The organism is Mycobacterium sp. 852002-53434_SCH5985345, from assembly GCF_001667155.1.
Taxonomy (GTDB): Bacteria; Actinomycetota; Actinomycetes; order Mycobacteriales; family Mycobacteriaceae; genus Mycobacterium.
On record NZ_LZIE01000063.1, the window covers coordinates 57,672 to 114,978 of the forward strand.

General features: G+C 67.4%; 54 protein-coding genes and 1 pseudogene (2 of these 55 only partly in view). 38 read left to right on the top strand and 17 right to left on the bottom strand.

Annotation, left to right across the window (positions count from 1 at the left end):
• Positions 1-834: the 3' portion of a transglutaminase family protein gene (locus tag A5756_RS15365; RefSeq protein WP_066953716.1), read on the top strand. It extends 9 nt beyond the left edge of the window; the window shows 834 of its 843 coding nt (coding positions 10-843); its start codon lies beyond the left edge, outside the window; its stop codon occupies positions 832-834.
• A gap of 13 nt (positions 835-847) precedes the next feature.
• On the opposite strand, the gene A5756_RS15370 is transcribed toward A5756_RS15365, so the two are convergent.
• Entirely contained in the window at positions 848-1,030 is a 183-nt protein-coding gene (locus A5756_RS15370) for a hypothetical protein (protein ID WP_066953717.1), read from the bottom strand.
• Between the two features lie 184 nt (positions 1,031-1,214).
• Here A5756_RS15370 and A5756_RS15375 point away from each other — a divergent pair, with 184 nt between their 5' ends.
• From A5756_RS15375 to A5756_RS15390, 4 genes are all read left to right on the top strand, one after another.
• Positions 1,215-1,640, top strand: coding sequence for a PPOX class F420-dependent oxidoreductase (locus A5756_RS15375; RefSeq protein WP_066953720.1), 426 nt, complete (start codon positions 1,215-1,217; stop codon positions 1,638-1,640).
• Positions 1,641-1,688: 48 nt separating this feature from the next.
• Positions 1,689-3,923, top strand: a complete 2,235-nt coding sequence (locus tag A5756_RS15380; protein ID WP_082960041.1) for a molybdopterin-dependent oxidoreductase — start codon at positions 1,689-1,691, stop codon at positions 3,921-3,923.
• Between the two features lie 125 nt (positions 3,924-4,048).
• On the top strand, positions 4,049-5,155 hold the full coding sequence (locus A5756_RS15385) for a type III polyketide synthase (RefSeq protein ID WP_082959061.1): 1,107 nt from the start codon (positions 4,049-4,051) through the stop codon (positions 5,153-5,155).
• Positions 5,149-5,670: an isoprenylcysteine carboxyl methyltransferase family protein gene (locus A5756_RS15390; RefSeq protein WP_231989153.1), complete on the top strand. Its 522-nt coding sequence runs from the start codon at positions 5,149-5,151 to the stop codon at positions 5,668-5,670. The genes A5756_RS15385 and A5756_RS15390 overlap by 7 nt, the downstream gene beginning before the upstream one ends.
• Positions 5,671-5,685: 15 nt before the next feature.
• Here the strand turns inward: A5756_RS15390 and A5756_RS15395 are convergent, their stop codons facing one another.
• The gene (locus tag A5756_RS15395; RefSeq protein ID WP_066953724.1) at positions 5,686-6,531 is read right to left on the bottom strand and encodes an SDR family NAD(P)-dependent oxidoreductase; all 846 of its coding nucleotides are present in this window, start codon (positions 6,529-6,531) and stop codon (positions 5,686-5,688) included.
• 195 nt (positions 6,532-6,726) lie between these two features.
• On the opposite strand from A5756_RS15395, the gene A5756_RS15400 reads away from it, so the two are divergent.
• The gene (locus A5756_RS15400; protein WP_066953727.1) at positions 6,727-7,764 is read left to right on the top strand and encodes an alpha/beta hydrolase; all 1,038 of its coding nucleotides are present in this window, start codon (positions 6,727-6,729) and stop codon (positions 7,762-7,764) included.
• 58 nt (positions 7,765-7,822) lie between these two features.
• On the opposite strand, the gene A5756_RS25930 is transcribed toward A5756_RS15400, so the two are convergent.
• Positions 7,823-7,975, bottom strand: a complete 153-nt coding sequence (locus A5756_RS25930; protein ID WP_156659552.1) for a hypothetical protein — start codon at positions 7,973-7,975, stop codon at positions 7,823-7,825.
• Between the two features lie 123 nt (positions 7,976-8,098).
• On the opposite strand from A5756_RS25930, the gene A5756_RS15405 reads away from it, so the two are divergent.
• Positions 8,099-10,756: an FHA domain-containing protein gene (locus A5756_RS15405; RefSeq protein WP_197505380.1), complete on the top strand. Its 2,658-nt coding sequence runs from the start codon at positions 8,099-8,101 to the stop codon at positions 10,754-10,756.
• A 12-nt stretch (positions 10,757-10,768) separates the two neighbouring features.
• Here the strand turns inward: A5756_RS15405 and A5756_RS26275 are convergent, their stop codons facing one another.
• Positions 10,769-10,933: a hypothetical protein gene (locus tag A5756_RS26275; RefSeq protein ID WP_197505379.1), complete on the bottom strand. Its 165-nt coding sequence runs from the start codon at positions 10,931-10,933 to the stop codon at positions 10,769-10,771.
• 273 nt (positions 10,934-11,206) lie between these two features.
• Between A5756_RS26275 and A5756_RS15415 the strand changes: the two genes are divergently transcribed.
• The 9 genes from A5756_RS15415 to fadD1 are packed head-to-tail and all read left to right on the top strand — an operon-like array spanning position 11,207 to position 20,241.
• The gene (locus A5756_RS15415; protein WP_066953732.1) at positions 11,207-12,385 is read left to right on the top strand and encodes an acyl-CoA dehydrogenase family protein; all 1,179 of its coding nucleotides are present in this window, start codon (positions 11,207-11,209) and stop codon (positions 12,383-12,385) included.
• Positions 12,386-12,388: 3 nt separating this feature from the next.
• A complete protein-coding gene (locus A5756_RS15420) occupies positions 12,389-13,507 on the top strand; it encodes an acyl-CoA dehydrogenase family protein (protein WP_066953735.1) in 1,119 nt (372 codons plus the stop codon).
• Positions 13,504-14,013, top strand: a complete 510-nt coding sequence (locus A5756_RS15425; RefSeq protein WP_066953738.1) for a MaoC family dehydratase N-terminal domain-containing protein — start codon at positions 13,504-13,506, stop codon at positions 14,011-14,013. The genes A5756_RS15420 and A5756_RS15425 overlap by 4 nt, the downstream gene beginning before the upstream one ends.
• Before the next feature lie 7 nt (positions 14,014-14,020).
• The gene (locus A5756_RS15430) at positions 14,021-14,476 is read left to right on the top strand and encodes a MaoC/PaaZ C-terminal domain-containing protein (protein ID WP_066953741.1); all 456 of its coding nucleotides are present in this window, start codon (positions 14,021-14,023) and stop codon (positions 14,474-14,476) included.
• Positions 14,473-15,675 (top strand): thiolase family protein, encoded by a 1,203-nt coding sequence (locus A5756_RS15435; RefSeq protein WP_066953744.1) that lies wholly within the window; start codon positions 14,473-14,475, stop codon positions 15,673-15,675. Before A5756_RS15430 ends, A5756_RS15435 begins: the two co-directional genes overlap by 4 nt.
• 2 nt (positions 15,676-15,677) lie before the next feature.
• Positions 15,678-16,079: a Zn-ribbon domain-containing OB-fold protein gene (locus A5756_RS15440; RefSeq protein WP_066953747.1), complete on the top strand. Its 402-nt coding sequence runs from the start codon at positions 15,678-15,680 to the stop codon at positions 16,077-16,079.
• 30 nt (positions 16,080-16,109) lie between these two features.
• Positions 16,110-17,066, top strand: coding sequence for an alpha/beta hydrolase (locus A5756_RS15445; RefSeq protein ID WP_066953963.1), 957 nt, complete (start codon positions 16,110-16,112; stop codon positions 17,064-17,066).
• A complete protein-coding gene (locus A5756_RS15450; protein ID WP_066953750.1) occupies positions 17,063-18,655 on the top strand; it encodes an NAD(P)/FAD-dependent oxidoreductase in 1,593 nt (530 codons plus the stop codon). Before A5756_RS15445 ends, A5756_RS15450 begins: the two co-directional genes overlap by 4 nt.
• Positions 18,652-20,241, top strand: a complete 1,590-nt coding sequence (gene fadD1, locus A5756_RS15455) for a fatty-acid--CoA ligase FadD1 (RefSeq protein WP_066953753.1) — start codon at positions 18,652-18,654, stop codon at positions 20,239-20,241. Before A5756_RS15450 ends, fadD1 begins: the two co-directional genes overlap by 4 nt.
• Here the strand turns inward: fadD1 and A5756_RS15460 are convergent.
• The gene (locus A5756_RS15460) at positions 20,217-21,092 is read right to left on the bottom strand and encodes a DMT family transporter (RefSeq protein ID WP_231989152.1); all 876 of its coding nucleotides are present in this window, start codon (positions 21,090-21,092) and stop codon (positions 20,217-20,219) included. The two genes, fadD1 and A5756_RS15460, sit on opposite strands and share 25 nt — an antisense overlap.
• 256 nt (positions 21,093-21,348) lie before the next feature.
• Here A5756_RS15460 and A5756_RS15465 point away from each other — a divergent pair, with 256 nt between their 5' ends.
• The 4 genes from A5756_RS15465 to A5756_RS15480 are packed head-to-tail and all read left to right on the top strand — an operon-like array spanning position 21,349 to position 25,805.
• Positions 21,349-22,446, top strand: coding sequence for a ferredoxin reductase (locus A5756_RS15465; RefSeq protein ID WP_066953756.1), 1,098 nt, complete (start codon positions 21,349-21,351; stop codon positions 22,444-22,446).
• 28 nt (positions 22,447-22,474) lie between these two features.
• Entirely contained in the window at positions 22,475-23,869 is a 1,395-nt protein-coding gene (locus A5756_RS15470) for a fatty acid desaturase (RefSeq protein WP_369828656.1), read from the top strand.
• Positions 23,870-23,929: 60 nt separating this feature from the next.
• Positions 23,930-25,297, top strand: a complete 1,368-nt coding sequence (locus A5756_RS15475) for a molybdopterin-dependent oxidoreductase (RefSeq protein WP_082959060.1) — start codon at positions 23,930-23,932, stop codon at positions 25,295-25,297.
• On the top strand, positions 25,290-25,805 hold the full coding sequence (locus A5756_RS15480) for a hypothetical protein (RefSeq protein WP_066953762.1): 516 nt from the start codon (positions 25,290-25,292) through the stop codon (positions 25,803-25,805). Before A5756_RS15475 ends, A5756_RS15480 begins: the two co-directional genes overlap by 8 nt.
• Here A5756_RS15480 and A5756_RS15485 read toward each other — a convergent pair.
• Positions 25,782-26,141 carry an SHOCT domain-containing protein gene (locus A5756_RS15485; protein WP_066953765.1) on the bottom strand — a complete coding sequence of 120 codons (360 nt, stop codon included), beginning with the start codon at positions 26,139-26,141 and terminating at the stop codon, positions 25,782-25,784. The genes A5756_RS15480 and A5756_RS15485 overlap by 24 nt on opposite strands.
• Positions 26,142-26,702: 561 nt before the next feature.
• Between A5756_RS15485 and A5756_RS15490 the strand changes: the two genes are divergently transcribed.
• From A5756_RS15490 to A5756_RS15510, 5 genes are all read left to right on the top strand, one after another.
• Positions 26,703-28,298, top strand: a complete 1,596-nt coding sequence (locus A5756_RS15490; protein ID WP_066953769.1) for a class I adenylate-forming enzyme family protein — start codon at positions 26,703-26,705, stop codon at positions 28,296-28,298.
• Positions 28,295-29,071, top strand: a complete 777-nt coding sequence (locus tag A5756_RS15495) for a class II aldolase/adducin family protein (RefSeq protein ID WP_197505378.1) — start codon at positions 28,295-28,297, stop codon at positions 29,069-29,071. Before A5756_RS15490 ends, A5756_RS15495 begins: the two co-directional genes overlap by 4 nt.
• 106 nt (positions 29,072-29,177) lie before the next feature.
• On the top strand, positions 29,178-30,446 hold the full coding sequence (locus A5756_RS15500; RefSeq protein ID WP_066953772.1) for an amidohydrolase family protein: 1,269 nt from the start codon (positions 29,178-29,180) through the stop codon (positions 30,444-30,446).
• Between the two features lie 117 nt (positions 30,447-30,563).
• Positions 30,564-31,034 carry a GbsR/MarR family transcriptional regulator gene (locus A5756_RS15505; protein WP_066953775.1) on the top strand — a complete coding sequence of 157 codons (471 nt, stop codon included), beginning with the start codon at positions 30,564-30,566 and terminating at the stop codon, positions 31,032-31,034.
• Entirely contained in the window at positions 31,031-31,849 is an 819-nt protein-coding gene (locus A5756_RS15510; protein ID WP_066953779.1) for a class I SAM-dependent methyltransferase, read from the top strand. The genes A5756_RS15505 and A5756_RS15510 overlap by 4 nt, the downstream gene beginning before the upstream one ends.
• 5 nt (positions 31,850-31,854) lie before the next feature.
• On the opposite strand, the gene A5756_RS15515 is transcribed toward A5756_RS15510, so the two are convergent.
• Positions 31,855-32,874 carry a nitronate monooxygenase family protein gene (locus A5756_RS15515; protein ID WP_066953987.1) on the bottom strand — a complete coding sequence of 340 codons (1,020 nt, stop codon included), beginning with the start codon at positions 32,872-32,874 and terminating at the stop codon, positions 31,855-31,857.
• A gap of 117 nt (positions 32,875-32,991) precedes the next feature.
• Here A5756_RS15515 and A5756_RS15520 point away from each other — a divergent pair, with 117 nt between their 5' ends.
• From A5756_RS15520 to A5756_RS25500, 3 genes are all read left to right on the top strand, one after another.
• Complete coding sequence (locus A5756_RS15520; protein ID WP_066953783.1) at positions 32,992-34,599, top strand: arylsulfatase; 1,608 nt, start codon at positions 32,992-32,994, stop codon at positions 34,597-34,599.
• Positions 34,599-35,834, top strand: a complete 1,236-nt coding sequence (locus A5756_RS15525) for an FAD-dependent oxidoreductase (RefSeq protein ID WP_066953786.1) — start codon at positions 34,599-34,601, stop codon at positions 35,832-35,834. Before A5756_RS15520 ends, A5756_RS15525 begins: the two co-directional genes overlap by 1 nt.
• Before the next feature lie 183 nt (positions 35,835-36,017).
• Positions 36,018-36,266, top strand: coding sequence for a hypothetical protein (locus A5756_RS25500; protein WP_082960042.1), 249 nt, complete (start codon positions 36,018-36,020; stop codon positions 36,264-36,266).
• 80 nt (positions 36,267-36,346) lie between these two features.
• On the opposite strand, the gene A5756_RS15530 is transcribed toward A5756_RS25500, so the two are convergent.
• Positions 36,347-36,772 (bottom strand): preprotein translocase subunit SecD, encoded by a 426-nt coding sequence (locus A5756_RS15530; RefSeq protein WP_066953990.1) that lies wholly within the window; start codon positions 36,770-36,772, stop codon positions 36,347-36,349.
• 404 nt (positions 36,773-37,176) lie between these two features.
• On the opposite strand from A5756_RS15530, the gene A5756_RS15535 reads away from it, so the two are divergent.
• From A5756_RS15535 to A5756_RS15565, 7 genes are all read left to right on the top strand, one after another.
• Complete coding sequence (locus tag A5756_RS15535; RefSeq protein WP_066953789.1) at positions 37,177-37,863, top strand: TetR/AcrR family transcriptional regulator; 687 nt, start codon at positions 37,177-37,179, stop codon at positions 37,861-37,863.
• Between the two features lie 237 nt (positions 37,864-38,100).
• On the top strand, positions 38,101-39,303 hold the full coding sequence (locus A5756_RS15540; protein ID WP_066953792.1) for a cytochrome P450: 1,203 nt from the start codon (positions 38,101-38,103) through the stop codon (positions 39,301-39,303).
• Positions 39,303-40,151 carry a mycofactocin-coupled SDR family oxidoreductase gene (locus A5756_RS15545; RefSeq protein WP_066953795.1) on the top strand — a complete coding sequence of 283 codons (849 nt, stop codon included), beginning with the start codon at positions 39,303-39,305 and terminating at the stop codon, positions 40,149-40,151. Before A5756_RS15540 ends, A5756_RS15545 begins: the two co-directional genes overlap by 1 nt.
• Positions 40,152-40,181: 30 nt before the next feature.
• Positions 40,182-41,150, top strand: a complete 969-nt coding sequence (locus A5756_RS15550) for an enoyl-CoA hydratase/isomerase family protein (protein ID WP_066953798.1) — start codon at positions 40,182-40,184, stop codon at positions 41,148-41,150.
• Between the two features lie 14 nt (positions 41,151-41,164).
• On the top strand, positions 41,165-43,510 hold the full coding sequence (locus tag A5756_RS15555) for a CaiB/BaiF CoA-transferase family protein (protein WP_066953993.1): 2,346 nt from the start codon (positions 41,165-41,167) through the stop codon (positions 43,508-43,510).
• Positions 43,507-44,271 (top strand): SDR family NAD(P)-dependent oxidoreductase, encoded by a 765-nt coding sequence (locus A5756_RS15560; protein ID WP_066953801.1) that lies wholly within the window; start codon positions 43,507-43,509, stop codon positions 44,269-44,271. Before A5756_RS15555 ends, A5756_RS15560 begins: the two co-directional genes overlap by 4 nt.
• 4 nt (positions 44,272-44,275) lie before the next feature.
• On the top strand, positions 44,276-45,556 hold the full coding sequence (locus A5756_RS15565; RefSeq protein ID WP_066953804.1) for a hypothetical protein: 1,281 nt from the start codon (positions 44,276-44,278) through the stop codon (positions 45,554-45,556).
• Between the two features lies 1 nt (position 45,557).
• On the opposite strand, the gene A5756_RS15570 is transcribed toward A5756_RS15565, so the two are convergent.
• The 6 genes from A5756_RS15570 to A5756_RS15595 form a co-directional block, all read right to left on the bottom strand.
• Complete coding sequence (locus tag A5756_RS15570) at positions 45,558-46,919, bottom strand: HNH endonuclease signature motif containing protein (RefSeq protein WP_066953807.1); 1,362 nt, start codon at positions 46,917-46,919, stop codon at positions 45,558-45,560.
• 75 nt (positions 46,920-46,994) lie between these two features.
• Complete coding sequence (locus A5756_RS15575; RefSeq protein ID WP_066953810.1) at positions 46,995-48,104, bottom strand: Xaa-Pro peptidase family protein; 1,110 nt, start codon at positions 48,102-48,104, stop codon at positions 46,995-46,997.
• Complete coding sequence (locus A5756_RS15580; RefSeq protein ID WP_066953813.1) at positions 48,094-49,326, bottom strand: Xaa-Pro peptidase family protein; 1,233 nt, start codon at positions 49,324-49,326, stop codon at positions 48,094-48,096. Before A5756_RS15580 ends, A5756_RS15575 begins: the two co-directional genes overlap by 11 nt.
• Position 49,327: 1 nt before the next feature.
• Positions 49,328-50,494, bottom strand: coding sequence for an amidohydrolase family protein (locus A5756_RS15585; protein WP_066953996.1), 1,167 nt, complete (start codon positions 50,492-50,494; stop codon positions 49,328-49,330).
• A gap of 10 nt (positions 50,495-50,504) precedes the next feature.
• Positions 50,505-51,728, bottom strand: a complete 1,224-nt coding sequence (locus A5756_RS15590; protein ID WP_066953815.1) for a cytochrome P450 — start codon at positions 51,726-51,728, stop codon at positions 50,505-50,507.
• A 36-nt stretch (positions 51,729-51,764) separates the two neighbouring features.
• Positions 51,765-52,442, bottom strand: coding sequence for a TetR family transcriptional regulator (locus A5756_RS15595; RefSeq protein ID WP_066953818.1), 678 nt, complete (start codon positions 52,440-52,442; stop codon positions 51,765-51,767).
• 145 nt (positions 52,443-52,587) lie between these two features.
• On the opposite strand from A5756_RS15595, the gene A5756_RS15600 reads away from it, so the two are divergent.
• Complete coding sequence (locus tag A5756_RS15600; protein WP_066953820.1) at positions 52,588-53,064, top strand: nitroreductase family deazaflavin-dependent oxidoreductase; 477 nt, start codon at positions 52,588-52,590, stop codon at positions 53,062-53,064.
• Between the two features lie 15 nt (positions 53,065-53,079).
• Here A5756_RS15600 and A5756_RS15605 read toward each other — a convergent pair whose 3' ends face one another.
• The 3 genes from A5756_RS15605 to A5756_RS15615 form a co-directional block, all read right to left on the bottom strand.
• The gene (locus A5756_RS15605) at positions 53,080-53,574 is read right to left on the bottom strand and encodes a DUF2231 domain-containing protein (protein ID WP_066953823.1); all 495 of its coding nucleotides are present in this window, start codon (positions 53,572-53,574) and stop codon (positions 53,080-53,082) included.
• 33 nt (positions 53,575-53,607) lie between these two features.
• Positions 53,608-54,231 (bottom strand): hypothetical protein, encoded by a 624-nt coding sequence (locus tag A5756_RS15610; RefSeq protein WP_066953826.1) that lies wholly within the window; start codon positions 54,229-54,231, stop codon positions 53,608-53,610.
• A 118-nt stretch (positions 54,232-54,349) separates the two neighbouring features.
• A complete protein-coding gene (locus A5756_RS15615; protein ID WP_082948205.1) occupies positions 54,350-55,174 on the bottom strand; it encodes a SigB/SigF/SigG family RNA polymerase sigma factor in 825 nt (274 codons plus the stop codon).
• 679 nt (positions 55,175-55,853) lie between these two features.
• Here A5756_RS15615 and A5756_RS15620 point away from each other — a divergent pair.
• Together A5756_RS15620 and A5756_RS15625 are read left to right on the top strand one after the other, a co-directional pair.
• Positions 55,854-56,747, top strand: coding sequence for an SDR family NAD(P)-dependent oxidoreductase (locus tag A5756_RS15620; protein ID WP_066953828.1), 894 nt, complete (start codon positions 55,854-55,856; stop codon positions 56,745-56,747).
• 189 nt (positions 56,748-56,936) lie between these two features.
• Positions 56,937-57,307: pseudogene (locus tag A5756_RS15625) on the top strand (heavy metal-binding domain-containing protein) (it continues 416 nt past the right edge of the window).

Genomic DNA, 57,307 nt, shown 5'->3' on the forward strand with positions numbered 1-57,307 from the left:
AAGCAGGGGGCAGTCATTACAACAGGCGATCTCAAACGTGTCGTCGGCACCGACATCGAAGTCGAGGTGACGGCGCCGACGACCCTGGAATTCCAGGTCACCGTTGCCCAGCAGCCGGGTGTCGACGTCAGCGAATCGCTGGCGATCACCTTGGACGGTAAGCCAATTGAGCCGCGTGAGATCGTCGGTGAGCACGGCACCCGGATCCATTCCATCGAGGCGGAAGCCGGGATCGTCACGCTTTCGTACTCGGCAACGGTGGCCGGACAAGCTGAGCCCCCGCCCGTGCGCGACATCGACTTGATCACTTATCTGCGCCCGAGCCGGTACGCGGAGGCCGACAAATTCTTCGGCTTCGCCGCCACGGAGTTCCAGCAGTATGCGACCTCGGAGAGGCTGCTCGAGAGGGTCTCGTCGTGGGTGGGCACGCGGCTGAATTACGTTCCCGGCTCCAGTGATCCGATCGACGGCGCCACCGACACGTTGCTGGCGGGCGCCGGTGTGTGCCGCGACTACGCCCACCTGGTGATCGCATTGCTGCGCGCTTTGAACGTCCCCGCCCGGCTGGTGGCGGTCTACGCGCCGGGATGCCAGCCGATGGATTTCCACGCGGTGGCCGAGGCATTCGTCGACGGCGTCTGGCGTGTGGTCGACGCGACGTGCCTGTCGCCGCGGCAGTCGATGGTGCGGATCGCCACCGGTCGTGATGCCGCCGACACGGCGTTCCTGGACAACCACAAAGGCTCCGTCACGCTGAACAACGCGACGGTCACCGCGGTGGTGGACGGGGAGCTACCCAAGGATTCGGTCGATCAACTGGTGAGCCTGTGGTAGCGGCTCTGCGAAGTCACCGCACGATGTGAGGCCGGAAGCCTCGTGGGGCGGCCGGCGTCACGCCGTTCAGATCGAAGACGGCGATCAGGGCGCGCAGCAGGGCGGGGGACCAGTCCTCGAACGGTTGCGCGTCCAGTCGGCTGAGGACTTCATCTCGCAGATAATCGATGCCCGACGGGTGCCGTGGTTCGCTCAACGCGCCAGCTCCCTTCCCGAAGATCTACTGCGTCGAAGCTAGGGCCGGGGCGTCGCGCTTGTACAGCCGACTGGTCGAACTCAAATGTGTTTCAAAAGCCGCCCTGCCCACCATCAACCCGCCATCCGTCCATGCTTATTCCGGACACGGGAATGAATCCCGGCCCCCGGCAGTCACATCAGGCATGAAGCTGAACGACGCCGCCCGCGACCTGATCGGCAAGGGCGCCGATGCCACCCTGGTCACCCTCAACCCCGACGGCAGCCCCCAGGTCAGCCTGGTCTGGGTCGCTCTGCAGTCGACGCCCGACGGAGACGAACTCGTCACCGCGCACCTCGCCGCCCACAAGAAGGTTCGCAATGTCCGTAACGACCCGCGGGTGGCCGTCACCGTCGTGTCGCTCGACGAGCCGAGCACGGGGATGCGGCCGTACCTCTCCATCACCGGCACGGCGCGAATCGTCGAGGGCGGCGCTCCCGAGCTTCTCGAGGAGCTCAACCCGATCCTCGGGGACCCGAACACGAAATTCCCGCCGGACGGCGCGCCGGCCGGATTCCTGACCCGGATTCGCATCGAAAAGGCCGGCGGCATCGGCCCCTGGGCGTCCTGACCCGGATTGCCACTTCCGCGACGGTGAGTAGCGGAATACAGTGAGTGGGTGACGACGGGCCAAGACGGCAGGCATCTGCGCACCTGCCCCCTGTGTGAAGCCATGTGCGGCTTGGAGATTCAGGTCGACGGCGGCAGGGTCACCAGCATCCGGGGAAACCGCGACGACGTGTGGAGCCGCGGACACATCTGCCCCAAGGGCGTCTCACTTGCGGCGCTCCACGACGACCCGGACCGCATCCGCCGGCCCATGATCAAGGTAGACGGCCAGTGGCAGGAGGTCAGCTGGGACGCGGCCTTCCGTCGCTGCACCGAATTGCTGACGCCGGTGATCGAGAAGTATGGAATCGGGGCGGTCACCGCCTACACCGGTAACCCGCTGGCGCACTCGTTTTCACTGGCCCGGTACGCGGGTGTGCTGATGGGCATGTCCGGCATGCCGATCACGTATTCACCGGGGACGGTCGACCAGTGGCCCAAAAACCTGTCGTCGCACCTGATGTACGGCCTTTGGTGGAACTTCCCGGTGCCCGACATCGAACGCACCGACCTGATGGTGATCATGGGCGCCAACCCCGCCGCGTCGCAGGGGTCCTTGCTGGCGGCGCCCGATGTGATGGGTCTGATCGACCGGATCCGCCAGCGCGGCAAGGTGATCGTGATCGACCCGGTGCGCACGCAGACCGCGGCGCGCGCCGACGAGTGGCTTCCCATCGTGCCCGGGACGGATGCCGCGCTGCTGCTGGCCGTGGCGCACACGCTGTTTGACGAGGGCCTGATCGATCCCGGACCACACGTCGACGGGGTTGACACGATGCGCCGGGTCGCCGCGGAGTGGCCGCCGGAACGGGTCAGCGCCGTCACCGGCATCGACGAGGACCGCATCCGGCTCTTGGCCCGCGAGCTCGCCGGCACCGAAAAGTCGGTGGTGTACGGCCGAATCGGTCTGTGCAATCAGGAGTTTGGCAGCCTCGCCAGCTGGCTGGTCGACGTCATCAACATCTTGACCGGCCATCTCGACGTTCCCGGGGGAGCGATGTTCCCCAAGCCGGCGGCCTGGTCGATCACCACGCAACCGCTGCCCGGCCTGGAAGGTGGCCTCCCGGAATTCGGCCGCTGGCGCACCCGCGTGCGCGGGGCGAAGGAAGTGCTCGGCCAGGCGCCGGTGTCCTGCATGGCCGAAGAGATCGCCACCCCGGGCGAGGGACAGCTCAAGGCCCTCATCACGGTCGCCGGCAACCCGGTGTTGTCCACTCCCGGCGGCGACAAGCTCGACGAAGTCCTGCCGATGCTGGAAGCGATGATCTCCGTTGATCTTTGGCTCAACGAGACGACGCGGCACGCCGATGTGATCCTGCCCGGCCTATCCCCGCTCGAACAACCCCACCACGATGACCTGATCCTGCTCTTTGCGATCCACAGCATCGCGAATTACTCGGCGCCGGTGTTCGATCCGGGGGACCGCCCGCACGAATGGGAGATCCTGATCCGGCTGACCGGCCTGTGCACCGGCACGCCGGCCGAAGATGTCGACGTCACGGCGATCGACGACGGCTTCTTCGATTACCTGGCCTTCACCCGCCGCGTCGACGGCGCTCAGATCCGCAAGCTCTACGATCAGGGCGGTCCCGAGCGCATGCTTGACCTCACGCTGCGAACCGGGCCCTTCGGGGATCAGTACGGGAAAAACCCGGGCGGGCTGACGCTGGACCTATTGAAGGCCAACCCGAACGGCATCGACTTCGGCCCGATGGCCCCGCAGCTGCCGGACATCCTCGGCACCCCCGACAAGAAGATCCGGCTCGCCCCGCAATACCTGCTCGACGACCTGCCCAGGCTGGCCGCCCGGATGGAACGACCGGCCGAGCCGCTCGTTCTGGTGAGCCGCCGACACCTGCGCTCGAACAACACCTGGCTGCACAACGTGCCGGCGCTGATGAAGGGAAAGGACCGGTGCACGTTGCTGATTCACCCCGACGACGCGGCCCGCTGCGGCATCGAGGACGGCGATGTCGTCACCGTGAAATCGGACGCCGGGGAAATCAAAGTGCCGGCCGAGGTCACCGACGCGATCAAAACCGGCGTGGTGTCGATGCCGCACGGCTGGGGGCATGGCAAGCCGGGCACCCGCATGGCGGTGGCCAACAGCTCGCCGGGCGCAAACACGAATGTGCTCTCCCTGCCGACGTTTATCGACGAGCCGTCCGGCAACGGCGCGCTCAACGGCATCCCGGTGACGATCATCGACGATCAAGCCCGATTCCGGTCCGCGCAAACAATCTGATCGCGTTGGCCCGCTGCCCCCGGCATACCCCCTCGCTTGGTTAACGCTTAGCGCAGGACTGTGGTTCATCTCACCAGGATGACCCTCCGATGAACCGTTGAGCGGAACCCGTCGTCGGCTTAGGCATGACTGCAACATCGCATCTCACATCCACATCGCGGGCCGTCCAGCGTGGCAGCGGCGCGCCGCACATCGTCGGCGCCGCGGTGGCCTTCACCTCGCACCGCTACAACCAGGACGAAGTCGCCCGCGAGCTAACCGAATTCACCGACCCGCGGTTTCTGCGCTTCGCGCAGACGACGGGGGTGGACCAGCGCAGCCTCGCGCTGCCGCTGTCGCGTTACCCGCGGTTGAGCGGCTTCACCGAAGCGAACGACGCCTATCTCGAGGTCGCCGTCGACCTCGGCGAGCGGGCGATACGGTCGGCGCTGGCCGACGCGGGCATAGAACCACACGAGGTGGACACCATCGTGATGGTATCCAGCACCGGGATCGCGGTGCCCACCATCGACGCACGGCTGATGGCCCGAATCGGATTGCGGCCCAATATCAAACGTGTCCCGTTGTTCGGTCTGGGCTGTGTCGCCGGCGCCGCCGGGATGGCGCGCGTGCACGACTACCTGCATGGCTACCCCGGGGATGTGGCCGTGCTCCTGTCGGTCGAGTTGTGTTCCCTCACGCTGCAGCGCGACGACACCTCGGTTCCCGCCCTCATCGGTGTGTCGCTGTTCGGTGACGGCGCCGCCGCGGTGGTAGCCACGGGCGCCGATCGAATCCCTCAGGGCCGCAGGGATCGTCGGGCGCCCCGAATCCTCGGGACCCGCAGCTGCGTCGTGCCCGAGACCGTCGACGTCATGGGCTGGAACGTCGGTTCCAGCGGTTTTCAACTCGTGATGTCGCGCGACGTGCCGAAGATGGCCGACGCCCATCTGCGCAAAGAGGTTGACGGATTCCTGGCCGACCACGGCCTGTCCCTGCCGGACGTCTCGACGTGGGTGTGTCACCCCGGCGGACCCAAAGTCCTCGACTCGATTGAGGACGCACTCGGACTACCGGCGGAGGCGTTGATCCACAGCCGGAACTCCATGCGCGACAACGGCAATATCTCTTCGGCATCCGTGCTCGACGTGCTGCGCCGAACGGTGGCGGAGCCGCCGGCCGAAGGGAGCTTCGGGGTCATGCTGGCGATGGGTCCGGGCTTCAGCTTCGAGCTGCTGCTGCTGCAGTGGTGAGGGGCGAGGCCGTGTACTACTACCTGTTGATTCTGGCGATCGGCGGCGAACGCCTGGTCGAGCTGGCGGTCGCGCAGCGAAACACCAAATGGTCATTCGCGCACGGGGGCAAGGAGTTCGGCCGCGACCATTACCCGGCGATGGTCAGCATGCATGCTCTGCTGCTGGTTTCGTGCGTCGTGGAAACCTGGGCGCTTCACCGGCCGTTCATTCCGTGGCTGGGCTGGCCCATGCTCGCGGTCGTGGTGCTCAGCACGATCGTGCGGTGGCGCTGCGTGAGCATCCTCGGCAGACGTTGGAACCCAAGGCTAATCGTGATCCCGGATGCTCCGCTGGTTAGCGACGGGCTGTATCGGTGGGTGCGCCACCCCAATTACACGGCGGTCGCGGCGGAGGTGGCGGCGTTGCCGCTGGTTCACTCGGCGTGGCTGACGGCGACCGTGTTCACCATCGCGAACGCGCTCGTGCTCAGGGTGCGCATCCGCGCGGAGAACGCCGCGTTGGGCCTGGCCTGAGGGCTGTCCGCGTGATCAGGGCGCGATGGGGCGATTCGTCCACTCGCGGTCGGGCCGGCGCGACGAGCGGAACCAACCGCCCGCCGCGCCGGTACCGCCGTCGGTCGGGATGGTGTGGCCGGTGACGAAGGCCGACAAGTCGGAAGCCAGAAACAGGATGACGTGGGCCTGATCCTCGGGCACGCCCATCCGGCCGAGCGGCACCCACTGCGGCCACTGGGTCTGCTCGTCGGCCGACAGCCACTGCGAGTAGGGCACCTGGAGGGATTCGGTGACGTCGGGGGCGATCGCGTTGACTCGCACCCCATGCACGCCCACCTGCACCGCAAGGCTGCGGGTGAACTGGATGACGGCGGCCTTGAATGCGGCATAGACCGGGTCCTCCGGGTAGCCGCGCAGGCCCTCGACGGAGGAGACGTTGACGATCGCGCCGGCCCGCCGGGCCACCATCTCCGGCAGGAACGCGTGGGTGACCAGGAAGACGTGGTGCAGGTTGATCCGGTACAGCTCGTCCCAGAACTGGGTGTCGGTGTCGACGAAATCTCCCGGATGGCGCAGCCAGTGGCCCACGTTGTTGACCAGAACGTCCACCCGGCCGTAGCGGTCCAACACCGATCGCGCCAGGTCGTCCACCGCATCCGCATCACGGACGTCGGTAACCACCGCCACGGCCGATCCACCCGAGGCCGCGATGTCATCGACGGTGCCCGCGGCAAGTCCGCCGTCGATATCGACGATGACCACGTGTGCGCCGTGCTGAGCGAAGACCCGGGCGGTGGCCGCGCCGATGCCGCCGCCACCGCCCGTCACCACCGCCACCCGGCCGCCGAGCAGCGGCTCAGCGCGCGTTTCGTCGCTCATCGCTCATATCTTGGCGTAGTGGGCGGATATCGGCCGGAAATCGGCCAAGGCCAAGGCGCGGCAAGCCGCGGAAAGTTCCCTTGTACCCATCCGCCCGCGCCGATAAACCGTGATGTAGCCAACATTCATGCGACCTTAACTCGCAGTTTTTCCCAGCCGTTGCGGGGTATTCCCTGCCCACTTAGGAGGGATTGCATGGTTAGCACCACCGATCCGCGTCGCGTATTGCCAAGTCTCGCAATGAAGCGGCGAATCCACCATCGCCACAGCCCGCAATCGGTCGCGGTCTCGTTGGCCAGCCGCCTGATTGTGAAGAACACCGTGCGCGCGTGGGCATTCAGCCCGAACCTGCACTGGCCATTCGAATACGTCGACGGGCTCGCGGGATTGGCGCCGCGCCTCGGCATTCCGGCGGATATCGAACCGGTGCAGCTGGAAAACTGTGCCGCCGAGTGGGTTTGCGCCCCCGGCGCGTCGACCGATCGGGCCATCCTCTATCTGCACGGCGGTGCCTTCCTGACCTGCGGGCTGAACACCCATCGCTCGGTGGTGACGCGTCTTTCGAAAGCCGCGGACGCCGCCGTGCTCACGGTCGGATACCGAAAGCTGCCCACGCATCAGATAACCGACGCGATCGACGATGGGCTGAGCGGCCTACGCTGGCTGCAGGATCGCGGCTTCGACGGCGACCAGGTAGTAGTGGCCGGCGATTCCGCCGGCGGATATCTCGCGTTCATGACCACGCTGCTGGCCATCAGCAGTGAGCTGATGAGGCCCGCGGGGATTGCGGCGATCTCACCGTTCACCGACGCCGACCCGGCACGAAAGCTGAAGCACCGCAACGCGCGCAAATGCTCGATGTTCACCCGTGGGGCTTTGTCGATGTTCGCCCAATACCTCAGCAGGGCACAGCTTTTGGAGGGGCGCGGCGACTCCACCGTCGCCTCACCCGTCGACGCCGATCTCTCGTCGTTGCCGCCGGTGACCATCCATGCCAGCTCCGACGAGTTGCTGCTTCCGGATGCCGAATTCATGGCAAAGCGCTTGGAAGCCAGCGGAATCCCGTGCGATCTGCACCTATGGGACGGACAGATCCACGACTTCCCGCTGGCGGCGGACATCCTGCCCGAGGGCCGACGGGCCATTCGCTACATCGGGGATTTCATCAAGGACGTCACCGCAGCGCGCGAGTCGTGGCGCTATAGTTTGCAAGCCACCGCAGCCGCGGGGTAGCAGAACTCCCGGAAGTGCCTGCAGCCCAAGCTGATTCGATAATGACGAGCCGGGTCACCTACTGGTCGACATCCTCGGATTCGTGGTCCATCAGACTGCTCCTGCCAGTCGGGCGGGGCGTCTCGAGTGACCCGGCACTCGCGGGGCCGGCGGCGGGCGGATCGTCGGCGGTGGCGCGCAGGGAGACGTCGGCGACGAACGCTCCTCCCATGCACGGCGGGTTCCCCACCCATACGGCAAACCCGGGGCCCAACGCGTCGCGTCCTAGCTGGTGGCGAGGTCCGGCCGAAATTCGGCGTCCCGATTCTTGCGGCTGCCGATACAGTTGGTCCTGATGAGCCGACCAGCCCCGCCCGTGTTGACCGTGCGGTACGAGGGATCCGAGCGCACGTTCGCCGCAGGCAATGATGTTGCGATCGGGCGTGACCTGCGGGCCGACGTACGCGTGGCGCATCCCCTGATCTCCCGCACCCACCTCATCGTCCGATTCGACCAGGGCCGATGGATCGCCGTCGACAACGGCAGCCTGAACGGGCTGTTCGTCAACCATCATCGCGTGCCCATGGTCGACATCCAGGACGGCACGCGCGTCAACATCGGCAATCCGGACGGCCCGGCGCTTACCTTCGAGGTCGGCCGCCACCAGGGCTCGGCCGGGCGCCCCCCGCTGACGACGTCGATACCGATCGTCAACCCGGCCAGCATGGCGAACCCTCAGGTGCCCCAGACCCAGCCGCCCGGCGCGCACTGGCCCGGCCAGCCCCAGCAGTCACCGTCGGCCGCTTTCCGGCAGCCCAGCGGACCGCAGCCCGTCCACCCGCCGAGCGGATCGATGCCGAGCTACCCGTCGGCCCCCCAGCCCCGATACCCGACCGGTGGCCATCCCGCGGCACCGCCCAGCGGACCACAACAGGCACCGCACATCTACCGCTCGTCGCCGGTGAATGTTCCCCCGACCCACGCCCAGCCCCCGACGGGGCTGGAGACCGGCCGCGTCGGCGCTGATGCGTCGAACCTCGCGACATCGATGCTGAAGATCCTGCGGCCCGGCAAAGCCGCGGCGGAGTCCGCGCCTGGCGCGATCAAAATCGGCCGGGCCAACGACAACGACATCGTCATTCCCGAAGTGCTGGCGTCCCGCCACCACGCCACCCTGATTCCGACGCCACACGGCACCGAGATCCACGACAACCGCAGCATCAACGGCACCTTCGTCAACGGCGCCCGGGTCGACTCGGCGGTGCTGCACGACGGCGACGTCGTCACGATCGGCAACATCGACCTCGTCTTCGCCGGCGGCACGTTGGCCCGCCGCGACGAGAGCGCGACCGCCACCCCCACGGGCGGCCTGGACGTGCGCGGGGTGACCTGGACGATCGAGAACAACAAGACGCTGCTGGACGACATCTCGCTGGGAGCGCAGCCCGGAACGCTGACGGCCGTCATCGGCCCCTCGGGTGCGGGCAAGTCGACGTTCGCCCGGTTGGTCGCGGGATACACGCACCCGACCAGGGGCACGGTCGCGTTCGAGGGCCACAACGTGCACGCCGAGTACGCCTCGCTGCGCAGCAGGATCGGCATGGTCCCCCAGGACGACGTGGTGCACGGACAGCTGACGGTGCAGCAGGCGTTGATGTACGCCGCCGAGCTGCGGCTGCCCCCGGACACCACGAAGGACGACCGGGCTCAGGTGGTGGCCCGGGTCCTCGAGGAACTCGAGATGACCCAGCACCTGCACACCCGGGTCGACAAGCTCTCCGGCGGCCAGCGCAAGCGCGCCTCGGTCGCCCTCGAGCTGCTGACCGGGCCGTCGCTGCTGATCCTGGACGAGCCGACCTCGGGGCTGGACCCGGCGCTGGACCGCCAGGTGATGACGATGCTGCGGCAGCTGGCGGACGCCGGACGTGTCGTGCTCGTGGTCACCCACTCGCTGACGTACCTGGACGTCTGCGATCAGGTCCTACTGCTGGCGCCCGGAGGCAAGACCGCATTCTGCGGGCCGCCTGGCCAGATCGGGCCGGCCATGGGCACGACCAACTGGGCCGACATCTTCAGCTCGGTCGCGGGCGACCCGGATGGGGCGAAGGCGCGGTACCTGGCGCGCACGGGCCCGCCGCCGCCACCACCCCCGGCGCAGCAGCCCGCCGACCTGGGCGACCCGTCGCACACGAGCCTGTTCCGGCAGTTCTCCACGATCGCCAGGCGGCAGGTCCGGTTGATCTTCTCCGACCGCGGCTACTTCGTCTTCCTGGCGGTGCTGCCGTTCATCATGGGTTCGCTGTCTATGTCCGTGCCCGGCGACGTCGGGTTCGGCATCCCCAATCCCATGGGCGCCGCACCCAACGAGCCCGGGCAGATCCTGGTGTTGCTCAACGTGGGCGCGGTGTTCATGGGGACCGCGCTGACCATCCGCGACCTGATCGGTGAACGCCCGATCTTCCTGCGCGAACAGGCGGTCGGCCTGTCGACCAGTGCCTACCTGATGGCGAAGGTCTGCGTCTACACGATTTTCGCGGTCATCCAATCGGCGATCGTGACCATCATCGTGCTGCTCGGCAAGGGCGGTCCGTCTCAGGGGGCGGTGGCGCTGGGCCGGCCGGGTCTCGAGCTGTTCGTCGACGTCGCGTTGACGTGCGTGGCCTCGGCGATGCTTGGGCTGGCGCTGTCGGCCATCGCCAAGTCGAACGAACAGATCATGCCGCTCCTGGTGGTGGCGGTCATGTCGCAGCTGGTGTTCTCCGGCGGCATGATCCCGGTAACCGGGCGGCTCGGACTGGACCAGATGTCCTGGGCGACGCCGGCGCGCTGGGGGTTCGCGGCGTCGGCCTCCACCGCCGACCTGACCAAATTGGTGCCCGGTCCGCTCAGCCCGAAGGATGCCCACTGGCATCACACGCCGGGCGCATGGTGGTTCGACATCGCCATGCTGGTGGTTATCAGCGTGTTCTACCTGAGCTTCGTCCGCTGGAAGATCCGGCTCAAGGGCGGCTGAGCTCGCGCCGGGTCAGGCCCCCTTGCGGATTACCTGCTCCGCGGCCGTCCGCATGCGGTCGGACAATTCCAGGAGCGCATGCTCGCCAACGCCCAGCGGCAGGGTGTACGCCAGCTGGCGCAACTCGACGGCATAGTTGTGCATGTCTTCGCGGAGGCGGGTCTCAAGAGTGGGCATGACTTCTCCCTCAGGCTGCGGCTGGGCAGAGTGCCTGGTCAGCATCGACCGGCCGATGTAAAAAGCTTGGCAGCCCGACCGCGCATCTGCGAGAGCGCCGACGCGAATTAACGGGAGTTTGACAGCGTCTTTACAGTCGGAGCGATCAGATCGCGCCCCGCGCCGAGGGTGACGTCACGACGAAATCCCTGGCGTGATCTCACCGTGGCGATACGCTGGCGCTGCTTGGTGATAAGCCTTTCAGAAAGGCTGCAGAAAGGCAGAGGCGCCCGAATGGATTTCGAACTCGATGCCGGGCAGCGCGCCTGGCTCACCGAGATCCGCGAGTTCCTCCACGACAACGTCACCGCGGAGCTGCGGGCCGAACTCGTCGAGCACGATCTGGAGTTTCCCGACGGCGAGGTCGCCCGGTTCCGTCGCAGGATCGGGGAGAAGGGCTGGTTCGGGCTGAATTGGCCACCCGAGTACGGCGGACTGGGCCTGGGTGCCATGCACCTGCATCTGCTCATGAGCGAGTTCGAGTACTGGGGCGTCCCCGGGCCCGACCTGACGGTCACGTCCGTGGCGCCGATGATCATGCGGCACGGCACCGAACGGAACAAATCCGAATGGCTGCCGCTGATCGCCAAGGGCGAAATGATCTGCGCCGTGGGCTATTCCGAACCCGACGCCGGCACCGACCTGGCCAGTCTGCGCACCAGTGCTGTCCGCGACGGCGACGAATGGGTGATCAACGGCACCAAGACCTGGAACAGCGGCGCACAGCGCGCCACCCACGAGTGGCTTTGCGTGCGTACCGACCCCAACGGCGTTCGGCATCGGGGCATTTCGGTCATCATCGTGCCGATCGACAGTCCCGGCGTGACGATCCGCCCCCTCTACGCGTGGTCGGGGTATCGCACCAACGAGGTGCACTTCCGCGACGTCCGGGTGCCGGTCACCAACCTGGTGGGCGAGGTCAACCGCGGCTGGACGTACATCACCGGCGCGCTGGACCTGGAACGCGGCGCGCTGACCAACGCCGGCGACCTACGCCGCGCCGTCGATGAGCTGCGCGAGCTGGCGCGAACGCCGCGCCGCGACGGCACGGTGCCCGCCGACACCCCGTCGCTGCGGCACCGGCTCGCGCAGGCGGAAGCCGACGTGGCGGTGGCCACCCTGATGGGCTATGAGGCCGCGTCGATCCTCGACAGCGGCGTCATCCCTTCTCTGGAGGTCAGCGTCGAGAAAATCTTCACCAGTGAACTGCGCCAGCGCATCGCGGTGCTCGCGCTCGACCTGCTCGGCCCGGACGGTTTGTTGGCGCACCGCAGCCAAGAGGCGCCGCTGGGCGGCAAGTTCGAGCGGCTCTATCGGGCTGCGCCCCTGATGCGTTTCGGCGGCGGCACCAATGAGGTGCTCCGCGACATCATCGCCCAGCGCGGGCACAAGATGCCCAGCTATGGGCGCTGACGCATGAAAGCGATACCCACCGCTGAGCGGCGCGAGTTCGCCTCGGCGTTGCGCGCACTGTTGGCGGCCGAGAGCCCCGTGCCGTTGGTGCGCGCGCTGAACGAACCGGACGCGGACCGTCGCACCCCGGCGCTGTGGAAGGCGCTGACCGACGCGGGCATCCTAGGGCTGGCCATCGCCGAGGAATACGGTGGCTCCGGCGGCTCGCTCGACGATCTCGCCGTCTTCTACACCGAGGCGGGGCGCGCGCTATGCCCGACGACGATTCACAGCAGCATTCAAGCCGCGCTCGCGGTCGACCAGCTCGGCTCCCCGAATGCCAAGGGCACCTGGCTGCCGCCGCTGGCCCGCGGCACCGTTCGCGGCACCACGGCGCTGTGCAGCGCACGCGACGCCGCCGTGGTGTCGGCGGCACTCCGCGCCGACCCGGTGTCGGGGCAATGGCGGCTGAACGGTATCGCGGACTACGTCGCCGACGCCGACGTCGCCGACATCATCGTGATTTCGGCTGCGGCGCAAGAACATACGTTCGCTTTCGTCGTCGAGACCAAGGCAACCGGGGTGGCCACGGAACCGCTCGCGATGGCCGGCGGGAACCGGGCGTTCACCGTGCGCTTCGACGACGTTGTGGTCCCCGCCGACGCGCTGCTCGGTGACGTCTCCGCCTTGCAATTGCGCCGAGTGGCCAATTCGGCGGTGGCATTGGGATCGCTGGACCTGGTGGGAGTCGGGCAGGCGGTCCTCGACCGCACCGTCGACTACACCACGCTGCGTCACCAATTCGGCCGGCCCATCGCGTCGTTCCAGGCCGCCCAGCACCTGGTCGCCGACATGCACATCGCCGTGGCGGCGGCGCGGCTGGCCGCCCACGCGGCGGTCTTCTGGATCGCACGCGGCCGCACGGCGACCCGGGAAACCGCCATCGCGCGGATGCACGCGGCCGGCGCGGCCAGGCTGGTCACGCTAAATGCCCACCAATTGCACGGCGGCATGGGGTATGTCACCGAAACCGACCTGCATTTGTGGACGGAGCGGGCACGGCTGGGCTCGACGTGGGGTGGCGGGGCGGACGTAGCCGCATCGTGGCTGGAGGAGACGCTGGACTCGGAGGAGCCTGGATGAGCTCGAATGAACATGACAGCTTGATCGATGCCGAATCCGCGTCGCGCGTCGGCACCGTCGCCGCCACGGCGACAGGCGAAATGAACCGGCGCGACTGGCAACGCTGGGCGGCGGCGATCGGTGACCACAACCCGTTGTGGTTCGACCCGGACTACGCCAGGGCCAGCGGCTTTCGTGACATCATCTGCCCTCCGCTTTACCTGCAGTACGCGGTGCTCGGTGTTACGCACCTCGAGGCACTGCGGCCCGACGGTTCCTCCGGCGCGATCTCGGGCAGCCTCGCGTTCCCGCGCGCGCCGAAGCGGATGGCCGGCGGCGAGAGTTTCACCTTCCACCTGCCGGCCTATCACCGCGACGACATCGAAATGGTGCGCAGCGTCGAGTCCATCGTCGAAAAGCAGGGCCGCTCCGGCAGATTCGTGTTGGTCACCTGGCGCACGGTGTACCGCAACCAGCACCGAGAGCTGCTCGCCGAAGCATCGACTTCGATGATCGCCCGTCCCTAGGAGCGTCATGGCCGACCAAGTCTTTTATGAGGACGTCGAGGTGGGTGACGCGATGCCCGACCTCACCGTCACCGTCGACGAGACGCAGTTGTTCTTTTTCAGCGCCGCCACCTACAACGGCCACCGCATCCATTACGACAAGGACTGGGCGCGCACGGTCGAGGGCTACGACGACGTGCTGGTGCACGGCCCGCTGCAGGCCGCGCTGCTCGGCCGGGCCATCGGGGACTGGATCGGCGCCCGTGGCCGGCTGGTGTCCTTCTCCGTCCAGAACCGCGCGGTCGCCCACCCCGGCCAGCCGTTGAGCTTCGGCGGCACGGTCACCGGCAAACGCCTCTCCGACCGGGGCGCCGGGCTGGTGGACCTCGACATCGCCGGCCGCCGCGAGGCGACGGTGCTGATGCCCGGCACGGCGACGATCGAACTACCCCGCCGCCGAACGCCTCGGGGAGCCGATCGGTGACCGGCCTGCGGGGTGAGGCCGCGATCGTCGGCATCGCCGAGTTGCCGGCGCAGCGGCGTCCCACCCGCCCGCCGCTGTTCACCCTCGACCAGTACGCGCTGCTGGCCAAGATGGTGATCGAGGACGCCGGCGTCGATGCCGCGTGCGTCAACGGCCTGCTGACCCACGGCATCGCCGAGTCGGCGATGTTCGCACCTGCCACCCTGTGCGAATACCTCGGCCTGCCACTCGATTTCGGTGAGCGCGTCGACCTGGGCGGCGCCACGGCGGCGGGCATGATCTGGCGGGCCGCGGCCGCCGTGGAGCTCGGCATCTGCGACGCGGCCCTCGCCGTGGTTCCGGGATCGGCTTCGCAGCCGCAGTCCGAGAAGCGGCCACCGCCGGCCGCCAATTGGTTTGGGGCGTCGTCGAACAACTATGGGTCGCCGCAAGCGGAATTCGAGATCCCATATGGCAACGTCGGCCAGAACGCACCCTACGCGCAGATCGCGCAGCGCTATGCGGCCGAGTTCGGCTACGACCCTGCCGCGGTGGCCAAGATCGCCGTCGACCAGCGCACCAACGCGTGCGCCCATCCGGGCGCGGTCTTCCACGGGACCCCGATCACGGTCGACGACGTTCTCGCCAGCCCGATGATCGCCGACCCCATCCACATGCTGGAGACCGTGATGCGGGTGCACGGGGGAGCGGGCGTGCTGATCGCCAACGCCGACATCGCCCGGCGCGGCCGCCACCGCCCGGTGTGGATCAAGGGCTTTGGCGAACACATCGCCTTCAAGACCCCGACGTACGCCGAGGACTTGCTGCGCACCCCGATCGCCCGCGCCGCCGACCGGGCGTTCGCGATGGCCGGCCTGAACCGGTCCGAGGTGGACATGGCGTCGATCTACGACTGCTACACCATCACCGTGCTGATGAGCCTCGAGGACGCCGGGTTCTGCGGGAAGGGCGAGGGGATGTCCTGGATCGCCGGCCACGACCTGACCTACCGCGGTGACTTTCCACTCAACACCGCCGGCGGCCAACTGTCCTTCGGCCAGGCCGGCATGGCCGGCGGCATGCACCACGTCGTCGACGGTGCCCGGCAGGTGATGGGCCGGGCCGGCGATGCGCAGGTGCGCGACTGCCACACCGCTTTCGTCACCGGCAACGGCGGCATCATGAGCGAGCAGGTCGCGCTGCTGATGCGGGGGGACTAGCGGTGAGCATCCCGGTTCCCGAGCCGACGCCGGTGTCGCGGCCCTTCTGGGACGCCCTGGCCCAGCACCGCATCCTGGTGCAGTACTCACCCTCGCTGGGGCGCTACGTGTTCTACCCGCGCACCCTTGCACCGGGAACATTGGCCGACGATCTGGAATGGCGCGAAATCGACGGCGCGGGAACGCTGTACACGTTCACGATCGCCCGCAGGCCCACCGGCCCGCCCTGGGCCGGCTCGCTACCGCAGCTGCCGGCCGTCGTGCAGTGGGACGCGGGACCGAAATTTAGCACCGAGCTGGTGGACGTCGACCCTGGCGACGTCGGAATCGGCATGCGGGTCGAGCCGGTATTCTACGATCTGCCCGAAGACGGAATCACCCTATTGAAGTACCGGCCGGCGTGACCGACTCAACGAGGAGTTCGGGAGGTGTACATGGACGATCCGTTTGACGGCGTCCAGGCGATGCTGCGCGAGTTGGACGCGGGATTCCCGCGCGTCGAGGCCATGACCGCCGCGCAGGCCCGCGCCGCCGTCGCCCAGCGGCGCCAGCCCGTCGACAACATCGACGACGTCCACCGCACCGAAGACCGGTCGATCCCGGGGCCCGGCGGCACCATCCCCGCGCGGGTCTATTACCCGCACGGCGAGCCGCAGGACGACCGCGCCGCGGTCGTGTTCTGCCACGGTGGCGGATTCGTGTTGTGCGACATCGACTCCCACGATGGCTTCTGCCGCGCCCTGGCCCGCGGCACCCAGGCCGTCGTCGTATCGGTCGGCTACCGTCTCGCGCCCGAACACCCGGCCCCCGCGGCCGCCATGGACGCCTTTGCGGCGTTCTCCTGGGTTGTCGGCCACGCGTCCGAACTCGGCATCGACCCGGCGCGGACCGCCATCGCCGGCGACAGCGCCGGCGGCAACCTCGCCGCGGTCACCGCCATCCTGTGCCGTGAACGTGCCGTCGCCGGGCCGGCCGCGCAGCTCCTGATCTATCCGGCCATCGATCCGTCTTTTGACACCGAAAGCTATCAACGCTGCGCCACCGGCCACTTCCTCACCAGCGCTGCCATGCAGTGGTATTGGCGGCAATATCTCGGCGCCCAAACGCTTCCGGAGCAGGCCCACCTGGTGGCACCGGCGCGCGCGGGGTCGCACGCCGACCTGCCGCCCGCGGTGATCGTCACCGCCGGCCTCGATCCGTTGCACAGCGAGGGTTGCGGCTATGCGCGCCGGTTGCGCGAGGCGGGCGTGCGCGTGGTGCACCGCGACTTTCCGGACCTGTTCCACGGCTTCCTGACCATTCCGTCGTTTCCACCGGCGGCCTCGGCGCGTGACCTGATCTGTTCCGACCTGCGGGAGTTACTGCAGCCCACCCTCTGCGAGTCGGCATGACGCAAGCCGACGTGATCGTCATCGGCGCGGGGTTCGCCGGGCTCTACGCCGTGCACCGGGCGGCGGCGGCGGGCCTGTCGGTGCTCGGCCTCGAGGCGGCGCCCGACGTGGGCGGCACGTGGTACTGGAACCGGTACCCGGGCGCCCGGTGCGACGTCGAAAGTGTCGACTACTCCTACTCATTCGACGAGGAACTGCAGCAGAGCTGGACGTGGACCGAACGCTTCGCCGCCCAGCCGGAAATCCTGGCCTACCTGCGCCACGTCGCCGACCGGTTCGATCTGCGCCGCCACTACCGATTCGGCGTCGACGTCGACGGCGCCGCGTTCGAGCAAGGCCAATGGCGGGTCCGTGCGCGCGATGGTCAGGCCTACGCCGCGCAGTTCCTGATCTGCGCGACGGGCTGCCTGTCGGCGGTCAACCGCCCTGACATTCCTGGGGTCGACGATTTCGCGGGCGAGGTGTACTTCACCGCCGCGTGGCCGCGCGAAGATCCCGACTTCCGCGGCAAGCGCGTCGGCCTGATCGGCACGGGATCGTCTGGCATCCAAGCGGTTCCGATCGTCGCCGCGCAGGCGGATCGGCTGGTGGTATTCCAGCGGTCCGCGAACTACAGCATCCCGATGCCCAACCGCCCCTGGACGCCGGAGGAGCAGCAACAGATCCGGGAGCAGTATCCCGAGCGCCGCCGCGCCTCGGCCTATGCGGCCGCGGGCACCCCGCACGGCACGTACCACAAGAACGCGGTCGACACCGAACCGCAGGAACGCGCCGAGGCACTGTGGCGGCGCTGGCGCGAGGGTGGGGTGCTGTTCGCGAAGACGTTCCCCGATCAGAACTCCGACCTCGCCGCCAACCACATCGCCCGGGAGTTCGCCGAAGAGCGGATCCGCGAAATCGTCGCGGATCCGGTCGTGGCCACCGACCTCATACCCGTCGACCACCCGATAGGGACGAAGCGAATCTGCACCGACGGCGGTTATTACGCCGCGTTCAACCGCGACAACGTGTCGCTGGTGAACCTGCGCCGCGAGCCGATCGAGGCGGTCACCGCCGGCGGCGTGCGAACCAGCGCGGCGACCTATCCCTGCGACGTGCTGATCTTCGCCACCGGCTTCGACGCGCTGACCGGCGCGCTGACCCGCATCGACCCGGAGGGGCCCGGGGGAGTGCGACTGCGCGACGTCTGGGCCGACGGCCCCCTGACCTTCCTCGGGCTGATGGTGCCCGGCCTGCCGAACCTGTTCACCATCAGCGGCCCCGGCAGCCCGTCGGTGCTCGCCAACATGGTGCTGCACGCCGAGGTGCAGGTCGACTGGGTCATCGAGCTGGTGTTGACCGCCCGCCGCCTCGGGGTGACGGAGGTGGAGCCGCGCCGCGACGCCGCCGAGGCCTGGACCGACCACGTCGCGCAGGCGGCCGAGCGGACACTCTTCCCGAAAGCGGCCTCGTCGTGGTACCTGGGCGCCAATATCGAAGGCAAGAAACGGATTTTCATGCCGTACGCCGGTGGGTTCGGCACCTATCGTCAGCACTGCGACGATGTGGCGCGTCGCCACTACGCCGGGCTGGTGCTGACCACCCGATGATCGAGACGGTTCAGCAGCTGCTGCGGCAACGCCGTGACGACGACGCCCCGGCCCTCGCCTCCGGCGAGCGCACCTGGACGTGGCGCGAACACCTCGCCGAGGCGGAGGCGGAGGCCGCCGCGCTGATCGGGATCGCCGACCCGGCGCGTCCGCTGCACGTCGGGGCCCTGCTGCCCAACTCCCCGGCGATGCTGCGCGCCATGGCCGCCGCCGCGCTGGGCGGCTATGTGCTGTGCGGGATCAACACCACGCGGCGCGGGGCCGGGCTGCTGGCCGACATCCGGCGGTCCGACTGCCAGCTGCTACTCGTCGACCCGGAACACCGCGAACTGTTGGATCACCTGGACCTCAACGGGATTCAGGTGCTGGACGTGACGGGTCGGCGCTACGCCGAACTGGTGGCCGCCGCGCCGCCCCTGGTTCCGCACCGCGAGGTCACCGGCGGGGACACGCTGATGATGATCTTCACCTCGGGGACCAGTGGTGATCCGAAGGTCGTCCGGCTCGCCCACGCGATGGCGGTCATGTGCGGTGCCAGCCTGATCTTCCAGTACGACGTCACCGCCGACGATGTCTGCTACCTGTCGATGCCGCTCTTTCACTCCAACGGCATTGCCGCCGGATGGGCGGTCGCGATCGGTGCCGGCGCCACCATGGTCCCGGCCCGGTTCTCGCCGTCACGCTTCCTCGACGACGTGCGCCGCCACCGCGTGACGTACCTCAACTACGTCGGCAAGCCCCTCGCATTGATCCTGTCCACTCCCGAGCGGCCGGACGACGCCGACAACACGCTGCGGGTGGCTTTCGGCAACGAGGCGACCGACCGCGACATCGCCGAATTCGCAAGGCGTTTCGGTTGCCGCGTGGTGGACAGCTTCGGTTCCAGCGAGTTCGCGGTGATCGTCGTCCGCGAGGACGGCACCCCGCCCGGATCGATCGGCAAACCATACGCGGGAGTCGGCATCTACAACCCGTCGACGCTCACCGAGTGCGCCGTCGCGGAATTCGACGAACACGGGGCGCTGACGAACTTCGACGACGCGGTCGGCGAGCTCGTGAACACCCAGGGCGCGGGCCCGTTCGTCGGCTACTACAACGATCCGGCCGCCACCGCGCAGCGGATGCGGCACGGCATGTACTGGTCGGGCGATCTGGCCTACCGCGACTCCGACGGCTGGATCTACCTGGCCGGCCGCACCGCGGATTGGATGCGGGTGGACGGCGAGAACCTGGCGGCGGGGCCGATCGAGCGGATCCTGGAACGCCTGCCGGAGGTGAGCCAGGTCGCGGTCTACGCGGTGCCCGACGAGCGGGTCGGCGACCAGGTGATGGCCGCCCTGGTATTGCGAGACGGGGCGCGGCTGGGGCCCGACGACTTCGCGAGCTTCCTCGCCGCGCAACCGGACCTGTCGCCCAAGGCCTGGCCGCGGTATGTGCGCATCAATGCCGAGCTGCCGACGACGGCGACCAACAAGATCCTCAAGCGCGCGCTGACGGCCGCCGGCGTCAGCGCCGAGGGTGGCGTGTTGTGGACCCGGCCGGCCCGCGGGACGGCCTACCGTCAGCTGACGGCTTCGTCGGCCTGAGCCGATTCGGCAACCTCCTGCGGCGCTTCCCCGAACCGCGCCAGCACGAGTGTCGCCGACACCGCCACCACAAAGCCCGCGATGACCAGCCAGCCAAGCCCGTCGCGTGCGCTGTCGCCCAGCCACACCACTCCGACGAACGCGGGCGCGATGGTTTCACCGACGACCATCCCGGCGACGGCCGTGGTCACGGACCCACGGTGCAGGGCGGAGGTCAGCAGCAGGAAACCCGCGGCCCCGCCGGCGGCCGCCGCGTACAGCGCCGGATTGGTGTAGAAGGCGCGTTTGGTCGGATCGATCACCTCGATCAACCGCACGCCGACCTCGATGACCCCGAAGCCCGTCCCCGCCGCCAGCCCCAGCGCCAGCGCGCGCGGCCGGTCGGGGAGTCGGCCCGTCACCGCACCGGCGATGAATATCGCGGCCACCACGCCCAGCAGAGCCCACCCGAGACCGGCCGGGGCGTGCCGGAAGTGCCCGGGCCCGGCCGCGAGCGCGAGGATCACCAGGCTCGCGCAGACCACACCCACCGCGGTCCATTCGGACGGAGACAGCCGCGCCGACAGCAGCCAGGCGGATGCGATGCCGGTGACGGCGATCGAGGCGGCCAACGCCGCGGCGACCACGTAGATCGGCACCAGGCGCAGCGCCGCCACTTGAAGGAGGAAGCCGACGCCGTCCAGGCCGACGCCGACGAGGTACCGCCACTGCCGGGCGGCGCGCATCAACAGCACGGTATCCACGCCCGAGCCGCTGCCCGCTTCCACCGATCGCGTCGCCGCCGCCTGCAGCACCGACGCGGTGCCGTAACAAACCGAGCAACCCAACGCGAGGAGGAAGCCGATCAGCACACCTCGAACAATAGGCGTCGGCGCGGAGCGGCGCGGGCGAGCGGCCGGCTGAGAATTCTCTGAACAAATGTTTGGGCAGGGTGCCCTCCGGGCACGTCTCACCTACGCATGGCGTCAACTCCACCCAGGTCCCGATCGCGAGTAGTGAACAGCCATGCGTAATTTCTATGGCCGTTGAGTGTCTGTTGAACAATGCACCACAAGGCAATTCAAAACGGACGTTTAAAGTGAGTGTACAACTGTGTACTCTGACGGCATGGCTGAACGAGGCGCCCAGCCCCAGGTCCCACGGGGACGACGGTTGTTCCTGCGCGCGGTACGGCGCTTGTTCAGCCCGCTGCAGCCGGACGACTACCTCGAGATGATCAACCCGCTGTGGACCACCAAGGAGCTGCGCGGGAAGGTCGAAGCCATCGAGCAGCAGGGCTCGGAAGCGGCCAGCGTTCTGATCCGCCCCGGATACGAATGGCCGGGCCACAAGCCCGGTCAATATGTGCGCCTCGGCGTGGTCATCGACGGCGTCTACCACTGGCGCGCGTACTCGCTGACGTCGGATCCCACACCCGAAGACGGACTCATCAGCGTCACGCCCAAGAGGGTCGACGGCGGCGCCGTGTCGCCGTATCTCGTCCACAAAATTCAGCCCGGCGATCTGGTGCGGCTCGGCGAGATCGAGGGCGTCTTCACCCTGCCCGAGCCCGTGCCGGACAAGATGCTGTTCATCAGCGCCGGCAGCGGCATCACGCCGATCATCAGCATGCTGCGCAGCCTCGATAGCCGCGACGAGATGGGCGACGTGCTGGTCATTCACTCCGCGCGCACCCGCGAGCAGGTCATGTTCGCCGAGGCGCTCGAAGAGCTCGCCGGCCGCCACGACGGGATGCGGCTGGACCTGCGCCTCACCTCCGAACAGGGGCGACTGACACCCGAGGACCTCGATGAGGTGTGCCCCGACTGGCGCGAGCGCGAGGCGTTCTGTTCGGGACCCGGCGAGATGCTCGACGCCCTGATCGAGCACTGGGAAGAAAACGGGGATCGCGAACGCCTGCACTTCGAGCGGTTCCAACCGAAGATTGGCGGCGACGCCAACGCCGGCGAGGGGGGCACGGTCTGCTTCCTTGACAGCGACAAGAAAGTCGAATGTGACGGCGGCACATCGATTCTCGAGGCGGGCGAGAAGGCCGGCCTCAACCTCGCATTCGGCTGCCGGATCGGCATCTGCCACACCTGTGTCGGCACGCTGAAGTCAGGCAAGCTGCGCGACCTGCGCTCGGGTGACGTGATCGAACCGACCGAACAGGACGTCCGAATCTGCATCAACACCGCCGAGGGCGACGTCGAACTCGAACTCTGATCGAAAGGAGCGGCTTGTGACAACTGCCGTGAAGAGGGCCGGGGAGAGCCCGCTGTCCCGACTGGGGGAGCAAGAACTCGAAAAGCTCGCAAAGGAATTCGACGCGATCCACGACGACGTGTTCGCCGATCTCGGCGACCGCGACCGGCGCTACATCAAGAACGTCATCTCGGCACAACGTCAGATCGTCGTGGCCGGCCGGGTGCTGTTGCTGGCATCGCGCTCGAAGACCGCGTGGCTGCTGGGCACCGCCTGCCTGTCCATGGCCAAGATCCTGGAGAACATGGAGATCGGCCACAACGTGATGCACGGCCAATGGGATTGGATGAACGATCCCGACATCCACTCGTCGGTGTGGGACTGGGACACCGCGTCGACCGCCGAGTCGTGGAAGCACTCCCACAACTACATCCATCACACCTTCACGAACATCCTCGGCAAGGACAAGGATCTCGGCTACGAGATCATGCGCATCGACCCCAACCAGAAGTGGGCTCCGCGCTATCTGGGCCAACCGATCTACAACCTGCTGCTGACGCTGCTGTTCGAGTGGGGCGTTGCCGTCCACGACATGGACATCGACGCGATACGCAAACGCGAGAAGCCGTGGTCGGAGGTGCGCAAGGACCTCAGAGGCATCGGCGTGAAGGCCCGCGCGCAGATCTACAAGGACTACCTCGGGTGGCCGGCCATCAGCGCCGGGGCCTTCGCCCTGACCCAGCTGGCGTTGCGCGGCCGGCTCGAGCAGCCGGCGCGGTCCCGCATCGGCAGGCGGATCCGTCGGGTGTCCAACAAGGGCAGGGCCGCCAAGGCGGCGAACTTCCTCGACAAGGTCGCGCCCGGCGTCGAAAGCACCTACCTGCGCACCCTGACCGCCGACGCGCTGGCCAACGTCATCCGCAACGTGTGGGCCCACGCGATCATCTTCTGCGGCCATTTCCCCGACCAGACGTACACGTTCACGCAGGACGAAGTCGAGAACGAAAGCCGCGGTGGCTGGTATGTACGCCAATTGCTGGGCGCCGCGAACATCGATGGCGGCCCGCTGTTCCACATCATCAGCGGCAATCTCGGTTATCAGGTCGAGCACCACCTCTACCCGGACATGCCGAGCAGTCGATACTCGGAAATCGCGCCGCAGGTCAAGGAAATCTGCGAGCGCTACGAGTTGCCGTACAACTCCGGCCGTTTCTCGAAGCAGTGGTGGATGGTGCACCGCAGCATATTCCGCCTGGCCTTCCCGGGCGGAAAGCCACGGCCGAAGCCGGGCCCCTACCACGGCAACGTGCATCGACCCGATCCCGATCGGCCCAGCGAGGGCACGCGGTTCCGTGAGCGTGTCCCCGCCGAACACCCGGCCGCGGGGCCCGAACACGTTTCCACGGGCGTCGAGGTGGAGCCCCCGCCGCGGGGCAAGGACTGACGCGCGGCGCTGATCCGCGAATCTGAACCATTTCCGTCGGCCGGTCGTGGATGATCATCGATGGTGCAGGGCATCCGCGGGTCCGACAGCGAAGAGACCGAGCCGACGGCCGATTCCGGCGGCTTCGGGTTTCCGGCGCGGCTGTGGAGCTTGCTGGACAAGCACCCGCCGCCGGGTGTCAGGCAAGCACAACGGTGGCGCAGCCCGCTGCGGGGTCCGTGGCTGACATCCGTGTTCGGTTCGGTGCTACTGGTCACGCTGCCGGTCGTCATCGTCACCGGTCTGCTTTCGTACATCGCCTACGGACCCCGGTTCGGCCAAGCCATCCCGGGCGACGTCGGTTGGCTCAAGCTGCCCACGTTCGATTGGCCCACCAACCCGTCATGGCTGTATCGGCTGACCCAAGGACTGCACGTCGGGCTCGGGCTGGTCCTGATCCCGGTGGTGCTCGCCAAGCTCTGGTCGGTGATACCGAGGCTGTTCGCATGGCCGCCGGCCCGATCGATAGCCCAACTGCTGGAACGGGTTTCGCTGCTGATGCTGGTCGGGGGCGTCCTGTTCGAGATCGTGACGGGTGTGCTGAACATCCAGTACGACTACATCTTCGGATTCAGCTTCTACACCGCGCATTACTTCGGCGCGTGGGTGTTCATCGCCGGATTCGTCGTGCATATCGCGATCAAGATCCCGACCATGTGGTCGGGCCTGCGCTCGATCGCACCGCGCGACGTCCTGCGCACCCGGCGTGCGAACACTGCAGCCCAGGCGTGGGAGCCGGACGGGCTGGTCGCCGCGGACCCGCACCCCGCGACGATGAGCCGCCGCGGGGCGCTCGCGCTGGTGGGTGGCGGCGCGCTGTTCATGGCCGTCATCACCGCGGGCCAGACGCTGGGTGGTTTCGCGCGACCCGCCGCGCTGCTGCTGCCGCGTGGGCGCACCCGTGGCGACGGGCCCAGCGACTTCGAGATCAACCGAACCGCGGTAGTCGCCGGCATTTCCGCCGAGAACACCGGCGAGCGCTGGCGGCTCACCCTGACCGGCGGTCCCCGCCGCGTGGTGCTGGACCGCGTGGCGCTGCTGGCCATGCCGCAGCACACCGCCGTCCTGCCGATCGCCTGCGTGGAAGGCTGGTCGACCACCCAGACCTGGACCGGGGTGCGGCTGGCGGACCTGACCCGGCTCGCCGGCGTTCCCACGCCGGAGTCGGCGCTCGTCTCATCGCTGGAGCGCTCCGGCGCATTCGGCCGAGCGACACTGCAGCGGAACCAGGTGCTGCACCCCGACGCGCTGCTGGCATTGCGCGTCAACGGCGCCGACCTGTCCCCGGATCACGGCTTCCCGGCGCGCATCATCGTGCCGGCGCTGCCCGGGGTGCACAACACCAAGTGGGTGGAGTCGATAGCCTTCCGGGCGGCCGCAAATGTCTAGCGCCCGAGCGGGTTTCGCAAAGCTCTACGGGTCTCGCCCGGTGCATCTGCTGACCCTGATCGCCGGGTTTGCGCTCTTGGGCTACGTCGTGGTCATGATCAAACCGGTCGCACTGTGGAACCCACAAGTGTGGTGGCAGTCGATAATCGTGTGGTTCGCCGCCGCCATCGTCGCCCACGACCTGGTGTTGTTCCCGATCTATGCGTTTTTCGACGGGCTGCTCTCTCGGACCGTTGTCCGGCCCGCAACGCCGCCGGCGATCAACTACATCCGGGTGCCCGCGCTGGGTGCGGGGCTGACGCTGCTGGTGTTCCTTCCGGGCATCATCAAGCAGGGCGGCGCCACCTATTCGGCTGCCACCGGTCAGACGCAGGACCCCTTTCTGGGGCGCTGGCTCCTGCTGACTGCGGCGCTGTTCGGGGTCAGCGCCACGATCTACGCGATCCGCGTGGCGACGGCGCGCCGGCGCACTGACGCGGCCGACCTAGATGTCGGCGATGATGTGTAGCCGCCGGGCGCTGTACTCGGTGTCGGAGATCGCGCCTCTGGCGTGCAGTTCGTCCAGCTGCCTGAGGCGCTCGGAAAGCGGCGGCTCGGAGAGCGGGAGCGCGGCCGGGTGGGCGTGGGCGCCGCCGTTGTGCTGCAGGGTCGCGCTCTTCGTGCTCCACCCCGAGCCCAGTTCGATAAGCCGCAGGGCGAACAGCACGCCGGCGCCGGTGACGGGCAGGCCGAGGTAGAGCATCCACCCCAACGGCACGCCGGCTCGGCTCAGCGCGAAATAGCGTGTCAGCAGCACTACCGCAAGCATCCCGCCGGCCAGTAGCACGACGACCTTGCTTCTCATTGGCGATGTACCTCCGGGTAGGTCGCTGCGGGGTCACAGCGTTGGTGGGGCAAGTGCAAACGCCCCGTGGCGCTACCGATCCCAAAGCGCACTGGGCAGACTTCACCGTGGGGGACCGCCCTTGGAGGATTCTTGGCGATTTCTATGAGTGTTCTTTCAAGTCCGCGCGCGCTCTGCGCATCGCGCGGCGAGTAACTAAAGTGGGGAGGCGTGGGAAACGGACAGGCCAGGACTGCGGCGGCGCTGTGTGCCTGCGGGGCCGCGCTGGTCCTGGCCTTCGGTTGGTCGGCCGGCGACGCGGCCATTTCGGTCGCATCTTCATCGAGCGTGACGCCGGCGCCGCCGACCCCTGGTGGGGCCTTGCCGGTGCAGCCCGTCGGCGGGGGCGGTTGCATCATCGGCCTCAACTGCGGCTGCACTCAGCACTGCCACCAGCCGCCGCGCCCGCGTCCACCCGCGATTGCCGGTGACCCGCAGCACGCCGCTCCGGCTCCGGCGCCGCAGAACCCCTAGCGGGCGTCACCGGGCGGGGCCGCCCGTGGGCTTCCCTATCATCTGCTCATGCAGACCGTGGGCCCGCCGGCATTCACCGACGAGGATCCGGCCCGGTTCCGGGCCGCGGGCTATTGGTCTGACACGACGCTGTCGGACGCGGTGCGTAGCAACGCCGAAGGGTCACCGGACCGCTTCGCCTACGTCGACCATCCGGGGACGGCGCTGACGTGGCGTGAATTCGACCGGGCGGCAAGCGATCTGGCCGAACAGCTGGCCGGGGCGGGGATATCGCCCGGCGGCCGGGTGGCGGTGTGGCACGGTGACTCCGCCGCCCTGCACGTGCTGTTCGTGGCGATCGAGCGGTGCGGGGCCGTCGTCGTCGGTGTCGGGGCGCGCGCCGGCACCCGTGAGGTCACGGCGATACTGCGCGGCGCGCAGCCGGACATCCTGATCAGCGATCAGCGGCGCGGCGGGGAAGCGGCGACTGTCGCCCACGAGCTTTCGCTGCCCACCCTGGTCTTGAGCGGTGACGCCGGCGCGCCGCGACTGAACATCCGGGTGGCGCCCAGGGCGCTTACCGGCGAGTCCCGACTCGGGCCAGACGATGTCTTCCTCATCAACTCCACGTCCGGGACCACCGGCGTGCCCAAGTGTGTGGTGCACACCCAGAATCGTTGGTACTACTTCCACCAGAAGGCCGTCGCCAACGGGCGGCTGACGCCGGAGGACACGTTCCTGCCCGTCATACCGACGCCATTCGGCTTCGGACTGTGGACCAGCCACACCACGCCGATCTATCTCGGCGGCACCGCGGTGATCCTGGAACGGTTCAGCACGAGGGCGACCTGCGAGGCGATATCCCGGCACAAGGTCAGCGTGTTGTGTTGTGTCAGCACACAATTGACCATGCTGATGGCCGACCCCGCCACCCGCGGGTACGACCTGAGTTCGCTGCGCGTCGTGTTCACCGGCGGCGAGGCGCTGCCATACCGGCCGGCGGTCGAGTTCGAGGAGCTCACCGGTGCGACGATTCTGCAGTTCTACGGCTCGAACGAAACCGGGATGCTGAGCGCGACCACGATCGATGACCCACGCGAACGCCGGCTGCGCACCGGTGGCCGGATCGTCCCCGAGATGGCCGTCCGGCTCTTCGACGGGGAACGGGACGTCACCGCGACGGGACGGGGCCAGCCCGCATGCCGCGGCCCCGCGACCAGCCTCGGCTACCTCGGCGGGACCGACCACGACAAGCTGTTCACCCGCGACGGGTGGATGCGCATGGGCGACATCTGCGAAATCGACGCGGACGGCTATCTGACCGTCACCGGGCGAACCTCCGACTTCATCCTGCGCGGCGGCAAGAACATCAGCGCGACCCAGGTCGAAGATGCCGTCACAACCCACCCCGCCGTCGCGGTGGCGGCCGCCGTGGCGATGCCCGATCCGGTGTTCGGCGAAAAGGTCTGCCTCTACGCCGAACTCGTCGACGCGGCCACCCTGGACCTGCCCGCGCTGGTCGAACACCTGCTGTCGCTGGGAGTGTCGAAGGAGCTACTGCCCGAGCGACTGATCGTCGTCGATGAGCTGCCACGATCTTCCGGCGGGAAGGTTGCCAAAGGCCGGCTGCGCGAGGATATTCGAGCCAGAACGGAGGCCTCATGACGAATGCCCCTAACCCGCGCCGGGGCGGCCTGGAAGTGTGGGCGCCTTCGGTGGTCCCGCCGATCGGCGTCGAGCTGTCCGAGGAGCAGGCGCTCGCGGTGGCTTTCCGCCACCTGGCCGGCATCGGATTCGCCGAGAACATGGCGGGACACATCACCTGGCAGCCGGACGGACAGACGCAGATGTTCGTCAATCCGTGGGGGCTGTGGTGGCAGGAAATCACCGCGTCCGATATCTGCGTCGTCGACGCCGACGCCCAAGTGTTGCGCGGGCGTTGGGATGTCACTCCGGCCATCCACATCCACACCGAGCTGCACCGCGTCCGCGACGACGCCCGGGTAGTCATCCACAATCACCCGTACTACGTCTGCGTGCTCGCGGCGCTGGGCAGGCTGCCCGAATTGGTGCACCAGACCGGTTCGTTGTTCCTCGATGACCTGTGCCTGGTGGACACCTACGACGGCGAGATCGACAGCCCCGGCCGCGCGGCCGAACTGGCGGCCCGCATCGGGCCCGCGAACCTGACCATCCTGGCCAACCACGGCGTCATCGCCACCGGCCGCAATCTGCCCGAAGCCGTCTACCGGGCGGCGTCGATCGAACGGGTATGCAAGCTGGCCTACGACGTGCTGCTCACCGGCATCCAGCCGGTGGCCATGAAGTGGTCCGACATGGCGGGCATGCAGCGGTCGCTCGTCGAACGCGCCGCAGACGTGTACTGGGCGGGGGCGGCCAGGATGACCATCAAGGCCGACCCCGATGTGCTGAAGTGATGAGCGTGCATCCTGGGCGGCGACACGCCGACAGGCGTCGCCGTCGCCGCACACTGAACTCCGTCACCACACACTCAACGACGCCATCCCGCAAGGAGATTGACGAGTGAAATCGATCGACGAGCTGGCCGCCGACCTGAGCTTCACCACCGCGAAGACGGGCGAACAGCGCTCGGTCACCTTCCTGCCGGACCCGCCCCGCGCACCCCGGCGCTACACGGTGCTCTCGGTCGACGACCACATCGTCGAGCCGCCGGACACCTTCACCGGGCGGCTGCCGCGCAAGTTCACCGACCGCGCGCCCAGAGTCGTGGAGACCGACAGCGGGGGCCAGACCTGGGTCTACGACGGCCGGGAACTACCCAACGTCGGGTTCAACGCGGTCGTCGGCCGGCCGGTGGCGGAGTACGGCTTCGAGCCGGTCCGGTTCGACGAAATGCGCAGGGGCGCCTGGGATATCCACGAGCGCGTCAAGGACATGGACCTCAACGGCATCTACGCCTCGCTCAATTTCCCGTCCTTCCTGCCCGGGTTCGCCGGCCAGCGGTTGCAGCAGGTGACCACTGACCGCGACCTGGCGCTGGCCTCGGTGCGCGCATGGAACGATTGGCACCTCGAGGTCTGGGCGGGCTCATATCCCGAGCGCATCATTCCCTGCCAGCTGCCGTGGTTGCTTGACCCCGAGCTCGGCGCGAAGATGATCTACGAGAATGCCGAGCGTGGATTCCACGCCGTCACCTTCAGCGAGAACCCGGCGATGTTGGGACTGCCGAGCATCCACTCCAAACATTGGGACCCGATGATGGCGGCGTGCGCCGAGACGGACACCGTCGTGAACCTGCACATCGGCTCGTCGGGGTCCTCGCCGTCCACCACCGAGGACGCGCCGCCGGACGTGCAGGGCGTCTTGTTCTTCGCCTACGCGATCTCGGCGGCGGTCGACTGGCTGTATTCCGGCTTGCCCAGCAGGTTCCCCGACCTGAAGATCTGTCTGTCGGAAGGCGGAATAGGCTGGGTCGCCGGCCTGCTAGATCGCCTCGACCACATGCTCAGCTACCACGCGATGTACGGCACCTGGCAGACGCTGGGCGAAAGCCTCACTCCGGCAGAGGTTTTCACGCGAAATTTCTGGTTCTGCGCGGTGGAGGACAAGTCGTCGTTCGTGCAGCGCGACCGGATCGGCGTGGACAACATCATGCTGGAAGCCGACTACCCGCATTGCGACTCCACCTGGCCACACACCCAGCGGACGGTCCACGAACAGATCGGTGACCTGCCCGAGGACGTCATTCGCAAGTTCAGTTGGGAGAACGCCTCTCGCCTGTACCGCCACCCCGTTCCGGAAGAAGTGCAGCGCGATCCCGAGGCGTTCTGAACGCGGGCGAGTCCGCGCGGGGGAGTCGCCTGCGCGAAATTTGAGCGACGTTCCATCGACGCCGCCTCTGGCGTACGCTACGTTAAGTACGTACTGAACGTACGTGGGGGAGGGTCCGTGTCGCCGGAAGAGTCCGAGTTCGTCGATCGCCTCGGCCTGTTCTTCGAGTTGCTCGGCGCAACCCGCACCATGGGCCGGGTTTATGGCTGGCTCCTGATCTCTCATCCGCCCCAGCAGTCGTTGACCCAGCTGGCCGACGCGTTATCGGTCAGCAAGGCCTCCATCAGTACGGTTGCCCGCCAGCTGCTGGAGGGCGGCATGGTGGAGCGGTTGCCGAGCCCGGACCGTCAACACCTCTACCGGGTCACGCCCGGCGGCTTCACCAGTGTCCTGGAAACGCAGCTGTCTCTCATGCGGCTGGGGATCGAGCCCGCCGAGTTCGCGCTTTCCGTGCTCGGCGAGGACCGTGCCGAACAGCGGCAGCGCGTCGAGGATTTCCGCGATTTCTGCGAATTCTGCACCCATGCCTACCGCGACCAGCTCATGCAGATGTGGACCGAATATCGGGCGGCAAGGAGAAAGCCATGACTACGGCCAAAGTCGATTTCAGTTCCGTCCGCTGGGGCTCGGTGGAGTGGACGAACCTTGTCACACTGTACCTGCGCGCTCATGAAAGCCGTTCCCGCCGACCAATTTTGGGTGACACGGCGGCCGCGGAGGCGGTCGACCGGATCGACTACGACTTCAAGAGGATCCATCGCAGCTCGCTGCCGGTGTCGAACCAGTACCTGGTCGCGTTGCGGGCGAAAGCGCTCGACGATTGGTGCGCGGACTTTTTGCGGCGTCACCCCGACGCGGTGGTCCTGCACCTGGGTTGCGGCCTCGACGGCCGCGCTTTCCGGCTCGACGTACCGCATTCGGTTTCGTGGTTCGACATCGACCAACCAGGTGTCATCGAGCTGCGGCGGCGACTCTACGACGATACGGAGTGCTACCGGATGATCGGCTCGTCGGTGACCGATCCGAAGTGGCTGGAGCAGATCCCGACCGGCCGGCCCACGTTGGTGGTCGCCGAGGGCCTGCTGATGTATTTGACCGAGCCGCAGGTGCGGCAGCTGCTGCAGCGGCTGACCGATCGATTCGATTGCGGCGAAATGCAGTTCGACACGCTCTCGGCCCTGGCGCCCCTGCTGTCGAGGCTTTTCACCAGGGGGATCATCAAGTGGGGCATCCGCGACGCGCGGGTGCTACAGACGTGGAACCCGAGGTTGCGGTTGGTCGAGCAGGCGCCCGCGCTGGCGGACTACCGAAAAATCGAATCGACGGCGGTGCGGTGGATGTACAAGCTGACGTGCGCATCGCCCGGCGGCAAGTACGACGTGCTGAACCGCTTCGAGTTCTGACGGCGTCACAACCCGGAAGCCAGCCGCCGCAGGATGTCGGACGTGGGTTCGGCGGTGGCGCTGCGGTATCCGGTGCCGGCCCACAGGTGGACATAGTCGGGCTTTCCCGCCGCGGCCGCGGCTTTGCGCAGCGGGCTGGTGAGGTAGTGGATGGCGGGATAGCCCAGCGGCGCCTGAGCCTCGTGGGCATCGATGAACGTGTTGCGCAGCCCGCGGGCGGGGCGCCCGGTGAAGGCGTGCGTGAGCACCGTCTCGCTGTAGGCGGGATCGGTCAGGGCTGCCTGATGCGTGGCCGAGGCGCCGCTTTCGTCGGCGCGCAGCAGGATCGTGCCGACCGCGGCCGCCGCGGCCCCCGCGCGGATCACCTCGGCAACGGCGCCGGGGGAGGCGAGCCCGCCGGCGGCGATCACCGGCAGCGGCACCGTCGCGACGATCCGTTCGACCAGTTCGGCGATCGGCACCGGCGTCAACGGCTTGCGCGGCGAGAGCGTGCCCGAGTGACCGCCGGCGGCCGCCCCCTGAACGGCGAGCATGTCCACCCCGGCGTCGCGCGCCTGCACCGCCTCCTGGGGGGTGGTCACCGTCTGCACCACGACGGAGCCCGCCTTGCGCAGCGCCGCGATCACGCCGTCCGACGGGATGCCGAAGGTGAACGACACCATCGGAACCGGGTCGTCGAGCAGCAGCGCGATCTTCTCGTCGAACTTGTCGGTGTCCTCGACGGGCCCCGCGGGCAGCGTCACACCGAACTGGTCGGCGTCGCGCTGAACGATAGCGGCATACGCCCGATACGCCTCGGGATCAACCGGTAGCGGATTGGGCGCAAAGAGGTTGATACCGAATGGGATTCCCTCGGAGCGAATTTGTTTGAGCTCCGCCTCGACGGCCTCCACGGTCTTGTAGCCGGCGGCGAGCATGCCCAGGCCGCCCGCACGATTCGCGGCCGACACCATCGCGGGGGTGGTCGGGCCGCCCGCCATCGGGGCGGCGACCAGCGGAATGGACATCCCGAACTGTGCCAGCATCTCAAAGCCCTTCCGGTGTCGCAGTGTCGCGGGCGCGGAGATCGCCGCCTTGACAATAACGACGTGCCGTTGCGGCAGCATTCCGCCCGGGGGCGGGACCTGGCAGGATGCTTGAGCGTGAAGAGGCCTAACTTCCTCGTGATAGTGGCGGACGACCTCGGGTTTTCCGATATCGGCGCGTTCGGCGGCGAAATCGAGACGCCCAATCTCGATCGGCTCGCCCACGCGGGGGTCCGGTTCACCGATTTCCACTCCGCGCCCGCGTGCTCGCCCACCCGGGCCATGCTGCTGACGGGAACGGACCACCACATCGCCGGGATCGGCACCATGCTGGAGGTCGCGGGGCCGGCGTTCCGCGGCGCACCCGGCTATGAGGGTTATCTGAACGACCGGGTCGTGGCGTTGCCCGAGCTGCTGCGCGACGCCGGATACCTGACGCTCATGTCGGGCAAGTGGCACCTGGGCGCGACCATCGAGACATCGCCGTCGGCGCGCGGCTTCGAGCGCTCGTTTGCCTTGCTGCCGGCGGGGGCCAGCCATTACGGGGGCCGGGCGGCCGGCGGATTCTCGCCCATTCCAACGCTTTACACCGAGGACGATCGGTTCGTCACGGTCGGGGACGACTTCTACTCGTCGGACTTCTACACCGACAAGCTGTTGCAGTACCTGCGCGAGCGCGCACCCGGCGAGGACCGGCCCTTCTTCGCTTATCTGCCGTTCCAGGCGCCGCACTGGCCGCTGCAGGCGCCGGACGAATCCATCGCGAAATACCGTGGCCGCTACGACGCCGGTCCGGATGCGCTCCGCGAGGAGCGACTGGCGGCCCTCAAGCGGCTGGGCCTGTGCCCGCCGGACGTCGAGGCGCATCCGGTCGTCGCCGACGACGCCCCCGAGTGGGCGGACATGACCGACGAACAGCGCGCGGTATCTGCCCGCAGCATGGAGGTCTACGCCGGGATGGTCGACCGGATGGACTGGAATATCGGCAGGGTGATCGAATACCTTTCGGACAGCGGCGAACTCGACGACACCGTCGTTATCTTCCTGTCTGACAACGGTGCCGAAGGTGCCATTGTCGAAGCGATGCCGCTCCACGGTGCGCGTATCGCAGCGCAGATCGAAAAGCATTGCGACAACAGCGTCGACAACCTCGGCCGGCCCTCCTCGTTTATCTGGTACGGACCGCGATGGGCACAAGCCGCCACCGCGCCGTCGCGGCTGCACAAGGCGTTCACCACCGAGGGCGGGATCCGGGTGGTCGGCTTCGTCACCTGGCCCGGCTTTGACCGGCAACGAGACGTCGGGACCGCGTTCAGCACCGTCATGGACATCGCCCCGACGGTGCTGGAACTGGCGGGGGCCGCGCATCCCGGCGCGGCCTATCGCGGACGCGAGGTGGCACCGATGCGCGGCCGCTCCATGGTGCCGTATCTGTCGGGAGGCGCGGAGACCGTGCATGACGCCGAGACCGGCACGGGCTGGGAGTTGTTCGGCCGCCGTGCGATTCGCCAGGGGGACTGGAAGGCGCTGCACCTGCCCGCACCATACGGTCCGGGCAGCTGGCAGCTCTACGACCTCGCCACCGATCCGGGCGAGATCCACGACCTCGCCGGCTCGCACCCAGACAAACTGGCCGAACTGCTGACGTTGTGGGATCGCTACGTCGAGGAAAATGGCGTCATCCTCGATCCCGTCTCGGTGTTCGACGTCGAGTTTGACCTCTGATGGCTGAGACAACCTCGTGTGCGATCGTCGGTGGCGGCCCGGCCGGAATGGTCCTAGGGCTGCTACTGGCGCGGGCGGGTGTCCAAGTCACGCTGATGGAGAAGCACGGTGACTTCCTGCGGGACTTCCGCGGCGACACGGTCCACCCGACCACCATGCGGTTGCTCGACGAACTGGGCCTGTGGGAACCGTTCGCGGCCTTGCCCTTTACCGAGGTCCGCACCGCGAAACTCGAATCCAACGGGCAGGCGGTGACATACGTCGACTTCGAGCGGTTGCGCCAGCCCCACCCCTTCGTCGCGATGGTGCCGCAGTGGGACTTGCTCAAGCTCCTCGCCGGTGCGGCACAGGAGGAGCCGAGCTTCTCACTGCGGATGAACACCGAAGTCACCGGGCTCCTGTGGGAGGGCGGCAGGGTTGCCGGTGTGCGCTACCGCGGGCCCGAGGGGCCGGGCGAATTGCGGGCCGAGTTGACCGTCGCCTGCGACGGCCGCTGGTCGGTCGTTCGGCACGAGGCCGGACTGAAGGCGCGCGAACACCCGGTGAGGTTCGACGTGTGGTGGTTTCGGTTGCCGCACAAGGAAGACACCGAATACTCCTTTTTGCCCCGCCTTGGTCCGGGCAAGGGGCTCGCGGTGATCCCACGGGAGGGTTACTTCCAGATCGCCTACCTCGGGCCGAAGGGCACCGACGCCCAGCTGCGGGCGCGCGGCATAGACGCGTTCCGGCGCGACGTCGAAGAGTTGCTACCGGATATGCCGGAGTCGGTCGCGGCGCTGCAATCCATGGACGACGTCAAACATCTGGACGTGCACGTGAATCGGTTGCGGCGCTGGCACACCGACGGGCTGCTGTGCATCGGGGATGCGGCGCACGCGATGTCGCCGCTGGGCGGGGTCGGGATCAACCTGGCCATCCAGGATGCTGTCGCGGCCGCGACCGTACTGGCCGAACCGCTGCGACGACACCGCGTCGGTGATCGCGAACTCGCCGCGGTCCACCGCCGCCGCGTGTTCCCCACGGTGGTGACCCAACTCGTGCAGCAAGTGTTGCACCACATGTTGCTCGGGCCGTTGTTGCGCGGCGCGGACCCCACGCCGCCCGCGGCGCTGCTGGGCCTGATGAAGCGGCTGCCGTGGCTGTCGGCCGTGCCGGCCTACTTCGTCGGCGTCGGCGTGCGGCCCGAGCATGCGCCGGCATTCGCGCGCCGCGCGCCCGGGCCCCGTGCTGGCTGAGTCAGCGTCCCGGACGCGTCCGCCGCCCACCGAATCCGGATCCCCTTGCCGGCCGCGGAGGCGGTTTGACTTTTCGTGAGCGGGGGTAACCATCTTGTGACATTTTCGAGGTCGCGAAATTGGTTCTGCCTCCGCGGTTCGGACCCCGCCAATGGCGAGCCATAGACCGAGAGGAGGCCAGCAATGAATCTCAAGAACTTCGCAGGTAAGGCCATCGTCGCCGGCGCATTGAGCGCGGCGGCACTGAACCTCGGAACCGGTATGGCGCAGGCCCACCCGGGACCGTGGCCGCCGCCGGTTCCGCCGGGTCCACACGTCGTCGACAATGGTCATTGGAATCCGCTGCCGCCTGGGCAGGTCAAGCAGATTTGTCCCTGGCAGGCGCCGCCCGGTCAGTGGGTTGGCGGGCCGCACGGCGTTCCGTGCACCTGATCTCCGCAGAATTCATGCACGATTGCCGCGCGGCGTCGCCGTCCATGCCGATGCCGAGTCCAGCCTCTCTCGTGCTGACGTCATGAGGGCCGGCTGGCCAATTGGGCCAATTGCGCTGCGCCCTCGGCGGTTTGGGTGGTCAACGCGATCCGCCCGGAGGCGACCTGGTCTTCGATGATCGGGGCCTCCAGAACGAGATTGTCGCGGATAAAGGCCACGTGGTCCTTGAGATGCGCGGCGGTGTAGGACGCCCACGCGGTCGCCGACGGTGGGTCCAGGGTCAGGGTCACGTCGTAGAAACCCGCGGTCAGCGACTTCGGTGGGTCCACGTGTAGCAGCCCGAGCTGCATGCTCTCCGGGCCGAGCATGTACAACGTGGTCCGGGCGATATCACAGGTGGTGAGCGCATCCGTCGGTGCCGCCACCCGATTCGCGTCCGGGCACTTCTCGGGGCTGGTCGGTTGAGACTTGTTCACCGGCCGGACGGGCAACGGTGCAATCTTCACAATCGGAGTGGGCGATGCGGTTGTGGTGGCCGACGGGGTGGTGGTGGTCGTGGTCGATGTGGTGGGCGCGCCCTGATGGCGCGTCGGGCTGCAGCCGCATATCAGCACCGCGAGCAGGCCGGTGCACGCCAACGAAACGGCCGTGACGCGCCCTCGGCGGCGCGCGCAGCGATGCCTCCCCACGCCCTCTGTCTCTTCACTCCGACGTCCAATCATCGGACCATTGTTCCAGTCGAACACACGCCGTCCCGCCGATGCCTGATAGTCGTTGCATCGCAGACGTTTTCGTGCGGGGCGGGGAAAGCCCGCCTGGTGGCCCACCGGCCCGCCGTCATAGGCGATCAGACCGGCCCTTTACCGACACTACGAATATAGAGTAAGGTCTCGGTCCGAGACGGATTGCCATGGACAAACGCCGAAAACCTAATCCCGGGGAGCGCCGCCGCGACTTGTGCGACGTGGCGATTCAATTGTTGGCCGACGACGGGGCCAAGGGATTGAGCCACCTCAAAGTCGACCGCAAAGCCGGCGTGCCCGACGGCACCACGTCGTTCTACTTTCGCACCCGCTCGGCGCTGCTGCGCGCCGTGGCCGAGCGGTTGGCCGAGCTCGACCTCGCCGACCTACAGTCCGTGGCCGACGACTCCGACGGCCGGGGCGACAACCCCTCGCCCTCGCGACTGTCCCAGGTGGTCATTCGATCCGGTAGCGAGCCGCAATTGTTCCGGACCAAGGCGCGCTACGAGCTGACCATGCAGGCCGCCCGCGACCCGTCGCTGGCCGCGATCCTGCAGCGGGCCACGGACGAATTCACCAAACTGCACCGCGAAATCCTGGTCCAGCTGATGCCGCACGGCGCGGACCTGGACCCCGCCGTGGTCGAGGATCTGAGCAATGTGACGTTGACGTTCATCAACGGGCTGCTGGTGCGGTTCGCGCACGGCGACCGGATCGTCGACAGCCCCGAGCAGCTCGACGGCATCTTGTCGGCCATCGCCGCCGGCATTCTGCGGAGCCCGCAGCAGGGCCGGCTGACCGAAACGGCCCGCCGGCGCACCACGGGCCGGGACCGGGCGACGGCGTTCGGCTGAGCGGGCCGAACATGCGTGAATCGGTGGCGGGTGATGCGGCATGGGGTCTTGCCAGACCATTCGCCGTATGGTTCTCTACGAGAATAGAGTTAGGCCGTGCTGACGGGCCGATTTCAGCCCAGCCCATGCGAATGTCACAGCAACGCAATTAAGCGGAGTGTATAAATTGCCCCGAACCGGATCCAGGGCTGCCAGGCCCTCGGCATGCCGGTAAAAGGCAGCGGTAGGAGGGATTTCGTGACGACGAGCACCGATAGCCATGTGCGATTCGACCCGTACGACGTCGAGCTGATTGCCGACCCATATCCCATGTTCAAGCGCCTGCGTGACGAGGCGCCGCTTTACTACAACTCCGAATACGACTTCTACGCGCTGAGCCGATTCGCCGATGTAAACAAGGCCATCATCGACTACGGCACTTACAGCTCCGCTCGGGGCGTGATCATGGAACTGATCAAGGCCAACCTCGAGATCCCGTCCGGCATGTTGATCTTCGAAGACCCGCCGATCCACGACGTGCACCGCAAGCTGCTGTCGCGCATGTTCACCCCCCGCAAGATCGCGGCGTTGGAGCCGATGATCCGCGAGTTCTGCGCGCAATCGCTGGACCCACTGGTGGGGACGGGGCGGTTCGACTTCGTCACCGACCTTGGCGCGATCATGCCGATGAAGGTCATCAGCGCACTGCTCGGGATTCCCGAAGAAGATCAGGAGTACATCCGCGATCGCGGCAACGCCCAACTACGCACCGAGCCCGGCAAGCCGATGAGTGCCGCCGAGCACGGCTTGTCAGTGGGCGAGCAGTTCGAGGCCTATATCGACTGGCGTGCCGACAATCCGTCCGACGACATCATGACCGAGCTGCTGAACGTCGAGTTCGTCGACGAAACCGGCACCACGCGGCGGCTGAGGCGTGAAGAGATCTTGGTCTACCTCAACGTGGTGGCCGGAGCGGGAAACGAAACGACAACGCGGCTTATCGGTTGGGCGGGCAAAGTTCTCGCGGAGCACCCCGACCAGCGTCGCGAGCTCGTCGAGAACCCCGGACTCATCCCGCAGGCCATCGAGGAGCTGCTGCGCTTCGAGCCCCCCGCGCCGCACATGGCACGCTATGTAACTCGCGACGTCAGCCTCTATGGCCAGACGGTGCCGGAAGGCAGCGTCATGCTGATGCTTCTCGGGTCGGCCTGCCGCGACGAGCGGCAGTTCGGTCCCGACGCAGGCGAATTCAACATTCATCGCGCCGCCCGGCCGCACCTCACGTTCAGCGTCGGCGCCCACTTCTGCTTGGGTTCGGCGCTGGCCCGGCTGGAAGGCCGGGTCGCCCTCGAGGAGATCCTCAAGCGCTTCCCGGAGTGGGAGCCCGATCTGGCCAACGCAAAGCTGAGCCCGACGTCGTCGGTGCGAGGCTGGGAAACCCTGCCCACCGTGGTGCCCTGATGACCGGGAGCGTTGAGGGCCGGGTAGCGGGAAAGGTCGCGTTCGTCAGCGGCGCGGCCCGCGGCCAGGGCCGCAGCCACGCGGTGCGCTTGGCGCAGGAGGGTGCCGACATCATCGCGATCGACGTCTGCGGGCCGATCGAGAACCTGGCGTACCCGCACTCGACGCCGGAGGACCTGGCCGAGACGGCCGATTTGGTGAAGGCCCAGGACCGTCGGATCGTCACCGCGCAGGTGGACGTCCGCGACTACGACGCGCTGAAATCCGCCGTGGACGCCGGTGTGGAACAACTCGGGCGGCTCGACATCATCGTCGCGAACGCGGGTGTGGGTACCGACGGCAGGAAGCTGCACAAGATCCGCGAGAACGTCTGGCAGGACATGATCGACATCAACCTGAGCGGCGTCTGGCATACGGTCAAAGCGGGCGTCCCACACCTACTTTCGGGTGGTCGCGGCGGATCGATCGTGCTCACCAGCTCGGTCGGCGGACACAAGGCCTACCCGAACACCGGCCACTACGTCGCCGCCAAGCACGGCGTCATCGGCCTGATGCGTGCGTTCGCCGTCGAGCTGGGCCAGCACATGATCCGCGTCAACGCCGTGCTACCCACCCAGGTGGGCACCACGATGGTGATGAACGACAACACGTTCCGCTTGTTTCGCCCAGACCTGGAAAATCCGGGCCCCGACGACTTCGCCCCCATATCCCAGATGATGCACACCCTGCCGGTGCCCTGGGTGGACGCCGCGGACATCAGCAACGCGGTCCTGTTCCTCGCCTCTGACGAATCTCGTTATGTCACCGGCGTTTCGCTTCCCGTCGACGCGGGCAGCTTGCTCAAATAAACGCTAATTCAAGAGAAGTTGGAGAAGACGATGCCCGAATACGATTACGAAGAAATGAAAAAGGAAGCTGAGCAGTACATCAAGTTCGAGAAGGACAAGAAGAACCGGATCGCTTACATCACCTTCAACCGCCCCGAGGAGCTCAACTCCACCACGTTGGGTATGCGGCAGAACTACGCCGACCTGATCCACAAGTGCAACGTGGACGACGACGTCAAGGTCGTCGTGATCCGTGGCGAGGGAGATGATTTCGGAAGCGGCGGCGACCTGCCCGAGCAGCGGGGGATGCTCGAGAACCCTGGCATGCCGCTACTGCACGAGGTGGCCATCAACGATGACGACGTCAAGTACCCGCCCGGCGGATCGTACCGCTACCTGTCGACCGTCACCGACTTCTACGCCAAGGCCCGCGCGGGAAACCGCCCGCTGCAGGAGCTGCGCAAGATCAGCATCATCGAGGCCAAGGGCTACTGCTACGGCTGGCACTTCTACCAGGCCGGCGACGCCGACCTGGTGGTCTCGTCCGACGACGCCCTCTTCGGCCACCCGGCGTTTCGCTACGTGGGTTGGGGACCGCGGCTGTGGTGGTGGGCCGAGACGATGGGTCTGCGCAAGTTCTCCGAAATGCTCTTCACCGGAAGGCCGTTCAGCGCCAAGGAGATGTACGAGTGCGGCTTCGTCAACAGCGTGGTGCCGCGGGAGAAGCTGGAAGAAGAGACGCTGAAATACGCGATGGCCTGCTCACGTTCCCGCCCGACCGACACCGTAGCGGTGCAGAAGACCTTCCTGGAGCTCTACAAGCAGCACAAGGGTGAATACTTCGGCAGCCTGCTCACCGGAATGGTCGAGGGCATGCTGCCGATGATCCAAAACGACGCGGAGGAAGTGGACCTGACCGCGGGCACCTTCGAGAAGGGCCTCAACAACGTGGTGAAGGACAACGACCTGAACTTCCCGCCCGAGTGGCGGCTGAGCCGCTCGGGACGCGCGAAGCCCTGACCGTCAGAGCTCGCATGTCGGCGCTGACCGGTTTCCGGGTCGTCGAGCTGGCCGGGTCCGTCGCGGGGGAGTACTGCGGAAAGTTGTTGGCCGACTTCGGTGCCGAGGTCCTCAAGGTCGAGGCGCCGGAGTGCGGCAGCCCGACGCGCGCGATGGCGCCCATCGTCGCCGACGGTCCCGAGGGCAGCGGGCTGTTCGCGTATCTCAACACCAACAAGCAGTCCGTCGTGCTGGATCTCCGTTCCGCCGCCGATGTCGACACGCTGCACCGGCTCGTCGGCAGCGCGGACGCGGTCATCGACGACGGGGCCTTCGATTGGGCCACCGGCTGGGCGCGGCTGCACCCGGACGTGGTGTTCTGTTCGATTACCCCGTTCGGGCGGGACGCGCCCACCGAGTTCGGCAATGCCAAGAGCATCAACGTGTTCCACGCCAGCGGTTGGGGATACCACACGCCCAGCCACCCCGACCCGGCCAAGCCGCCACTGCAGGGGCCGGGTCGATTCCTGGCCGACTACGAAGCCGGACTGGACGCCGCGCTGTGCGTGACGGCGGCGCTCTTCGGGCGTCTGCACAGCGGACACGGCGATTCCATCGACGTCTCCGAACAGGCGGTGCTGGCCTCCCGCGCCGACTGCATCATCGGCCGGTTCGTCACCGGTGAGGTGACCGCCGAAGGCCACCGCGGCGACTACGACCAGGCGGGCCCGGCTGCGTTTTTCGCATGCGCCGGCGGCTTCGTCTTCCTGTACATGACCAGCCGCGCCCACTGGCTCGGCCTGAAAGAACTCATGGGGCACCCGGAGTGGCTGGACGCTTTTCACGACGACTGGCTGGAGTTTTCCGTTACCCCGGAGAAGGTGGCCGCATTCCAGCGGGGCTTTGCCGCGTGGATCCGGCACCTTGCCAAGGACGACGCGTCCGATCGAGCCCAGCGCCTGGGCGTGCCGCTGGTGCCGGTGAACGGCGCCGCGGACCTGCATGATTCGCCGCAGTACCGGCACCGGGGATTCTTCCAGCAGGTTCGGCACCCCGTGTTGGGCGACGCGGCGTATCCGACGGTGCCATACGCGTTCAGTGCGTCACCGGCTCGAATCACCTCCGCCGCACCGGCCCTCGGCGAGCACACCGGGCAGATTCTGGGCCTCATCGATACCCCGCGCCCGCGTCCGCGGGTCAAGTCGGCGCAACTCAAGCCGCCGAGGGATCCGCGCGGTGGGCCGCTGCAAGGGGTTCGGGTCGTCGAGCTCACCAAGGTGTGGGCCGGGCCCTACGCGGGCAAGCTGCTGGCGATGCTGGGCGCCGAGGTCATCAAGGTTGAAACCGCGGGCAGCCCCGAGGAGATGCGCGCCTACGGCGGCACCGACGTCAACCACGCGCCGTACTTCCTCAGCATCAATCCCGAAATCCTCAGTGTCGACCTCGATATCAAGTCCACCGAGGGCATGAGGCAGCTGCGTGAGCTGGTCGCCCGCAGCGACATCGTGATCAACAACCTGCACCCGGGCGCGATGGAACGCCAGGGCCTGGGCCATGCGCAGCTGATCGAGATCAAGGCGGACATCATCTCCGTGTCGATCAAGATGTGGGGCAACGACGGGCCGCTCGGCCATCAAACCGGTTACGCGCCATGCTTCGCCGCCCTGGCCGGGCTCGCCCCGCTGGTCGGCTATCGCGGCGGACCGCCCCTCGGGACGAGCATGCGCTACGGCGACTCGACCGTCGGCGCGGCGGCCGCGTACGCCGCGGTGGTCGCATTACTGCACCGCGAACTCACCGGCGCCGGGCAGTTCGTCGACCTGTCGGCAGTGGAAACCCTGTCATCGATGATCGGCGACCGTCTGCTCGAACACGCCCTCACCGGACAAGCCTTCGCGCCCGGCGGCAATGACCATCCGGACCTGTGCCCGCATGGCTGCTACCCGTGCGCGGACGGTGGCTGGATCACGGTGGCCGTCGCCGACGACTTGCAGTGGCGCGGGTTGTGCGACGTGCTCGGCGCGGGATCGCTGGCCCGAGAACGCCGCTACGCCACCATGGCGGGGCGACGGTGCGACACCGAGACGCTCGATGCCTGCCTCGCGCAACTCACCCGGTGCCATCGGGCCGAGCAACTGGCGGACCGATTGCGCGCGGCGGGTGTCCCGGCCGGCAAGAGCGCCACCTCTCTCGACGTGATCGGCGATCAACGACTGTGGGACCGCGAGCTGTTCAGGTTCGTCAGCGACCATCGAGAGGGCCAGCGCCCGATCGTTGGGCCATCCTGGCGGATGGTCGGCGGCCAGGCGCGCATCGCCCGCGGCGCGCCGGACTTGGGCGAGCACACCGAGTACCTGCTACACGAGATACTGGGCGCATGACGGGGACACTCGCACATACCGCGGCCCTGGTCACTGGCGCGAGTAGCGGCATCGGGGCCGCGACGGCCAAAGCGCTCGCCGCGGAAGGCGCGGCGGTGGCCCTGCTCGCGCGTCGCGCGGACCGGCTCGCCGAGTTGCAAGCCGATATCGAATCCGCCGGTGGCACAGCGCTGTCCGTGGCGGCCGACGTCACCGACGCCGAACAGGTGTCGGCGGCCGTGCAGCGCGCCGTCGCGCAGTTCGGCCGGCTCGACACCGTGGTGAACAACGCCGGACTGATGCAATCCGGCCCGGCGGCCGAGGCGTCGCTGCAGGATTGGGACGCCATGGTGACGGTCAACGTGCAAGGCGTCCTGTACGTCACCCGCGCGGCGCTCCCGCACCTGATCGATGCCGCCGCCAACTCGCCGCGCGGTGTCGCCGATCTGGTCACCATCAGTTCGACCGCCGGATGGGTGGCCCGGCCGAACACCGCGGTCTATTCGCTGACGAAGTTCGGGGTGAACGCATTCAGCGAGGGCATTCGGCAGGAGGTGCTCGGGCAGCGGGTCCGGGTTGGCGTGGTGGGCCCGGGAACGGTCGATACCGAAATCTTCGACCATCTCGCCGAATCGTCGCGGGAGGCGTTCGAGCGCCAGACCGCCGGCATGGTCAAGTTGCGCCCCGAAGACATCGCCGACGCGGTGCTGTTCATGGTGACCCGGGACCGCCGGGTGGCCGTCAACCACATGCTGGTGCGCGCCGCCGAACAAACGTGGTAAGCAATTGACTCCACATTGGGCCGTGGGCGACCAGTACGGGTTGGCGATCCCGGCCGACCCTGCGGCGCTGGAAAGCGGCGCGGCGCCGTTCCTTACCGCGGCGTTTCTCGCCTCGGGCGCGTTGCGGGACAACGGCATCGCGCGGGTTACCGAGTTTGCCGAAGTGGCAGGCGGCAGCACGGGGCGCAAGGCGATCCTCTCCGTCGAATACGCCGGGCCCGCCCCGGAACTGCCCGCCGACTTGTTCGTCAAGTTCTCGCGCGACTTCGACGACCGGACGCGCGATCGCGGCAAGACCCAAATGGAACCCGAAGTGCGATTCGCCGCGCTGTCCTGTGCGCCCGAATTTCCGATCGCCGTACCCCGGGTGCTGTTCGCCGACTATCACCGCCAGACGGGCACGGGAATACTGGTCACCGAACGGATCCGATTCGGCGGCAACGGGATCGAACCGCAGTATCACAAGTGCCTCGACTACGAGATGCCCGAACCGCTCGAGCACTACCGAGCGCTGCTCACCGCGCTGGCCCGGCTCGCCGGCACCCATCGATCCGCCAGGCTGCCGGCCGAGTTGACCGCACCCTTCCCGCTGGACGTGGCGGCCGCGACGGTAGGGGATCGTGCGCCGCTCTCCCCGGACAAACTGGAGCGCCGGGTGGACCAACTGACGGAATTCGCCGATCTCCGCCCAGGGCTGCTGCCCGCTTGTTCACCGGAGTTGGTCGCGCGGCTGCGCGCGGATGTGCCACGGTTCGCGCATTACGAGCAGACTGTCGCGGGGCTGCTGACCGATGACTCCGACTATGTCGCGCTGTGCCATTGGAACGCCAATATCGACAACGCATGGTTTTGGCGTGACGGCGACGGCGTTCTGCGCTGCGGGCTGATGGACTGGGGATGCGTCAGCCAAATGAACCTCGGCATGGCGATCTGGGGAGCCATGTCCGGCGCCGAAACCGACCTGTGGGACTCCCATCTCGACGAGCTGCTACAGCTGTTCGTCACCGAGTTCCATCGTTGCGGCGGCCCGCAACTCGATCCGGTTCGATTGCGCCGACACACGCTGTTGTACGCGACGGCGATGGGCGTCGCCTGGCTGCTGGGCGTGCCGGCGTTGATCCGCAAGCGATTCGAAGCCATACCGGACAGTCGACGCCATCCGCTGATCAGGAACGACGAGAGCGTGCGCGCCCCGTTGCAGATGCTCTCGAACCTGCTGTTCCTGTGGGACCGGCATTGCGTCGGGGATCTGCTCGACGCCGCGCTTGCGGAGTGGAGCACCTGAGCTAAGGCCCGTCGTCGTCTTCGTCCCGGAGCAGCTTCTCCGGATGATGAAAACTGTTGGTACGGGGCTGGCCTCGATCCAGATGCGGGGGTGGGATCCATTCGGTGTCACCCTTTGCGTTCTTGCGGGTGCTCCAGCCGCCGGGTTTGAGCAGGCGGTGATGCGGTCCGCAGGCGAAGGTGAGGTTCTCGGCATCAGTGCGGCGGCACTTGGCCCAGTCGGCGACGTGGTGGACCTCGGAGAGGTAGCCGGGCACGGTGCAGCCGGGAGCCGAGCAGCCCCGGCCTTTGGCGTAGAGGACGATGCGCTGACCGCGGGCGGCAAGCCGTTTGGTGTGATATAGCGCCAGCGCCTTGCCATTGTCGAAGACGGCTAGATAGTGGAGGGCGTGGCGGGCCAGCCGGATCACATCGCTCATCGGCAGCATGCTGCCGCCGCCGGTCAAACCCCTGCCGGCTGCGGCCTCCAGATCTTGTAGCGTCGTGGTGATGACGATCGATGCGGGTAACCCGTTGTGCTGGCCCAATTTTCCCGAGGCGAGCAACGCCCTGAGCCCCGCATTGAGTCCATCGTGGTTGCGTTGCGTAGCCGAGCGGGCGTCGCGGTCGATCGTCTCTTGGCTGGGGGCGCCATCCACGCAAGGGGTGTCCTCGAGCGGGTTGCACATGCCGGGCGCGGCCAGTTTGGCCAACACCGCCTCCACGGTGGCCCGTAGTTCGGGGGTGATCATGCCGCGCAACTCGGACATTCCATCAGGGCCTTGCTTGCCCAGGGTGAGGCCGCGACGGCGGGCGCGGTCGTCGTCGGTGTAGGTGCCGTCGGGGTTCAGGCAATCGGCGACATGATCGGCGAGCTGGGCCAATTGTTCGGGGCGGTAGTTCATTCCGTGAGCGACGAGGTCGGCTTCGACGGACTGGCGGGTGGCGAAGTCCACCCAGCCGGGCAGCTGACGGAAGAACCGGCGGATCACCATCACCTGTCCGGTGCCCAGCTTTCCGTCTCGTTGGGCGTCAGCGGTTGCGGCAAGGATCGGCGCCAAGGGCTCCCCGGTCAGCCCGCGCCGCGGCCCGAGGTCGGTGGCTTCTTTCACGCGGCGTGACGCCTCCGCGCGGCTGATCAACGTGGCCTCGGCGATGGCACGCGGCAGCGTGCCGCCGAGCTCTTCGGGGGTGGCCTTGTGGGCCAGGGAATTGATCAGCGGGTGCTCGATGGCGGGCAGCCGGCGGCGCACGCTTTCGCAGTGTTCCAACATCGCCAGCTGCTCGCGGGTGGCCAGGGCGTCGCAGTCCGACCTGACCAGATCGTCGACCGCAGCATTGATGACTGCAAAGGCCGCCGACAACGCCTCCGGGTCAACACTCATACCTCGAAACTATCGGGACCCACCGACAAAAAACGCGGTCCTGAGACCGCTGAAACTGAAGTGACGCAAGTGAATTCAGCAAGCCCACGCCGGGCTGGTGGTCATCACGTCGACGCCGCCTTCGGTGATGTGGACGGTGTCGCGCCGGAACACCGCTCCGACACCCTCTTCCCAGACATACCCGGTGATCGCCAACACCATGCCCGGCTCCAGCTCGTCGCGTTCGCCTGCGGCCAACAGTGTTTCGGACACCACCGGGGGATCGGAGCCCAGCCCCAAGCCGTGTGCGATCGGCATCGGCGGAATCGGTTCTCCGGCCGCCTGATAGGCGGCCACCAAGTCGGAGGTGGGAGCGCCGGGCCGACAGGCCGCAAGCATGTTGTCGTACAACACATCCGAGCGGCCGAATAGCGTATGGGGAGAATCACCGGCCGGCCAGGTCCGACCCACCTCCGCGACGTATCCGTTCGCCAGGGCCCCCGCGGCGAACGCGACCAGATCACCCGGGCGTACCTCGCCCGAATCGGCACGGCGCCAGGGGTATTCCTTCGACGTCACCCAGGCGGCGTCCTGCGTGGCTGGCGTGCTCACCCCGCCCGCGGCCATGGCCTGCATCATCGCCCCGGCCAGCGTCCGCTCCGACACTCCCGGCGCGAATTCGGCCAGGGCGGCGGCAAGTCCGCGTTCGGCGACCCGAAGTGCGGGGCCCATCGCCGCGATTTCATCGGGAGTCTTGACGCGCCGCGCCGCGCGCATCGCCACCTCCGCGTCGACGAGCTCGGCATTGGGGAACGCCTCGGGCAGCAGCGCGGCGAAAGTGGGTGTGATCGCATCGGTTCCGACCCGCCGGGCCCTATCGGCCCCGTCGATCTTCTTCAGCACGTCGATGAGCGTCATCGGGTTCCAGGCCAGCCCGTAGAGGTGATCGTGCCCGATCTCCTCCGGAACCCCCTCGTCATCGGTGCTATTGAGGTAGATGTCCCCGGAGGCGCGCACTACGACACACATGGGACCGAACGGCCGCGTCCCGGCTATCCAGAGCTGCGGTGCGCCGGTGACGTAACGAATGTTGGCCTGCCGCCCGAGCACCAGGATGTCGAGCCCTTGTGCGTCCATTTGCGCCAGCGCCCGTTCCCGACGACCCGTCCGCAATGCGCGGGGGTCGGGCAAAACCTCAGTCGCCATAAGGGGCATAGGGGTAGTCGGTGATCGGCAGGTAGCCGTCTTCGGTGATCACCACGATCTCCTCACTGCGGTAGCCGCCTGTCCCGTCCTCCCACACCACGGGTTCCAGAACCAGAACCATCCCGGGTGAGAAGACGAAGTTGTCGTCGAATTCTTCGCCGAGATCCGTTCCGATCATGGGCGCTTCGGCGGGGTAGGTGCCGATGCCGTGGCCTAGATAGAAATGCGGCAACCACGGTTTGCGGCCACCGTTGGCGGCGATTGCCGCCCGCGCCAGATCGCCGGAAGTGACACCGGCTTTGGTCACGGCGAGCACCGCATCCAGGATGGCACGCCATTGCCGGAACTGATCCTGCTGCCGCGGCGTGGGCTGTTCGCCGACAACCCAGGTCCGGCCGAAATCGGAGCAGTATCCGAGGTAGGTCATGCTGATATCGGTCCAGAGCACATCACCGGCGGCGAGTTCACGATCGGTGGGCAACAGCGGCAACGCAAGATCGCCATGGGTCGTCCAGACTCCGGCTTCGCGCGAACTGGGCATGACCTGCCAGATGGCCTCCAGCATGTTGGTGGTGGCGCCCAGCTCGAAGGCGCGACGCACCAGCGTGGCCGAGAGATCGATCTGCCGCACTCCCGGCGCCAGGGCCCCCTGCACGTCCACGATCGCTTCCTCGGTGATGCGGGCCGCCCGGCGAAGGCAGGACAGCTCATCCCGTGTCTTCACCAACTGCGCGGCACCAACCACGATCGCCGCATCCGTCGGCGCGCCCGCGGGGAACAGCTTGGGGCCGGCCCTGCGCATCGCCCCGGTCAATTCGTCGACGGCGATGTTCGCACCCGGGGGGATCAGTCCCGCTAGCTCGCGCGCGAATTGCTCTACCCCATGGTCGAATTCGAGGTAGACCGGGCCGTGCAGGTGGTCGTCAGGCACCGGTGGCCGCGCGGACGCACCGCCGCGGAACGGCATGAACAGGTGCGGGTGTTCGTCGTCGGCGAGCACGACCGCGACCGGGCGCTCCACGTGCGAGAGGCCCGCGTCCACCAGGGGCCAGCTGGCCCCCGTCGCGTACCCGACGTAGCCGTTCATCAGCAGGATCAGCGCGTCGACGCCGTGGTCGGCCATCGCGGACCGCAGGCGCGCCCCGGTCTCCGCGCGCATGCGCGCCCGATCCGGTTCATCGGGTATGTCGATCACAGAGCCACGTGCTGTGGAAGAAGTCATCTCAGATACCCAGGAAGTTTCTGATGTTTCCGCTGACGACGCGGACGGCGTCCTCGGGACCGACGGCATCGACCACCGCGGCCAGGGACCGCTCCGAATATCCGTAAGTGCTTTCGTTGTGCGGGTAGTCGGACGACCACATCACCTTGTCGATGCCGATCTCGTCGATCTGGGCGAGCCCAAGGCCGTCCACCATGAACGAGGCGCACATGTGGGTGTCCCAGTAGTAACGGACGTCGTGTTCGGGTTGGTGTGCGAGCATGTGCCGGTACGAGGCCAGCACGTGCTCGGCGTCCTGCAAAGCCGGTGGGACCCAGGCGATACCGCCCTCGAACCAGCCGACCCGCAGCCGCGGATGGCGGTCGAGGATGCCGCCGAAGACGTACTTGGAGAACATCTCCCGGAACGAGTCGATGTTGACCATCATGGCCACCGCGACGCTGTTGACCTCGCTCGGAACCTTCGGCTGGCTCTCGCCGATGTGGTGGGCTACCGGCAGCCCGGCGTCCTCGATTTCGTCCCACACCGCACTCATCGCGGCACCGGAGAAGTCGATGGCGTGGCCGTTGTCGTCGATGCCGGGGCTTATCGGCATCAGAAACGTCTTGAGCCCCAGCGATTTCAGCTCGTTCAGCGTGCGCCGGGCTCCGCGCGGATCCCACCAGTTGATCAGACCGACACCGTAGCAGTGGCCATCGGAGCGCTCCTGGAAGGCGGCGATGTGTTCGTTGTAGATGCGGAAGATGCGCTCCCGAAGGTCCTTGTCGGGATAGTGGAACAGTGCCAACACCGCGTTGGGAAACACCAGTTCTTTATCGACGCCGTCCTCGGCGAGCTCGCGCACGCGGGCGTCGATGTTGCTGCTGACCGCCCCGGCCAGGTCGTCGTACTGCATCAGCACCGCGCTGAAATCGCCGACCACCATCGACTGCCCCGGCCGGCCGAGCAGGTAGGCGCCGTCCTCGTACCAGATTCGCGGCGCGTAATCCTTCAGGTCGTCGGGGAAGTGGTCGTAGAAGATGTCGTCGGCCACCGAAATGTGGTTGTCGGCGGAAAACACCTCAGTACCGGGGGGCAGGCCCGTGCTGACGCCGGCGGCGTGACCCCGCCGGTGCTTGGGCGCGCCGATCACGCCCTCCGGGTACAGGGCGCGAGTTTGCGATGACATCATCGTCCACTCACCATGTCACTGGCAGCTCGTAGAGGCCATAGGCCAGCGCGTCGTGTTTGAACGGCAGCTCTTCCACGGGCCCCGCGAGCCGCAGTGTCGGGACGCGGCGTAGCAAGGTGGGCAAGACGATCTGCAGTTCCATCCGGGCCAGCTGCTGCCCGACGCACTGGTGCCGGCCGTAGCCGAACCCGACGTGCGCGCCGTCCTCCCGGCGCAGGTCGAGCCGGTCCGGGTCGGGGAATTGCCGGGCATCCCAGTTCGCCGGCGCCACGTCGAGGATGATGCCCTCGCCGGCCCGGATCGTCTCGCCGCCCACCTCGATGTCCTCGACGGCGATGCGGCGCTGCCCGGTCTGAATGATGCTGAGGTAGCGCATCAATTCCTCGACCGCGACGGCGATCACCTTCGGGTCGTCGGTATCGCGCATCAGCGCCAGCTGGTCGGGGTGGTCGAGCAGTGCCGCGACGCTCAGGCTGATCATGTTGGCGGTGGTCTCGTGGCCGGCGATGAGCACGCCGGTGGCCAACTGCGCGGCCTCGCGCACGCTGAGCTCTTCGGCGTTGACCCGCTCGGCCAGGTCGGACACCAAATCCTCCGACGGGTCTTGCATTTTGGCCCGCACCAAGTTCGCCAGGTACTTTGCCAACGACGCGGCGCCCTGCGCCGTGTCCTCCTCGGTGGCGTAACGGCCCATGCCCCGCTGGGCCTGGGCCTGGAAGAAGTCGGCGTCTTCGTATGGCACGCCCAGCAATTGGCTGATGACCAGCGACGGGACGGGCAGCGCCAAGGTGCTGACGATGTCGCCCGGCTTGGGGCCGGCCAGCAATGCGTCGATGTGATCGTCGGTGATCTGCTGCACCGCGGGCCGCAGCGCCTCAACCCGCTTGAACGTGAAGGGTTTTGACAGCATCCGGCGGAATCGGGTGTGTTCTTCGGCGTCGGAGGTGAAAACCGATCGCGGACGCTTGTGCACCGTCGCGAGCATGCCCGCATTCCAATGCGGATAGCCGGGCAGTCGGTCGTCGACGCTGGCGCGTGAATCGGTGAACAACGCCCGGATCGCCTCATAGCCGTGGATCAACCACGGTGTGCTGTCGTCCCAGATCCGCACCCGGCTCAGCTGCTTGTCGGTGTTGAGCTCCAACACCTTTGGCGGCGGGGCGAACGGGCAACCCGGCGCGCGCGACATCGGGAACTCCGGAATATCCGTGGCGATCGAGACGTCGGTCATCGTTCTCCTTGCTGGCCTGGTTTGGTTTTCGGTCGACTAGCCGGCTGCCGCGCCCACGTGGACCGGTGCGCGCCACAGGCCGACGATGGCGTCGATCAGGCCTTCGCCGGCGACCGGCCAGGCCGAACGCGAACGTGGCCCGTGTTCGGCCAGGGCGCCTTCGTGCTCGGCGCAGGTATGCATGAGCAGGTTGCGCACCATGACCATGCGTTCCGAACGCACCCGCTTGGGCAGGTCGGGGAGGCAGTGGTTGATGCCGTCGATGGTCTGCACCAGCAGTGGTGACGTGAGCGCGTCTTTGGTGACGACGTGGCGGTAGGTGGGGTCGGCCATCGCTTGGGCAGCGAAGCGCGCGTACCAGCTGGGCACCCCGAGCGCGTGCAGGTGATCGGTGAGGGGCCGCACCAACGCGCCCACCCAGTCGCGCAGGTCGGTCGAATCGTCGATGGCGGTCAGCATCTGCGCCCGCAATTCCTCGATCGGCTCCCGATGCTTGCTCTCGATCGCTCGGAGCAGGTCGGTCCTCGTCCCGAAGTGGTAGCACGCCGCGGCGTTGTTGCCCTGCCCGGCCGCCTCGCTGATCTGCCGGTTCGATACGGCGTACATGCCACGTTCGGCGAACAGCACTTCCGCGGCCGACAGGATCGCCTCCCGGGTGCCTGTCGACCTGTCGGAACGGGCGATCCGCTCGGCGGTCATCGCCTCAGTGAACACCGCGTGCCCGATTAAATCAAGTAGTTTATTTAACGGCGTGGCGGCCGCGGCGGTGTGCTGCGCGTCGGCATTGGAATCCCGCCCCGTCAAGGCGATTTCATCGTTGCGACGCCCAAGCCGGCCCGCACGGGAATACAGTCACCGTATGAATCCGCTCCAGCGGTTGGCCGGCAATCCGGTGGCCTACCGCCGGTTCGTCCTCAATGGCCGGCCGGTCGCGGAAGCTGTTGAGGCGCTGTTGCGGTTCGCGACCGGTGGGCGGCTCGGCGTGCTGGACCTCGCCGGCCTGCCGAACGTGCGGATCACGACGTCGGGTCGCAAAACGGGCCTCGCCCGCACGGCGACGGTGCAGTACGTGCCCGTCGAGAATGGGTTGTTGCTGGTCGGTTCCAACTGGGGCCGGGACCGCCACCCGTCGTGGTCGGCGAATCTGAAAGCCACGCAGCGAGTTACCGTTCGCAGGCGCGGACAGCGCTTCGCCGCGACGGTGCGGTTGCTCACCGGCGAGGAGCGCGAAAAGGCGTGGTCCGAGGTGCTGGCGCACTGGCCGAACTATCAACTCGCCCAAGATCGCGCGGGCGGGCGCCAGTTCCGCCTGTTTCTGCTTACGCCCATTGCATAGGCGACGTGACGACCGTTAACCAGGGTGGTGGGATTGTTCCAGCCGGGTGATTTCGCCACCCCAAACCGATTGGGCCCCAGCATCACCCACGCGGTAGATCTGGACCGTCGATGCGATGGCGACGGCGAGCACCAGTATCGCGATGGTCGCGCGCACGACCACGCGGCGCTTGTCTGAGCGGCGTTCGATCAGCCGCATCGCCACCAGCACCAGCGCGGCCGCGAGCAGTGCGGCGGAGAAGTAGGTCATCGTCGCGCCCAGCGCGGCGTGCTTCTGCAGGATGGCGGTGGGTTTAGCCCTCAGGTCGTAAAGCCATTCCCCGGCGTTTACCGTGATCGGCGTCAACACCATGGTGGCGGCAGCCGATATCACCGCGAGCCACAACAGTGGGCCCCGCCGCGCCGTCGGCCAAATCACGCACACGATCTCGAGCAGGGCGGTCAGCGGTACCAGCACGACCACGAAGTGCAGCAGCAGGGCATGGGCTGGCATGCCGTTGATGATGGTCATCGGGCTCCTTTGTGGTGGGCGGTCAGTTCGCGCTCAGCCGCCGAGCCCCTTCTTGATGGCCGCATCTTGTTTCTGGCCCACGTCGTTGACGAAATCCGCGGGGGCCAGGGTGTCGGGCGGGCCGTCGAACTGCAGCGTGACGAAGGCTCTGCCCTCGGTGAACAGCAGAATCGTCACGCCCTTGCTCTTGTCCGGATTATTGCCCAACAACGTTGTTCCGCCGGTTCCGACGTTGGCAGCTTGCGTCGTCGGGGTCTTGATCACGTCACCCTGAGCGCCCTTGGCCGTGTTCAACGCGTCGGTGGCGGCGCCGGGGTCCGCGAACACCTGGATGGTGTCCTTGATGACGTGGCTGCCGTCCTCGTCCTTGAACGTCGTCGCGACGCCCGGCTGGCCATTCGGGTTGGAGGTCGGTGGGGTGGCGGTGAACGGTATCGGCGCGTTGATGTCGCTCGCCTGGATCAACAGTCCGGTGTACTCGCTCGGCTGAGCGGCGGCCGACGACGTCGGTGCCGAGCTGTGCGCACTGGTGGCCGAGCTGGACGACCCCGACTTCGACGGCGTTGACGACGTCGGATTCTTGCCGCACCCCGCTACCGCCACCGCAAGCGCCGTCGCCACCGCGACGCCCGCGGCCACCGTCCGTGAAGTCCTCATAGCTCGAGCTCCCTTCCAGGCTGCCTCCGGCGCCACCGTCGAGTTCGTTCCCGAATCGCACAGTACATTGCGGCGCGGCGCCACCGTGGCACCGAAGGCCCTGGGAGAGATGAAGGGGCTAATCCAGTTGGTCGCGTAGGCCGCGCAGGGTGCTGGCCAGAATGCGGGACACCTGCATCTGCGAGACCCCGATGCACTCGGCGATCTGGCTCTGCGTCATCGATTCGAAGAATCGCATGCGCAAGACCTCGCGTTCACGCTCGGGGAGTGCGGACACCAGGACGCGCAGCGCTTCCCGGTTGGTGATGTGTTCGATCTGCGGGTCGATGCCGCCGACCGCGTCCGCGACCAGTCGCGGCGTGCCCGAGCTATCGGTGCCCACCGGCGCGTCCAGGGAATCCAGGCGGTAGGCGTCGCCCGCCACCAGGCATTCCACTATTTCCTCGCGGGAGACTTCCAGCGCTTGCGACAGCTCGCCCGCGGTGGGCGCGCGCCCCAGCTTCTGGGCCAGATCGCCGGTCGTCCTGCTGATCTGCACGTGCAATTCCCGCAGTCTCCGCGGTACCCGCATGCCCCAGCTGTAGTCGCGGAAGTAACGGCGAACCTCGCCCATCATGGTCGGAACCGCGAAGCCGATGAAGCTGGGCCCTTTATCGGGATCAAACCTGTTTATGGCGTTCATCAGCCCCAGTCGTGCCACCTGGATGAGGTCATCGAGACCCTCGCCGCGGCGCGCGAAGTGGCTGGCCACATGGTCGGCCAGGGGCAAACAGCGGGTCACGATCCGTTCGCGCTGGCGACGGTAGTCGTGCGACTCAGCCGGCATCTGGCGCAGCAGCACGAACATTTCGACCACGTCGTCGTACGAATCGTCGGCTTTTCTGTCACGGCTCGGGGCCGAAGGGGCGGAAGCAGGTCGGGCGGGGGCGATCACACTGGTCATAGGCGCACGCGCCCATTCTCGGCGCGGCTGATCCTGAAAGCTTTGGTGCACAAACATTTCTGCATTACTGACTCACTCCTCTGAGTCGTGTGTAGCGAGGCTGGCAGCTATGCGCACGTCGCCTCACCGCACCTGTATCCGCAGGATGGGTCACTTATCGAACGCGCGGGGTTACCGACGGGAGATGACTCAGGTGTTTGTCGCCGGAGCCATGTCGAGCTCAGTAGCCATACGGCTGACTGGCCGCTTTGAGCTAAACGGCGACACATCCAGAACGGACTTCGTTTACGACTATACGCCCCATTGCGTGCGCCCGCGATCGCTTACCCCAACCGGGTCCCGGCTCATGTCCCACCCGTTTCCACCGAATAAACCAACCGCATTGCAGCAAACCTCCTGGCGCTTGCCCATGCCGGCGCTTTCAGCTGGCGGAACTGGACCGTCCAGGTTTTTCCGGTTCGAACCGGCGACCGTCGGCAAAGCGGAGCGGCATTTCGAGGATCAACCGGAGGCGCCCGCGCTGCTCACGTTCCGCGCGTGTCGAAAGGTGTCGACCGCGGTTCTCATTTCTGTCCCGGCTGGGTACTGTTCGCCTAATGTTCGAGACCGATCTCCCGCGACTCACCCTCGGCTCTGACCGAGAGCTGTTCGCGCACAATGCATTACGACAGTCACGGCGATGAATGTCGGTGGGCGCCTGCTGGACGGGCGCGGCGTGGCGGTGGTCGGTGGCAGCCGTGGGATTGGGCGGGCCGTCGTCGAGCTGCTCTGCGGCCTGGGCGCCGGCGTGATCGTCAACGGGCGCGACGCGGGCCCGGTCGAGGAGACCGTCGCCGCGGTCACGGCGTCCGGCGGGCGCGCCGGTGCGGTGGTCGGACCCGCGGACGACGAGCGCATCGCCGGCGTCCTGATCGACGACTGCGTGCGCAGGTACGGACGGCTTGATGCCCTAATCAACTGCGCGGGGATCGCGGAGCCACCCGGCTCTTCGATCCTGAACATTTCGTCGGGCGACTTCGACCGCCTGATCAGCGCGCACCTCGGCACCGTGTTCCACACGTGCCGGGCGGGGGCTCGCGTCATGGCCGCCCAGGGGCACGGCGCCATCGTCAATACCAGTTCGGTCGCATTTCTGGGCGACTACGGCGGCACCGGCTATCCCGCGGGCAAGGGCGCCGTGAACTCCCTGACCCTGGCCATCGCCGCCGAACTGAAGGGCCACGGCGTGCGAGCCAACGTGGTGTGCCCGGGTGCCCGGACACGTCTGTCCACCGGCGCCGAGTACGAGAAGCACATCGAGGACCTGCACCGGCGCGGCCTGCTGGACGAAACGACCATGCAGGCCTCGCTCGACAGCGCGCCGCCCGCATTCGTGGCTCCGCTCTACGCGTATCTCGCAAGCGACCTGGCGCGGGCCGTGACGGGTCAGATCTTCGTCGCGGCAGGCGGATTCGTCGGTAGCTTCGACCGGCCGACACCGCGGGTCCTGGGCTACCGCGACCACCACGACGCCGGACCCTGGTCGGTCGAGGAGCTGCACACGATGATCGGCGCCGCGCGAGCCGCGCACTGAGCGCCCCGAACCGCCGGGCAACAGCAAATCGATCTCATCGACGCCGCGGCGGTGCCCGCGATGGCCGGGCCCGGCGCCCCCGGGCACCCTGATTTTGCCGCCGGTGCACCGGAAAGACGCACGTTGCGGGTGTGCGAGGCGGTCCGGCGGCCTAGGCTGTCCTGCGAACCGCAGGAGGGTGTTTTGACAATGCAACCGAACCCGCTCGACCCAGTTGCCAGCGAACGGCTGTCGCACGCAGGCAAAGTGTTCACCTCCGATCTGTCGATCAACGAATTCGCCTTGCTGCACGGGGCCGGGTTCGAGCCGATCGAACTCGTGATGGGTGTCTCGGTCTACCACGTCGGTTATCAGTTCACCGGGATCCGGCAACAATCCGAACTGCCCGTGCTCACCGACGCGACCTACCGGGCGCGCTGGAACGCGATGTCGCGGATGCAGGCGGAGGCCGATTCGCTGGGCGCGGACGGCGTGGTCGGCGTCCGCCTCGAATGGCGTCATCAGGGCGAGGGCGAGCATCTGGAGTTCATCGCGGTCGGCACCGCGGTGCGATACACGGA

Bases quoted from the DNA above. Each gene is read 5' to 3' on its own strand.
- A5756_RS15375 (WP_066953720.1), top strand. From the start codon at position 1,215: ATGAAGCTGAACGACGCCGCCCGCGACCTGATCGGCAAGGGCGCCGAT.
- A5756_RS15385 (WP_082959061.1), top strand. From the start codon at position 4,049: ATGACTGCAACATCGCATCTCACATCCACATCGCGGGCCGTCCAGCGT.
- A5756_RS15395 (WP_066953724.1), bottom strand. From the start codon at position 6,531: ATGAGCGACGAAACGCGCGCTGAGCCGCTGCTCGGCGGCCGGGTGGCG.
- A5756_RS15400 (WP_066953727.1), top strand. From the start codon at position 6,727: ATGGTTAGCACCACCGATCCGCGTCGCGTATTGCCAAGTCTCGCAATG.
- A5756_RS25930 (WP_156659552.1), bottom strand. From the start codon at position 7,975: ATGGGAGGAGCGTTCGTCGCCGACGTCTCCCTGCGCGCCACCGCCGAC.
- A5756_RS15405 (WP_197505380.1), top strand. From the start codon at position 8,099: ATGAGCCGACCAGCCCCGCCCGTGTTGACCGTGCGGTACGAGGGATCC.
- A5756_RS26275 (WP_197505379.1), bottom strand. From the start codon at position 10,933: ATGCCCACTCTTGAGACCCGCCTCCGCGAAGACATGCACAACTATGCC.
- A5756_RS15415 (WP_066953732.1), top strand. From the start codon at position 11,207: ATGGATTTCGAACTCGATGCCGGGCAGCGCGCCTGGCTCACCGAGATC.
- A5756_RS15420 (WP_066953735.1), top strand. From the start codon at position 12,389: ATGAAAGCGATACCCACCGCTGAGCGGCGCGAGTTCGCCTCGGCGTTG.
- A5756_RS15425 (WP_066953738.1), top strand. From the start codon at position 13,504: ATGAGCTCGAATGAACATGACAGCTTGATCGATGCCGAATCCGCGTCG.
- A5756_RS15430 (WP_066953741.1), top strand. From the start codon at position 14,021: ATGGCCGACCAAGTCTTTTATGAGGACGTCGAGGTGGGTGACGCGATG.
- A5756_RS15445 (WP_066953963.1), top strand. From the start codon at position 16,110: ATGGACGATCCGTTTGACGGCGTCCAGGCGATGCTGCGCGAGTTGGAC.
- A5756_RS15450 (WP_066953750.1), top strand. From the start codon at position 17,063: ATGACGCAAGCCGACGTGATCGTCATCGGCGCGGGGTTCGCCGGGCTC.
- fadD1 (WP_066953753.1), top strand. From the start codon at position 18,652: ATGATCGAGACGGTTCAGCAGCTGCTGCGGCAACGCCGTGACGACGAC.
- A5756_RS15465 (WP_066953756.1), top strand. From the start codon at position 21,349: ATGGCTGAACGAGGCGCCCAGCCCCAGGTCCCACGGGGACGACGGTTG.
- A5756_RS15475 (WP_082959060.1), top strand. From the start codon at position 23,930: ATGGTGCAGGGCATCCGCGGGTCCGACAGCGAAGAGACCGAGCCGACG.
- A5756_RS15480 (WP_066953762.1), top strand. From the start codon at position 25,290: ATGTCTAGCGCCCGAGCGGGTTTCGCAAAGCTCTACGGGTCTCGCCCG.
- A5756_RS15485 (WP_066953765.1), bottom strand. From the start codon at position 26,141: ATGAGAAGCAAGGTCGTCGTGCTACTGGCCGGCGGGATGCTTGCGGTA.
- A5756_RS15490 (WP_066953769.1), top strand. From the start codon at position 26,703: ATGCAGACCGTGGGCCCGCCGGCATTCACCGACGAGGATCCGGCCCGG.
- A5756_RS15495 (WP_197505378.1), top strand. From the start codon at position 28,295: ATGACGAATGCCCCTAACCCGCGCCGGGGCGGCCTGGAAGTGTGGGCG.
- A5756_RS15510 (WP_066953779.1), top strand. From the start codon at position 31,031: ATGACTACGGCCAAAGTCGATTTCAGTTCCGTCCGCTGGGGCTCGGTG.
- A5756_RS15515 (WP_066953987.1), bottom strand. From the start codon at position 32,874: ATGCTGGCACAGTTCGGGATGTCCATTCCGCTGGTCGCCGCCCCGATG.
- A5756_RS15525 (WP_066953786.1), top strand. From the start codon at position 34,599: ATGGCTGAGACAACCTCGTGTGCGATCGTCGGTGGCGGCCCGGCCGGA.
- A5756_RS25500 (WP_082960042.1), top strand. From the start codon at position 36,018: ATGAATCTCAAGAACTTCGCAGGTAAGGCCATCGTCGCCGGCGCATTG.
- A5756_RS15535 (WP_066953789.1), top strand. From the start codon at position 37,177: ATGGACAAACGCCGAAAACCTAATCCCGGGGAGCGCCGCCGCGACTTG.
- A5756_RS15545 (WP_066953795.1), top strand. From the start codon at position 39,303: ATGACCGGGAGCGTTGAGGGCCGGGTAGCGGGAAAGGTCGCGTTCGTC.
- A5756_RS15550 (WP_066953798.1), top strand. From the start codon at position 40,182: ATGCCCGAATACGATTACGAAGAAATGAAAAAGGAAGCTGAGCAGTAC.
- A5756_RS15555 (WP_066953993.1), top strand. From the start codon at position 41,165: ATGTCGGCGCTGACCGGTTTCCGGGTCGTCGAGCTGGCCGGGTCCGTC.
- A5756_RS15560 (WP_066953801.1), top strand. From the start codon at position 43,507: ATGACGGGGACACTCGCACATACCGCGGCCCTGGTCACTGGCGCGAGT.
- A5756_RS15570 (WP_066953807.1), bottom strand. From the start codon at position 46,919: ATGAGTGTTGACCCGGAGGCGTTGTCGGCGGCCTTTGCAGTCATCAAT.
- A5756_RS15575 (WP_066953810.1), bottom strand. From the start codon at position 48,104: ATGGCGACTGAGGTTTTGCCCGACCCCCGCGCATTGCGGACGGGTCGT.
- A5756_RS15580 (WP_066953813.1), bottom strand. From the start codon at position 49,326: ATGACTTCTTCCACAGCACGTGGCTCTGTGATCGACATACCCGATGAA.
- A5756_RS15585 (WP_066953996.1), bottom strand. From the start codon at position 50,494: ATGTCATCGCAAACTCGCGCCCTGTACCCGGAGGGCGTGATCGGCGCG.
- A5756_RS15590 (WP_066953815.1), bottom strand. From the start codon at position 51,728: ATGACCGACGTCTCGATCGCCACGGATATTCCGGAGTTCCCGATGTCG.
- A5756_RS15600 (WP_066953820.1), top strand. From the start codon at position 52,588: ATGAATCCGCTCCAGCGGTTGGCCGGCAATCCGGTGGCCTACCGCCGG.
- A5756_RS15605 (WP_066953823.1), bottom strand. From the start codon at position 53,574: ATGACCATCATCAACGGCATGCCAGCCCATGCCCTGCTGCTGCACTTC.
- A5756_RS15610 (WP_066953826.1), bottom strand. From the start codon at position 54,231: ATGAGGACTTCACGGACGGTGGCCGCGGGCGTCGCGGTGGCGACGGCG.
- A5756_RS15615 (WP_082948205.1), bottom strand. From the start codon at position 55,174: ATGACCAGTGTGATCGCCCCCGCCCGACCTGCTTCCGCCCCTTCGGCC.
- A5756_RS15620 (WP_066953828.1), top strand. From the start codon at position 55,854: ATGAATGTCGGTGGGCGCCTGCTGGACGGGCGCGGCGTGGCGGTGGTC.